This window comes from Enterococcus olivae, from assembly GCF_053760925.1.
Window position 1 is genome coordinate 1 of sequence record NZ_JBSMVT010000011.1, and the last position, 57671, is coordinate 57671.

General features: G+C 41.8%; 55 protein-coding genes, 2 pseudogenes, 2 riboswitches and 2 other annotated features. Of the genes and pseudogenes, 8 read left to right on the forward strand and 49 right to left on the reverse strand.

Annotated elements, in window-relative coordinates:
• Nucleotides 1–176: 176 nt before the first annotated feature.
• Entirely contained in the window at nt 177–977 is an 801-nt protein-coding gene (locus ACWODM_RS08580) for a hypothetical protein (RefSeq protein WP_455320966.1), read from the forward strand.
• A 46-nt stretch (nt 978–1023) separates the two neighbouring features.
• Here ACWODM_RS08580 and ACWODM_RS08585 read toward each other — a convergent pair whose 3' ends face one another.
• Nucleotides 1024–1872 carry an aldo/keto reductase gene (locus ACWODM_RS08585; protein ID WP_455320967.1) on the reverse strand — a complete coding sequence of 283 codons (849 nt, stop codon included), beginning with the start codon at nt 1870–1872 and terminating at the stop codon, nt 1024–1026.
• Nucleotides 1873–2009: 137 nt separating this feature from the next.
• Here ACWODM_RS08585 and ACWODM_RS08590 point away from each other — a divergent pair, with 137 nt between their 5' ends.
• Nucleotides 2010–3182 (forward strand): M20 family metallopeptidase, encoded by a 1173-nt coding sequence (locus tag ACWODM_RS08590; RefSeq protein ID WP_455320968.1) that lies wholly within the window; start codon nt 2010–2012, stop codon nt 3180–3182.
• A 129-nt stretch (nt 3183–3311) separates the two neighbouring features.
• Here the strand turns inward: ACWODM_RS08590 and ACWODM_RS08595 are convergent, their stop codons facing one another.
• The 14 genes from ACWODM_RS08595 to ACWODM_RS08660 all read right to left on the reverse strand — a co-directional run bounded on the left by ACWODM_RS08595 (nt 3312) and on the right by ACWODM_RS08660 (nt 17674).
• Nucleotides 3312–4664 (reverse strand): gluconokinase, encoded by a 1353-nt coding sequence (locus ACWODM_RS08595; RefSeq protein ID WP_455320969.1) that lies wholly within the window; start codon nt 4662–4664, stop codon nt 3312–3314.
• Nucleotides 4665–4752: 88 nt separating this feature from the next.
• Nucleotides 4753–5406, reverse strand: a complete 654-nt coding sequence (gene trmB, locus ACWODM_RS08600; protein WP_455320970.1) for a tRNA (guanosine(46)-N7)-methyltransferase TrmB — start codon at nt 5404–5406, stop codon at nt 4753–4755.
• A gap of 49 nt (nt 5407–5455) precedes the next feature.
• Nucleotides 5456–6235: a phosphotransferase family protein gene (locus tag ACWODM_RS08605; RefSeq protein ID WP_455320971.1), complete on the reverse strand. Its 780-nt coding sequence runs from the start codon at nt 6233–6235 to the stop codon at nt 5456–5458.
• Nucleotides 6236–6381: 146 nt separating this feature from the next.
• The gene (locus ACWODM_RS08610) at nt 6382–7596 is read right to left on the reverse strand and encodes an ABC transporter permease (protein ID WP_455320972.1); all 1215 of its coding nucleotides are present in this window, start codon (nt 7594–7596) and stop codon (nt 6382–6384) included.
• Nucleotides 7597–7599: 3 nt separating this feature from the next.
• Nucleotides 7600–8328: an ABC transporter ATP-binding protein gene (locus ACWODM_RS08615; RefSeq protein ID WP_455320973.1), complete on the reverse strand. Its 729-nt coding sequence runs from the start codon at nt 8326–8328 to the stop codon at nt 7600–7602.
• A 176-nt stretch (nt 8329–8504) separates the two neighbouring features.
• Entirely contained in the window at nt 8505–9434 is a 930-nt protein-coding gene (locus ACWODM_RS08620) for an AEC family transporter (RefSeq protein ID WP_455320974.1), read from the reverse strand.
• A complete protein-coding gene (locus tag ACWODM_RS08625) occupies nt 9431–10702 on the reverse strand; it encodes an aspartate aminotransferase family protein (protein ID WP_455320975.1) in 1272 nt (423 codons plus the stop codon). Before ACWODM_RS08625 ends, ACWODM_RS08620 begins: the two co-directional genes overlap by 4 nt.
• A gap of 13 nt (nt 10703–10715) precedes the next feature.
• The gene (locus ACWODM_RS08630; RefSeq protein ID WP_455320976.1) at nt 10716–11828 is read right to left on the reverse strand and encodes an iron-containing alcohol dehydrogenase family protein; all 1113 of its coding nucleotides are present in this window, start codon (nt 11826–11828) and stop codon (nt 10716–10718) included.
• The gene (locus ACWODM_RS08635; RefSeq protein ID WP_455320977.1) at nt 11825–12778 is read right to left on the reverse strand and encodes an NAD(P)-dependent oxidoreductase; all 954 of its coding nucleotides are present in this window, start codon (nt 12776–12778) and stop codon (nt 11825–11827) included. The genes ACWODM_RS08630 and ACWODM_RS08635 overlap by 4 nt, the downstream gene beginning before the upstream one ends.
• Nucleotides 12779–12825: 47 nt before the next feature.
• Nucleotides 12826–14490 (reverse strand): peptidase M20, encoded by a 1665-nt coding sequence (locus tag ACWODM_RS08640; RefSeq protein ID WP_455320978.1) that lies wholly within the window; start codon nt 14488–14490, stop codon nt 12826–12828.
• A gap of 13 nt (nt 14491–14503) precedes the next feature.
• Nucleotides 14504–15346 carry a dimethylarginine dimethylaminohydrolase family protein gene (locus ACWODM_RS08645; protein ID WP_455320979.1) on the reverse strand — a complete coding sequence of 281 codons (843 nt, stop codon included), beginning with the start codon at nt 15344–15346 and terminating at the stop codon, nt 14504–14506.
• A 21-nt stretch (nt 15347–15367) separates the two neighbouring features.
• A complete protein-coding gene (locus ACWODM_RS08650; RefSeq protein WP_455320980.1) occupies nt 15368–16219 on the reverse strand; it encodes a transporter substrate-binding domain-containing protein in 852 nt (283 codons plus the stop codon).
• Nucleotides 16216–16920 carry an amino acid ABC transporter permease gene (locus ACWODM_RS08655; RefSeq protein WP_455320981.1) on the reverse strand — a complete coding sequence of 235 codons (705 nt, stop codon included), beginning with the start codon at nt 16918–16920 and terminating at the stop codon, nt 16216–16218. Before ACWODM_RS08655 ends, ACWODM_RS08650 begins: the two co-directional genes overlap by 4 nt.
• A 10-nt stretch (nt 16921–16930) precedes the next feature.
• Nucleotides 16931–17674, reverse strand: a complete 744-nt coding sequence (locus ACWODM_RS08660; protein ID WP_455321049.1) for an amino acid ABC transporter ATP-binding protein — start codon at nt 17672–17674, stop codon at nt 16931–16933.
• A 255-nt stretch (nt 17675–17929) separates the two neighbouring features.
• Between ACWODM_RS08660 and ACWODM_RS08665 the strand changes: the two genes are divergently transcribed.
• Nucleotides 17930–18814, forward strand: coding sequence for a LysR family transcriptional regulator (locus tag ACWODM_RS08665; RefSeq protein WP_455320982.1), 885 nt, complete (start codon nt 17930–17932; stop codon nt 18812–18814).
• Between the two features lie 50 nt (nt 18815–18864).
• Here the strand turns inward: ACWODM_RS08665 and ACWODM_RS08670 are convergent, their stop codons facing one another.
• The 10 genes from ACWODM_RS08670 to ACWODM_RS08715 all read right to left on the reverse strand — a co-directional run bounded on the left by ACWODM_RS08670 (nt 18865) and on the right by ACWODM_RS08715 (nt 29110).
• On the reverse strand, nt 18865–20736 hold the full coding sequence (locus ACWODM_RS08670; protein ID WP_455320983.1) for an ABC transporter ATP-binding protein: 1872 nt from the start codon (nt 20734–20736) through the stop codon (nt 18865–18867).
• Nucleotides 20729–22459, reverse strand: coding sequence for an ABC transporter ATP-binding protein (locus ACWODM_RS08675; RefSeq protein WP_455320984.1), 1731 nt, complete (start codon nt 22457–22459; stop codon nt 20729–20731). Before ACWODM_RS08675 ends, ACWODM_RS08670 begins: the two co-directional genes overlap by 8 nt.
• A complete protein-coding gene (locus ACWODM_RS08680; RefSeq protein ID WP_455320985.1) occupies nt 22456–23109 on the reverse strand; it encodes a TetR/AcrR family transcriptional regulator in 654 nt (217 codons plus the stop codon). The genes ACWODM_RS08675 and ACWODM_RS08680 overlap by 4 nt, the downstream gene beginning before the upstream one ends.
• 190 nt (nt 23110–23299) lie before the next feature.
• Complete coding sequence (locus ACWODM_RS08685; protein ID WP_455320986.1) at nt 23300–24529, reverse strand: zinc-binding dehydrogenase; 1230 nt, start codon at nt 24527–24529, stop codon at nt 23300–23302.
• Nucleotides 24530–24582: 53 nt separating this feature from the next.
• Nucleotides 24583–25431, reverse strand: a complete 849-nt coding sequence (locus ACWODM_RS08690; protein ID WP_455320987.1) for a mannose/fructose/sorbose PTS transporter subunit IID — start codon at nt 25429–25431, stop codon at nt 24583–24585.
• A gap of 13 nt (nt 25432–25444) precedes the next feature.
• Nucleotides 25445–26254 carry a PTS mannose/fructose/sorbose transporter subunit IIC gene (locus ACWODM_RS08695; RefSeq protein WP_455320988.1) on the reverse strand — a complete coding sequence of 270 codons (810 nt, stop codon included), beginning with the start codon at nt 26252–26254 and terminating at the stop codon, nt 25445–25447.
• A 14-nt stretch (nt 26255–26268) separates the two neighbouring features.
• Complete coding sequence (locus ACWODM_RS08700; protein WP_455320989.1) at nt 26269–26757, reverse strand: mannose/fructose/sorbose PTS transporter subunit IIB; 489 nt, start codon at nt 26755–26757, stop codon at nt 26269–26271.
• The gene (locus ACWODM_RS08705) at nt 26757–27173 is read right to left on the reverse strand and encodes a PTS sugar transporter subunit IIA (RefSeq protein WP_455320990.1); all 417 of its coding nucleotides are present in this window, start codon (nt 27171–27173) and stop codon (nt 26757–26759) included. The genes ACWODM_RS08700 and ACWODM_RS08705 overlap by 1 nt, the downstream gene beginning before the upstream one ends.
• Nucleotides 27174–27184: 11 nt before the next feature.
• Nucleotides 27185–27985 carry an SDR family oxidoreductase gene (locus ACWODM_RS08710; protein WP_455320991.1) on the reverse strand — a complete coding sequence of 267 codons (801 nt, stop codon included), beginning with the start codon at nt 27983–27985 and terminating at the stop codon, nt 27185–27187.
• A 180-nt stretch (nt 27986–28165) separates the two neighbouring features.
• Nucleotides 28166–29110, reverse strand: coding sequence for a sugar-binding transcriptional regulator (locus tag ACWODM_RS08715; RefSeq protein WP_455320992.1), 945 nt, complete (start codon nt 29108–29110; stop codon nt 28166–28168).
• A 226-nt stretch (nt 29111–29336) separates the two neighbouring features.
• On the opposite strand from ACWODM_RS08715, the gene def reads away from it, so the two are divergent.
• Nucleotides 29337–29900 (forward strand): peptide deformylase, encoded by a 564-nt coding sequence (def, locus tag ACWODM_RS08720; protein WP_455320993.1) that lies wholly within the window; start codon nt 29337–29339, stop codon nt 29898–29900.
• A 30-nt stretch (nt 29901–29930) separates the two neighbouring features.
• Here def and ACWODM_RS08725 read toward each other — a convergent pair whose 3' ends face one another.
• From ACWODM_RS08725 to ACWODM_RS08775, 11 genes and pseudogenes are all read right to left on the reverse strand, one after another.
• A complete protein-coding gene (locus ACWODM_RS08725; RefSeq protein ID WP_455320994.1) occupies nt 29931–30581 on the reverse strand; it encodes an HAD family hydrolase in 651 nt (216 codons plus the stop codon).
• A gap of 196 nt (nt 30582–30777) precedes the next feature.
• Nucleotides 30778–31134: a PTS glucitol/sorbitol transporter subunit IIA gene (locus ACWODM_RS08730; RefSeq protein WP_455320995.1), complete on the reverse strand. Its 357-nt coding sequence runs from the start codon at nt 31132–31134 to the stop codon at nt 30778–30780.
• Nucleotides 31135–31157: 23 nt separating this feature from the next.
• Nucleotides 31158–32150 carry a PTS glucitol/sorbitol transporter subunit IIB gene (srlE, locus tag ACWODM_RS08735; protein ID WP_455320996.1) on the reverse strand — a complete coding sequence of 331 codons (993 nt, stop codon included), beginning with the start codon at nt 32148–32150 and terminating at the stop codon, nt 31158–31160.
• A gap of 15 nt (nt 32151–32165) precedes the next feature.
• Nucleotides 32166–32720 (reverse strand): PTS glucitol/sorbitol transporter subunit IIC, encoded by a 555-nt coding sequence (srlA, locus tag ACWODM_RS08740; RefSeq protein ID WP_455320997.1) that lies wholly within the window; start codon nt 32718–32720, stop codon nt 32166–32168.
• Nucleotides 32720–33205: a transcriptional regulator GutM gene (locus ACWODM_RS08745; RefSeq protein ID WP_455320998.1), complete on the reverse strand. Its 486-nt coding sequence runs from the start codon at nt 33203–33205 to the stop codon at nt 32720–32722. Before ACWODM_RS08745 ends, srlA begins: the two co-directional genes overlap by 1 nt.
• Complete coding sequence (locus ACWODM_RS08750; RefSeq protein WP_455321050.1) at nt 33202–34179, reverse strand: BglG family transcription antiterminator; 978 nt, start codon at nt 34177–34179, stop codon at nt 33202–33204. The genes ACWODM_RS08745 and ACWODM_RS08750 overlap by 4 nt, the downstream gene beginning before the upstream one ends.
• Nucleotides 34154–34320: riboswitch (Lysine riboswitch) on the reverse strand. (Overlaps the previous gene by 26 nt.)
• A gap of 279 nt (nt 34321–34599) precedes the next feature.
• Nucleotides 34600–35064: pseudogene (locus ACWODM_RS08755) on the reverse strand (HTH domain-containing protein); the annotation flags it as partial.
• 15 nt (nt 35065–35079) lie between these two features.
• A complete protein-coding gene (locus ACWODM_RS08760) occupies nt 35080–35880 on the reverse strand; it encodes an SDR family oxidoreductase (protein ID WP_455320999.1) in 801 nt (266 codons plus the stop codon).
• Nucleotides 35881–36114: 234 nt separating this feature from the next.
• Nucleotides 36115–36792 carry a fructose-6-phosphate aldolase gene (locus ACWODM_RS08765; protein ID WP_455321000.1) on the reverse strand — a complete coding sequence of 226 codons (678 nt, stop codon included), beginning with the start codon at nt 36790–36792 and terminating at the stop codon, nt 36115–36117.
• A 212-nt stretch (nt 36793–37004) separates the two neighbouring features.
• On the reverse strand, nt 37005–37679 hold the full coding sequence (locus tag ACWODM_RS08770) for an AroM family protein (protein ID WP_455321001.1): 675 nt from the start codon (nt 37677–37679) through the stop codon (nt 37005–37007).
• A complete protein-coding gene (locus ACWODM_RS08775) occupies nt 37676–38614 on the reverse strand; it encodes a DUF1177 domain-containing protein (RefSeq protein WP_455321002.1) in 939 nt (312 codons plus the stop codon). Before ACWODM_RS08775 ends, ACWODM_RS08770 begins: the two co-directional genes overlap by 4 nt.
• Nucleotides 38615–38718: 104 nt before the next feature.
• On the opposite strand from ACWODM_RS08775, the gene ACWODM_RS08780 reads away from it, so the two are divergent.
• Nucleotides 38719–39522: an IclR family transcriptional regulator gene (locus ACWODM_RS08780; protein ID WP_455321003.1), complete on the forward strand. Its 804-nt coding sequence runs from the start codon at nt 38719–38721 to the stop codon at nt 39520–39522.
• Here ACWODM_RS08780 and ACWODM_RS08785 read toward each other — a convergent pair.
• From ACWODM_RS08785 to ACWODM_RS08845, 13 genes are all read right to left on the reverse strand, one after another.
• The gene (locus ACWODM_RS08785; RefSeq protein WP_455321004.1) at nt 39519–41468 is read right to left on the reverse strand and encodes a S9 family peptidase; all 1950 of its coding nucleotides are present in this window, start codon (nt 41466–41468) and stop codon (nt 39519–39521) included. The two genes, ACWODM_RS08780 and ACWODM_RS08785, sit on opposite strands and share 4 nt — an antisense overlap.
• A gap of 17 nt (nt 41469–41485) precedes the next feature.
• Complete coding sequence (locus ACWODM_RS08790) at nt 41486–42733, reverse strand: M20 family metallopeptidase (RefSeq protein WP_455321005.1); 1248 nt, start codon at nt 42731–42733, stop codon at nt 41486–41488.
• Between the two features lie 4 nt (nt 42734–42737).
• Complete coding sequence (locus ACWODM_RS08795) at nt 42738–43550, reverse strand: ABC transporter ATP-binding protein (RefSeq protein ID WP_455321006.1); 813 nt, start codon at nt 43548–43550, stop codon at nt 42738–42740.
• 3 nt (nt 43551–43553) lie between these two features.
• The gene (locus tag ACWODM_RS08800) at nt 43554–44555 is read right to left on the reverse strand and encodes an ABC transporter ATP-binding protein (RefSeq protein WP_455321007.1); all 1002 of its coding nucleotides are present in this window, start codon (nt 44553–44555) and stop codon (nt 43554–43556) included.
• Nucleotides 44556–44573: 18 nt separating this feature from the next.
• The gene (locus ACWODM_RS08805) at nt 44574–45437 is read right to left on the reverse strand and encodes an ABC transporter permease (RefSeq protein WP_455321008.1); all 864 of its coding nucleotides are present in this window, start codon (nt 45435–45437) and stop codon (nt 44574–44576) included.
• A gap of 1 nt (nt 45438) precedes the next feature.
• Nucleotides 45439–46395 carry an ABC transporter permease gene (locus tag ACWODM_RS08810; RefSeq protein WP_455321009.1) on the reverse strand — a complete coding sequence of 319 codons (957 nt, stop codon included), beginning with the start codon at nt 46393–46395 and terminating at the stop codon, nt 45439–45441.
• 35 nt (nt 46396–46430) lie between these two features.
• The gene (locus ACWODM_RS08815; protein WP_455321010.1) at nt 46431–48020 is read right to left on the reverse strand and encodes an ABC transporter substrate-binding protein; all 1590 of its coding nucleotides are present in this window, start codon (nt 48018–48020) and stop codon (nt 46431–46433) included.
• A 205-nt stretch (nt 48021–48225) separates the two neighbouring features.
• A complete protein-coding gene (locus ACWODM_RS08820; RefSeq protein ID WP_455321011.1) occupies nt 48226–49434 on the reverse strand; it encodes a M20 family metallopeptidase in 1209 nt (402 codons plus the stop codon).
• 167 nt (nt 49435–49601) lie between these two features.
• Nucleotides 49602–50282: a methionine ABC transporter permease gene (locus ACWODM_RS08825; RefSeq protein ID WP_455321012.1), complete on the reverse strand. Its 681-nt coding sequence runs from the start codon at nt 50280–50282 to the stop codon at nt 49602–49604.
• A gap of 1 nt (nt 50283) precedes the next feature.
• Entirely contained in the window at nt 50284–51348 is a 1065-nt protein-coding gene (locus ACWODM_RS08830; RefSeq protein WP_455321013.1) for a methionine ABC transporter ATP-binding protein, read from the reverse strand.
• Between the two features lie 91 nt (nt 51349–51439).
• Nucleotides 51440–51673 (reverse strand) — a binding site (T-box leader).
• A gap of 32 nt (nt 51674–51705) precedes the next feature.
• Nucleotides 51706–51946: a binding site (T-box leader), on the reverse strand.
• A 108-nt stretch (nt 51947–52054) separates the two neighbouring features.
• Entirely contained in the window at nt 52055–52567 is a 513-nt protein-coding gene (locus ACWODM_RS08835; RefSeq protein ID WP_455321014.1) for a 3H domain-containing protein, read from the reverse strand.
• Nucleotides 52568–52569: 2 nt separating this feature from the next.
• On the reverse strand, nt 52570–53412 hold the full coding sequence (locus ACWODM_RS08840; protein WP_455321015.1) for a chorismate mutase: 843 nt from the start codon (nt 53410–53412) through the stop codon (nt 52570–52572).
• An 18-nt stretch (nt 53413–53430) separates the two neighbouring features.
• Nucleotides 53431–54132, reverse strand: a complete 702-nt coding sequence (locus ACWODM_RS08845) for an NAD-dependent protein deacylase (protein WP_455321016.1) — start codon at nt 54130–54132, stop codon at nt 53431–53433.
• A 539-nt stretch (nt 54133–54671) separates the two neighbouring features.
• On the opposite strand from ACWODM_RS08845, the gene ACWODM_RS08850 reads away from it, so the two are divergent.
• The 3 genes and pseudogenes from ACWODM_RS08850 to ACWODM_RS08860 all read left to right on the forward strand — a co-directional run bounded on the left by ACWODM_RS08850 (nt 54672) and on the right by ACWODM_RS08860 (nt 57640).
• Complete coding sequence (locus ACWODM_RS08850) at nt 54672–54962, forward strand: hypothetical protein (RefSeq protein ID WP_455321017.1); 291 nt, start codon at nt 54672–54674, stop codon at nt 54960–54962.
• A 77-nt stretch (nt 54963–55039) separates the two neighbouring features.
• A riboswitch (Lysine riboswitch) is annotated at nt 55040–55211 on the forward strand.
• 101 nt (nt 55212–55312) lie between these two features.
• Nucleotides 55313–56889: pseudogene (locus ACWODM_RS08855) on the forward strand (ABC transporter permease subunit).
• Nucleotides 56890–56902: 13 nt separating this feature from the next.
• A complete protein-coding gene (locus ACWODM_RS08860; RefSeq protein WP_455321018.1) occupies nt 56903–57640 on the forward strand; it encodes an amino acid ABC transporter ATP-binding protein in 738 nt (245 codons plus the stop codon).
• Nucleotides 57641–57671: the final 31 nt, after the last annotated feature.

Genomic DNA, 57671 nt, shown 5'->3' on the forward strand with positions numbered 1-57671 from the left:
GAATTTGTTTTATACTTATCCATGCTTGAGTCCTTTATTATGGTCTTGGATAAGTCATCCAAGTTTCATTATAAAGGATTTTTTTGTGCATGGGAATGATGTTAAAATTTTAATGCAACACTAGTGATACTGTTATAATAATACAAAACATTCTATTTTAGCGAGGAGCACGCCCTATGACAATCAAAGCTGATCTCTCTCTCACCAAAGAGAAAATCTGCCTTCAATTAGCTGACAATCAAGGAACAATTACTATTTTTTATTCTGGTGACAAATCACTGCTTGTCACTGAACCAAGTGTCTATCTTTTGTTCAAAGACAACACGTTGAAAGCTGTTGGTTCAATCACTGACGAGAAACTGACTGCTCGAACAGCCTGTGACACGATGATCCAACTGACCCTTCCCTGGGATACAGAATTAGAGTATTTGGTACAAAGCCTTTCTCAGACCGCAGAAGAAGCCGGCATCAAGCTGTCTAAAAAAGCGACCAATGAGAAAATTCCTGCCAACTACTACAACAGCGTCACGGCTTATCAAGACATTTTGCTGACTATTTTGGAAAAATTTGGCTTCCATTTAAAAGCCAAGGAAGAACCTAAAAAACCAAGACCCGCTAAAGCACAGCATAGATGGCGTAAAGAAGTCGCTTCGATCGAGTTTTATGTCGATGACTTCGACTGCAAAGCGACGATCATTTGGCAAAAACGTAATGAGATGCTAATCAAAAAAGGCGCTCAACTTCGCAAAGAGTACGAATTAAACAAAGACGGTTCGGTCGGACTGGATGTACGGATGACGACTCAGCTGCGAACCGAACAAGAAGATAAGATCAAAGATTTTGTCACTACTGAAGACATTGTTTTGAAAAGCGTTAACGAAACAGGACTCTTCCTTTATTACGGTGGTCGTAATGGCTGGTTAGTCTTCAAAGATACAGAGGGGAAAACGATCGACGAATGGACGGTCGTCAAATAATCAAAAAGAAGCTGTCGCTTGTTTCTGCGACAGCTTCTTTTTGTGATTAAAATGCTTTTGTATCTGGATCAGGTGCTTCGCCAGCTGCACCTTTTAACCGGTCGATCGCTTGCATGTCCTCTGAACTCAATTCGAAGTCGAACAACTGACCATTTTCAATGATCCGTGACTCAGTCACAGATTTTGGTAACGGTAGGAATCCATGCTGCAAGCTCCAGCGTAAAACGATTTGTGCAACTGTTTTTTTGTATTTATCAGCCATCGTTTGTAATTCTGGAACCGAGAAGATTTTACCCGTCCCTAATGGACTATAAGCTTCACTTAAAATATCGTGTTTTTTGTTGTGTGCTACGACTGCTTCTTGTGCATCGCTTGGATTCAAATAAATTTGATTGACTACCGGTTTGATTTTAGCTGTTTTCAGTAATTCATCTAAATGGTGTGGCAGAAAGTTTGAAATACCGATCGCGCGAATTTTTCCAGCCTCGACAGCTTCTTCCATCGCACGCCATGCTTCTGCATTCGCTTCCTGCCAAGAATCACGCACAGCAGCGGGGTTGGGCCAGTGGATCAAATATAAGTCTAAATAATCGACACCTAATTTGGTCATTGATTCTTCCAAGGCTTTTTTCGCCCCTTCATAAGAATGCGCATCGTTCCATAGCTTGGTTGTTAGAAAAATTTCTTCTCTTGGGACGCCACTTTTGGCGATTGCACGACCAACAGATGCTTCATTGCCGTAAACGGCTGCCGTATCGATATGACGATACCCTGCATTCAATGCTGCCAATACTGAAGATTCAGCGACATCTCCATCAGGCGTTTGCCAAGTACCAAAGCCAACTACAGGAATCTCAACACCATTTGATAAAGTATACGTATCTTTTAAACTCATTTATTTCCCTCCTAATATTTGGTTCTTCATTTATCATATCACTAACTTGAAAAATTGAAAAACATTGTAAATGCGAAACGATTGTATTAGTATACATTCTATAAGTGGATCAATAAATTTATTGATAGGAGAATAAAATGTCAGTCAAAGAAACCCTTTTAACAACGATTGAAAAAAAGATCGATACCTATATGCAATTAGTGCAAACCATGTATGACAACCCTGAGATTGGAAACGAAGAGTTCGAAACAATGAAACTGCTCGTTGATTATCTGGATAGCGTAGGTTTTCAAACGACCTCTGGCTATGTCGTACCTACTGGTTTTTTAGGTGAATACGATACCGGCAAAGCTGGGCCAACCATCGCAGTGATGTGTGAATATGATGCCTTACCAGAAATTGGACACGGCTGTGGACACAATTTGATTGCCGGCATTGGTGTCGCAACCGGTGAAGCAGTCAAAGAGATCATTGATCACTTTGGTGGAAAACTGTTGGTTGTCGGAACGCCAGCAGAAGAAAATTTTGGCGGAAAAGTCAGTATGGCAGAAGCAGGTGTTTTCGATCAAGTCGATGCAGCCTTGATGGTCCATCCAGGTAGTCAAAACGGTGTTGGAAAAAGAACGACTGCTTTGAATCCAATCAAGTTTGAATTTTTCGGAAAAAATGCCCATGGCTGTCAACCAGAACTAGGCGCCTCTGCTTTAGATGCTGCAGTAATGAGTTATCTGCAGATCAATCTATTGCGTCAGTTTGCCGCACCTCATACGTACATTCACGGTGTGATCAAAGATGGTGGTGCAGCAGCCAATGTGATTCCTAGCTATGCTTCGCTTGAATATTATTTCCGTGCTCCGATGATGGGCTATGCAAAAGAAATCACTGAGAAAGCAGTTCGCGCAGTGGACGGTGTCTGCCTAGCTAATAATGTCACTTTCAAAACCTCTGTGTACGAGTGTCCTTACGAAGACACGATCATCAATTACAAATTAGCTGATTTATTGACAGAAAAATATACCGAGTTAGGCTTAACGGATATCCAGCCGGTCGATGAGGTAGCGACAGATTCTAGCGATGTCGGTGCTGTCAGCTATCGATGCCCTACGATCCAAGGACACATCAAGATCTGCGGACCTGAAGTCGGAGCTCACACAAGAGAAATGGCCGCCGCTACGATTTCGCCTGCAGGTAAAAACGGGCTAATCAAGGCCGCTCAAGGCTTGTCACTGGCTATTTTAGAATTGTTGGAGAACCCCGAAACCTTGGCCGAAATCAAAGCAGAGTTTGAAGAGACGATGATGAATTTATAATAAAAGCTTCAAACTGTACTATTTTTATACAGTTTGAAGCTTTTTTCTATTAATCTTGAAAGCCAACTTCCCAACTCACAAAAAAGAATTTTGATTTATTATCAACAAGTACTTTTTCCAAAAATTTTTCTAAAATAACTCTTGATATATCTTAGTACGTTCAGGATCATAAGGAATTCTTTCTAAATCTAATCCGACTGTTTCTTGACCATAAATCAAATAATACAAACCTAAAATTGGTTCATTGTAATCTGAAAGATAACAGTCGACTCCTAATATATCTGCTGTCATTTGCCTTAGTATCTCTGATTGGAAAAAACCTCCACTTAAGGATAGTTGTCCTTGAATTTCCACCATTTGAGTCAACGTACGAATATTGATCAAGATCCCTTCTACCATACTTCGCACCATATCCGCTTTAGTGTGAATGATTCGTAAATTTTCAAAGCTCCCTGAAGTATCTTCTTGCCACAATGGTGCTCGTTCGCCATTAATAAAGGGACGAAAGCGTAAGCCTTTGGAACCCATTTCTGATTCTGCTAACATTTCGGGTAGTTCCTCAAAAAATCCTTCTGGGTATTTGCTAAAAATATGACTTGCCCATTCTAAAACGCAGCCACCATTATTTGACGGTGCGCCTATCACATAATACGAATCTCTCAAATAGTAGCAGAAATTTTGATGTTGGTTGAAAATCGGTGTATCTGTTACACGGCGCACAGCCGCACTTGTACCGATCGTTAAACTATTAGGAATTCCAGTTGCCACATAACTTGCAAAGGCAGCTAAACAACCATCACTAGCTCCAATCACCACTTCTACTGTTTCCGAGAGCATCAATTCTTCTGCTGCACGAGCTTGGATAGGAAAACTAGCGGTTGTGTCAACCAATTCAGCCAACTGTTCCCTTTGAATATCAAGATAATCCAAAATCTCCTGATCCCACTCTCTTTTTTTTAAATCAAAGAGGCCAGTTGCAGAAGCCGTGGAATAGTCCAAGACAAAAGTTCCCGTCAAATAATACATGACCATTTCTTTGATTCCATAATATTTTGCTTGCTCCATCTGACGTTTTTGCTGATTGAAATGAAGAATTTTCGCAAAAGGAGACATTGCATGTAAGGGCGTGCCCGTTTTTTGATAAAATTTTTCTGCAATCGATTCTTTTTTAAAGGTCTCTATTGTTTGGGCAGCCTGTGTATCGGACCAAAGATATAGTTCATCAGAGATAGAGCCTTCATAGACCAATAAGCTATGCATAGCTACACTGAAGCTTATTTTCGTGATCTCGATTCGGATATCTTTGGGAATCGTTTGAATCCCTTGTTGCAATACAACTAAAAGCTCACTCCAACGCTGATAGCATTTACCATTGGTTTCACGGTGCGTAGTGACTGGGCTGGACTGTTGAAACTTGATTTTTCCTTCAACGATTACAGCAAATTTCATTGCCGTTGTTCCAATATCGATTCCTAAAAACAAAGTCATCTCTCCTTTTTATACATTTTAGCACATATACATCAAAAACTGCCCTAAGCTACTAAAAAGTAGTTACTTAAGGCAGTTGCTCTTATTTCTGAGTTTTATCCAAAAATTTCGCTTCCAATCGATAGATCCGTTGTCCTCGAGAAGAAAATTTCTCTTCATATTCGGTCATGATGTTTCCCTCAAAACTACTAGTGTGTAAATCTAGCCAAACTTTTTGAAGAATCATTCCGTATTGAGACATACTAGCCAAAGAATATTCAAACAAACCTTGATTGTCTGTTTTGAAATGAATCTCACCTTCTGGGCGCAGAATCTGTTCATCGACAGCTAAGAAGGTCTTATAAGTTAGACGACGCTTTTCATGGCGTGTCTTTGGCCACGGATCAGAAAAATTCAAATAAATCTGATCGACTTCACTGTCAGCAAAATATTCAGTCAAGGCAGAGCCGTCTACATGTAGCAACTGTAAATTAGGCAACTCTTCTGCAATCAACTTGTCTAAAGCAAAGGACACCACACTGATCTGCATATCAATACCAATGTAGTTGATTTCCGGATGAGCTTTTGCCATATTAGAGATAAATTGTCCTTTCCCCATGCCAATCTCGATATGAATCGGCTGATGATTCCCAAAACGCTCAGCCCAGCGTCCCTTCCACTCCTGCGGCTGATCAACGACAAACTCTGGATGGGCAGCAATCAAATCTTCTGCTCCTGTACGTTTTCTAACTCTCATAATTCTTCCTTTCCATAAAACAAGGTGATTGATTAGACCACCTTGTTTTTTACCCTGTATAAATTCGTTTTAATTGTAAAATTTCCTGGTTCATTTTTTTGAACTGGTTACGTTTGTAATATTTTTTGACTTCTTGTAGCATACTCAACAAAGCATACCAATAAATTTTTTCCATATTTTCACTGTTGCCGTGAATGCCATAGCTCATCAACCAGTGATTCCAACTGGAGATCGGCAAATAATGCCCTAAGATCGTTCCAATATCGACTGCTGGATCGGCAAACATCACAGAATCCCAGTCAACTAAATATAAGTAATTGCGACAAACTAGCCAATTACGGTAATTAACATCGCCATGCACGACTGTCTTGTCTGATTCCTTGAAATTGGGGATGTTCTGAACCAAATAATAATGCACCATCGACAAAAATTGATTTTGTGCGACACTCTTTGGTAAATCCGTTTCGTATTCCTGTAACATTTTTTGAGGAGTCATCAGAATCCCACCCATTTTTTGGAGCATATCCTTCAACGATTGTGAGTGATGCAAATGATATAAAACATCGATCACATCATTTCGCTGACCGATTTCCTCGGGGTCCAGCAAACGACCTTCTAGCCATTCCTGAGCCGTCAGTGTATCTCCATTCCCTGTCCGTTTGGTCCAGATCAGTTTAGGTGTGATCCCTTCTTTTGACAAAGCAGCAAGCATCGGAGTGGTATTGCGTTTGATAAATACTTTGTCTTCTGCTTTTAAGCCGATATAAGCTTTGCCTGTATCGCCTTTGATGGGATGAAGATCCCAGTCATTATCCAAACGAATAGCCATCCTGCTTACCTCCTAAGTCTAATTGTTTGTGTTGCTCTTTCTTTTCACAATAATTCTTATTCTAGCGCCGGAACAAAGGGGCGTCAAGCACATATATGTTCGTTTTTTGATTCCCATCGGTTTTTCAGATAATCCTCAGCAGATTCTTAATCAGATAGCTTCTTCAAACGATAGGGCAAATAAAATTTTAGGAAAATCCCGGTCACGGCAAAATAGCCAGCGATCACGATCAAGCTGTCCCTCCAGCTTTCTAAAGCAAGTAAACTGATCCCTGAAAAAAGCAAAGCCGTCACAACCAACAGCAAACTTAGTAATTTTTGCATGGCCTGGATTTTTTGCTCGGAACGAATCGGATAAAGCTGCGCAATAACCACATATTGAAACTGATTATACAGCGGTAACAGCTGAAAACCAATCAAATAAATGAACAATCCGCCGATCGCCAGAGCAAACCAACGTTCAGGAATAAAGAACAGCAGTAGACCACCTATTACAATCAGTCTTAGATACAAACCACTAAATTCAGTCCCTCGAATCAAACGTCGTGCATACAAATACAGATACGTGTTCTTTGTATCGTAAGGAATTCTTTGTAGCAGTCCATCCATCGCTTTGCGACGCTTGATTTGCGCACTGATCTCGGGAACGTCCGTAAACAAATTGAAGAAACGGTACAAACGATGTAAACGATGCTGTTCAACAGCAATCATTTTCTCCCAATCGATCGGTGCGTGCATGTTTTTCCAACACAGATTGTAAAACAAGAAATTTTGTAAAACAGCCAAGATCAAGCCAATCACCGGATAGATAAACAGACACAAAGCTAAGGTTCCCATACTGATGATCCACCAAAGCAAAGAAGCATTCTTCGTCGCTTTCTCCATATCTTGAAACAGAGACATGCGCTGAATCAACAATTGACTGAATTTCAAGCACCACAGTGTCAGCAAATACCAAATAAATGTAGAAAAGCTCTGTCCTGTTGATACTACGACCAAAGGCATCATCGCCCCACCGATCAGCAGAAGCGCTGCAAATGGGAAATAGCAACTGTATTTAAGTCCTTCTGACAAGTACTCCCGCATCTGCTTTTCTTTTGGCAATAAAAAGACCATGTCTGCCGGTTTTGCTAAACTGGCAAATTGACCAAACGGCAAAGCAGCCAGCCAAATGATCAAAACCAGCATCGCTCCCAAGGTAAAATTCTCAGGTAATGTCTTCAACATATCAGAATAATACAAACCGATTCCACCGACTAAAAAGGTCATCGTCAGTGCAAAATGATCATTGACTACGTATTTTAAATAGCGCTGCATTTTTTTCTGGTACCGCTTCATTCGTTCTTGAAAGAATTTCTTCATCTCTTACGCCTCCTCTGTCAACGCAAGATAGATTTCATCCAGAGAAGCATGCGCCAAGTTGAATTGCTGCCTCAAATCTTCTAATGTTCCCTGTGCCCGAATCTCGCCATTGTGTAGCATGATGAAACGATCACAGTATTTCTCAGCAGTCGCCAAAACATGGGTCGACATCAAGATCGAAGCTCCTGTTTCTTTCATCTCTTTCATTAACTCTAGCAATGCATGGATCGCTAGCGGGTCTAAGCCAAGAAATGGTTCGTCGATAATGTACAGACTAGGTTCGATCAAAAAAGCACATAAGATCATGACCTTTTGCTTCATTCCTTTAGAAAAATTCGCTGGAAACCATTCTAATCGGTTTTCCAAGCGAAAGGTCCTCAATAAGCTTTCTGCGCGTTTTAACGCGACTTCTTTGGGAATGTCATACGCCATTGCTGTGACTTCCAAATGTTCACGTAGCGTCAACTCTTCATAAAGTGCCGGACTTTCAGGTATATAGCCGATTTGTTTTCGATACTCCTCCGGCTCATTTTTCAAAGTCAAACCATCGATATCGATCGTTCCCTGCTGTGGCTGAAGTAAGCCGATGATCTCTTTGATCGTTGTGCTTTTTCCAGCACCGTTCAAGCCGATCAAGCCGACCAATTCGCCATTGTTTATATTAAAACTAATATCTTTTAAAACAGGCAGCTGACTATAGCCACCTGTTAGATTTTTAATTGTTAATGTCATGTGTGATCCTCCAAAAGTTGGTGAGTCTATTATAACATGAACCTTTGGAGAAATAATTTAAAGAGTGAAGTTATTTTTGTTTCAATCGTTACATTTTTGTTAGCCGAAAGCCTTGCTTCACAAAGTCAAAAAACGCTTTGCTCATCTGCCTGTCAACAAATCAACAAAACGGTTCATCAAAAAATCTGGATCAAGTAAACAATCATCGGAATCGTCACCAGTGAACAGATCGTTGTAAAAAAAACAAGTTTTGCTCCTAACTCACCATCTTTTCCTAGTGAACTAGGAATCAAAATAATCGAGCTAGCCACAGGACAAGCACCACAAATCGTAATGATCTCCACCACTTTCTGATACTCCTCACTGATAAAATAGGAAAGGACAGCCGAAATGACCAGAAAAAATAGCAACGGTAGCAAAAGTAAGCGAAAACCGGTCGTTCGCCAGATGATCGTGTCATTCAGCAAAGGCCTCAGCTTTACAGGAGCTAAATAGATGCCGATCACAAACATGGCTAAGGGCGTATTGACTGCTGAAAGCATCGACAACAGCCGATTCATGCTTGTAGGCAACGAAATTTGTAAAACAAACAACAGAACTCCAATAATTACTGGGAAGATTCCCGGATTCAAAATGAGTTTTTTAAGTGAAAGCTTTTTCCCCTCTTGAAAATGACTGATCCCATGTGACCATAAAAAAATATTGAAAACCGCCACAAACACACCACCAAAAAAAATCCCATCCGTTCCATATAAGGTATATAAAATGGGAAAGGCCATAAAACCACAATTAGAATAAACAACAGCCAAGCGATGGATGCTGTTTTCATAGGAATTCTCGTGATAGAACTTGCTGACCAACATCCCTAAAAAATGATAAATCACCGCTAATGAAGCGGCCAATAGCAAACCATAGAATTCACTAGCAGACCACTCTCGCTGAAAGGAAGACACGATCAATGCTGGGACGATCACATAAAGTAGGATGGTACTCATTTGCTTTGCTCCTGAAACATCCAGCATGCGTTTTTTTGTCAGCAGCCAGCTGATACTGATCAGCACAGCCATAAGGATCAATTGCTGAAAAACAAGCTGAGCAGCAATCATAGGCTACTCAGCACTTCATCTAATATTTTTATAGCTCTATCGATTTCTTCGATTGAGACCGTCGTTGGGGGGATAAAACGCACCATGTTCTTTTTCGGTCCACAAGAAAGTAAAAGTAGATCCTTTTCCAGACATTGAGCAATGACTGTCTGTAAAATTTCCTGTGAAGTCAACTTCTCTGTATCCTTGAATTCCATCGCCAGCATCAAACCAACACCGCGTACATCTCTGATAAAAGAATATTTTTCTTGTAGTTTATGAAGCTGATCAATAAAGTAGCTTCCTTGCTTCTGGGCATTGGCAATTCCTTCTTCTTCAAGCACTTCGATCGTTGCCAGTGCAGCGGCACAGGCAACCGGATTTCCGCCAAAGGTTCCTCCATGTGCTCCCGGCTCCCACTGGTCCATGATTTCTTCTTTGGCTAAAATAGCACTCAACGGAAAGCCGTTGGCGATTCCTTTAGCAACTGTACGGATATCTGGTTCTACATCAAAATACTCTGAAGCGAACATGTGACCCGTTCTACCAAAACCTGTTTGAATCTCATCGAAAATCAAAAAGATGCCATATTTATCACATAACTCTCTCAAATATCGTACAAAATCTTTTGGAGGAACCACATAACCGCCTTCTCCTTGAACCGGCTCCATAACGATCGCCGCAACGGAATAAGGATCGATCAGAGAACGAAACATTTCATCGAACTGATCAAAGTACGGCTGGGGCGTCTTGCCGTCAGTGACAGGATACGGACTGTTCGCCAAATTAGGAAACTCCGCAAAATAAACACTCGGCATCATCCCTTCATATAGTTTGCGATAGGAAGCATTGGAGGCTGTGATCGACATCGCTCCGATCGTCCGCCCATGAAAACTATTTTTAAACGAAATGATCGCTGGACGTTTGGTGACATATTTTGCCAACTTGAGCGCACCGTCATTCGCTTCTGCACCACTGTTACTAAAGTACACCTTTGTAGGGAGTTTAGAGATTGCTACTAGCTTTTCCGCTAAGGCTACATAGCTCTCATAGTAAACGACATTGTGTCCGCCATGGACCAATCGATCGATCTGTGCTTTGGCAGCCTCGACGACTCGCGGATGATTGTGACCTAGATTGTTTACCGCCACACCGCTGGCAAAGTCTAGGATTTTACGACCATCTTCCGTAAATACATAACTACCCTTTCCTTCAGAAACGCCTAAAGTCGTTGATCGACTTGAGACGGGTGACAAGACCTTCTGTGCTCGTTCATATAAAGACACCATCAACTTCCTCCTTCTAGATACTTGATACTGGATTTGTCTTGGCCCACAAAGAGGCAACAACTTCTTCTGTTACGTCCCCTGCAGTATTGGCCAAACTTCTTGCTTGAATCATTGTTTTCACGGTATAGGTCGCGATTTCTTCTGTTGTCAATTCTCGAGGTCTACCGATCAGATACTCGATTTGAGATAGAAAGTCTTCTATTTCAAAAAAGCCCATACTGTTCATTGCCCGCTGGATCTTTTCTTTTTGGTATTCTTTTACGTAATCCAAATAACTGCGAAGCAAAAAGGCATTGGCTTGTCCGTGAGGGATCCCCTGATAGTAAGTATAACAATAGCCCATTCCATGGACACTTGTTACCCCAGTATGAGTGATCACGATACCACCGATCAAAGAAACATACATTAGTTTCTCACGGAGCTCTGATGAAAATTCATTGTTGCGCAACGCCGGCAAACATTGTCCGAAGACTTCCATGGCACTCATGGCCAAGGCATCACTCAAAGGCGTGGCACGTTTGCTCAAATACCCTTCAAAAGAATGGGTAAAGGCATCAACTGCCGTGAAGAGAATCGTTTTTATTGGAACAGCCTCCGTATATTTTGGATCGATCAGTGCCAGCTTTGGAAATGTCCATTCATTTCCAAAACTTATCTTCGTCTCAATGTCTTTTTTTACCAGCACACTGTAAGGTGTCACTTCACTGCCAGTACCTGCAGTTGTCGGGACTGCAATGATCGGTAAGGCGTGGGTGAAAGTGTTGTTCAACAACTCTTCTGTATCCAGATCATTGACTGCCAAAACAGCGATCGCCTTTGCGGCATCCAGCGGAGAACCTCCACCAATACCGATCACAAAATCCACACCACTTTCTTTGGCCAGTGCTGCTCCTGCAAGAACAGTCTCCAGGGAAGGATTGTTCTCTACCTTGTCAAACAAGACAAAAGAAAGACCCTCTTCCTGTAATACCGTCACGATCTCGTCATAGGCACCACTGCGTTTAGCAGAAGATTTTCCTGTTACGAGCATCGCTTTCCTGCCATATGTTTGCAAAAGTGCCGCTTGTTTTTCAACGGCATTTTCTTCTAAAAAGACTTGAGTCGGCATCAAAAAGGAGACCTTCATTTCACTACCTCCAACTGCTCGACTAGATTCGTCACTGATTGTAATTGCAAGCTTTGCAACGATTCTTCGGAATAGAATGAAGCATGAGGGGTGATGATCACATTTTCTCTATGGAGCAAGGGCTCATTTGCCAGATCCGGCTTTTCGCTGAACAAGACATCCAGACCTGCTCCTCGAATCCATTCTTGTTCCAAAGCCAACAACAACGCAGCTTCTTCGACATTTTCTCCACGTCCAAGATTTAAAAACAACGGAGATTTTTCTAAATTTTCAAAAAATTCACGATTGAAGAGTGCTTTATTTTCTGACGTCGTTGCCACGTGATTACTAATGATGTCTGCCCGCTCTTGGATCTCTGTCCAGTCGGCTTTTCTGATACCAAATGCTTGCAGCTCCTCAGCTGTTTTATAAGGATCGTAACCAATGACTTCCATCCCAAAAACCTGTGCTCGTTTTGCTACTGCACAACCAATCTTGCCACAGCCAATGATCGCGAGTGTCTGAGTGGACAAACGATGCATCGAGCCTACCGATTTGTAGCGCCAAATATGCTTTTGTTCGATTTGCTTCGTATACGCTTTTAGCTTGCGATTCAAACTTAAAAGTAGAGCCAGTGTATGATCGGCAACATCTTCGGTACAATAGTTCACTAAAGGAACGACACGGATATTTTTACTGGCTGCTGCTTCCAGATCTACCTTGTCAAAACCAGTCGCATTGATTGAAATGCACTGAAGCTGCAAATTATTTTGAAAAAAGGCAGCATCCAAATCCAGAAACGCAGTCAACAAACCATCTGCAGTCTGTACGCGTTCAATGAATTCTTGCTGATCCTGATAGGGATAGATCTCGACTTCAATACGATCATCAAAATCCTTAATTGCTTGGATCTCAACAGCTAAATCCCTGCTTGCTAAAACATCCGGGTAATCACTGATCAATATTCTCATAAAAAACCTCCATCTTGCCTTCTTCCGCTGATTTCGTCAATGACTGATTAAACGGCAGCGGAAGATGACCGTTCTTCTGATTTTTTCAACGTTGTTAGAACTTCTCGAATCAACGCTGGTAACACTTCATAAGAGTAGGGTTTGTAGATTCGTTCTTTCCAAGTATGGGCCCCTTTGCCAAAAACACCTAAATTGACCGTCGGAATCGATAGCTGCTGAATCGTTTGAACCGGCAAGGGGTAAATATCCGCCATTCCTGGGAAATTGTCCATAATTGCAGCAATTTCCTGATCACTTTCATTCATCGCTAAATAACTGCTGTCAGACAGAAAGGGGAAAAAGCGTCTTTTCTTGAAAACTTCTCCGGTTTCCTTAGCAACTTTCTCTGCAGCTGACTGCACAGCGCTATCTAAAAGACTATGCTGCTCGACTTCATTATGGGGACAAAAAGGTGGTGCCAAGAATAAAATAACTTTAGGAGAATCGTCCCCCGTAGCTTGTTCCAATGCATCGATGAAAGCGAAGCCCAATTCTCTTTTATCCAATTTTTCTGATCTTGTCAGTAATGTCTGTAGAATAGCTTCCGGGTCGGTTTTTTTTCGACAAAACGCTAAATATTCTTCAAACAGATAGACGGTGACCGAATGATCGATCCGGCCCTGCGGTACATGGATATTCTTTCGATGAGCAGCCAAACGTTCATCTAACGAATGAGTCACTTGATCGACTGCCTGTTTTGTTGCATCCAGCAAGGTGTCCAACACATCTTTGGCTGACTTTTCATACAGAAAAGTATTGAAATACAAATGTGCTGTTTTTGCTGTTTGTACATTATAAAAATCTTTTTGATCTCTTTGATACAGCACAGATGAAGGAAGAATCTCTTCATCGTCAATTTCCTCGCACAAGGCCGGATTCGTATTGATCGCCAGATTGATGGCACTAGACAAGAGTGTCGGATCAATGCCTTGCAGCGTATTTCCGACATGTGCTTCTCGCCCTTTGATATAAAAACAAGAGAGCATCTTACCTGCAGCACCCGTATAGAGATAACGTGTCGTATCTGCTTCATGTAAAGGGGAAACAAAATCAGTATTGATCGCTGCGATGAATTCGTAGCCCTGCTGTTTGAATTTGATCAATTCCGGCAACGCTTCGATCATGCCTGTATGATCATTTTCTTCCACAGGATTTCCCATGAACAACAGATTGAAGGGCAGTTCTTCTAAATGTTCTGTATAAAACAGCAGATTGATCAAATGGACGGCCATGCCACTTTTCATATCCAGCATGCCTCTGCCAAATGCCCAATCTCCAGAAAGTGCTTCTTCCTGTACTTCAGGATCTTCTTCATATTCTTGAAAAAAGTGCAGCAGATTTTCTGGATCATAGGCTAGGGATTTTATTTTTCCAAAGTCTTCGATTCCTACTGTGTCCATGTGTGCGTGAAGCAACACGGTTTGTTTGACACCTTTTTTAGGCAGAAAAGCAAAGACGTTTTTTCTTTGATAAGGGTCCTCCGGAAGTTCCGTCGTCCATACAAACTGTGGCTGTTCTTCAAAATAGGGAAAAGACAATAAAATCTCTTTGATTTTTTGACTGATATCCGCTTCACCGTGCAATGAATTGTTGATGCTAGGGATATTTACCAGCTCTTTTGCCACCGTCTCGATCTGCTGCGGCATTGCCAGCTGACTGATTCGCTGATACATTCGTCTTCGCCTCCTAGATTCGTTTCAAAGGAAATGTCATACAATGTATGCCTCCCCCAAGTTTGAGTGTTTCCGTTATATCTATTTCATGCACTTCAATTTCTCGTTGACGCATCGCTTGATTGATCTTTGTGTTTTGCTTTAGCGAGATCACTTGACGATTACCTAGGGCTTGAACATTGTATCCATGATGGAATACCTCTGATTCTCCTCCTTCGATCAAAGTGATGCCCAAATCATCCAATACTTCTAGAAAAGTAGCAGGTAGACCCTTTTTATAAGCAATGGCTGTATCCGGTGTCACCAAATTGAAACACATATCTAAATGGAGATATTCTGCTTTCATTGGGACAGCGTGTAAGATATAGCCCAGGGGTTCTAGAATCGTTTGCAACTGCTGAAAGCCTGCTTCATTGGTTCGATCCAACAAACCAACTGCGAGCGTTCGTTCATTCAAGAAAGCAAAATCGCCGCCTTCGAAAGTCCCTTCACCTACAACCTCACCGATCACTGAAATATTCAGCTCTTCTAAAGCCGCTTGAAAAAATTTCGTCTCGGTTTTACGAATGTTTCGCTTGAAGTTCCCTAAAACAACACCTTCCTTGACGCACCCACCTAAATCACGGGCAAAGACAGCATGAGGCATCGTTTCTGGTGGTGTGACGACGTTGACTTCTACGCCCAGCTTGACATACAGTTCCCGCAATTGACGAAACTCTTGTTTGACAAGAGTTTCATCGATTGCTTCCATTTCCCATTTTTTGGCTATTTCATTCAACTGCTCCGCTCCCTGAACATTACTTGGTTCAGATAAGAGGATCTGCTTTAATTCACCGGTTCCATTGTTAACATACATATGATCTACCTACTCACTTATTTATTCACTTGCTGTTTTTGCTGATTCTGCAGCAATCTCTGAATATTCTGCTACCCAGTTATCAAAATCACCATTTGCTTGGCTTTCTTCAATCACTTTATTGATCGCATCAACTAGCTCCTGATTGCCTTTTTTGATTGCTACAGCTGTTTCTTTGTAACGATGCTCTTCAGGGATTTCCACATCAGTAAATACGATATCTGGATTAGAAATCAAATACTGTTGAGCAACTGTATCTTCAATTACGATTCCATCAATGTTTTCTGTCAATAGTTCCAAAATCAAATCAGGAATTTTTTCTAATGTGATCGTTTGTCTTGGAGACATCGCTTCATTAATGATCGTTTCTTGTGTTGTAGACTGCTGTGCACCTAAACGAGTGCCATCTAAATCTTCGATCGTTTTGAATTGATCTGCATTTTTACTCAATGCTATCACACGGTTCTCTGATTTCAAATATGGTTCTGAAAAATCTACCGACTGTTTTCTTTCTTCCGTGATACTCATTCCGGCAATTCCGACATCTACTGCTCCCTGAGTCAATGATCCTAGGATCGATCCAAAGGTCATATCCTGAACGATCAATTCAACACCTAATTCGTCAGCAATTTTCGCTGCAAAAGCCATATCGACACCGACAACTTCTGTAGAAGAAGCATTCAAATCAATAAATTCATACGGAGCATAACCTGAAGCTGTAGCGACCCGTAATTCTTGTCTGTCCATAATTTTATCAAAATCCGGATTCCCTGTTCCTGCACTCTCTGAATCATCAGTTCCTCCAGAACCACATCCTACCAAAACACCGACACTCAACATAACCAAAAAACTATTTACAATAAACTTTTTCATGTTGTTGTTCCTCCTTTGTTTGTTCGTTTTAATTTAATTTCCATGAACACCGTCAATCTGGTGATGACCACGGAAAGAATTAAATAAATGATCGCGATCGCCAGAATCGGTGCAAATGGTTGATAACTGATTCCGCGAATCACGTTGGCCTGATACATCAGATCCGCAATCCCAATGACCGAAGCCTGAGAAGATGCCTTGATTGTGCTGGCAAATTCATTCCCTAATGCCGGCAAGATATTTCTTAACGCCTGCGGAAAGACAATATAGTACATTGTTTGAAAGCGAGAGAAGCCAATGGAACGTCCACCTTCAAATTGTCCATGATCGATCGATTGGATACCTGACCGAAAAATCTCTGCAATATACACTGAACTTCCGATCGAAAGTGCGATCAAAGCAGCAATAAAACGACTCATCTCTACTCCGAAGATGATTGCTTCAGGAAATCTGACACCTGTCAGTGGAATCCCATAGAAACAGATCGATAGTAAAACCAGAATCGGTAATGCGCGAACGATTTCGATATAAAGAACAGCAATTCGTTTGATCCAAGCATTCTTGCTCATTCTCATTGCTGCAACGAGCATTCCTAAAAAAATGGCAAAAAACATTGTCAGAATACTTAAAGCCAGTGTCATCACAGTTCCTTGTACCAAATAGTTGCCAAATCTTTCTAAAAACACCATGATTCGTTCCATATTTCCACCCCTAAAGAATTTTTTGTAAAAAGTTAGCAATACGTTGATTTGAATGTGACGAGTTCAGTTCTTCAGGTGTCATTTCTTCCAGGATCTTGCCTTCGTCCATAAAAATGATGCGATCTGCAACATCTTTGGCAAAATTCATTTCGTGGGTAACGATCACGGCAGTCATCCCACCTTTGACGGTTTCCTTCATAACACTGAGGACTTCACCAACCATTTCCGGGTCCAAGGCACTTGTTGGTTCATCAAACAAAATCACCTTCGGCTTCATCGCAAGTGCTCGTGCAATCGCGATCCGTTGTTTTTGTCCCCCTGAAAGACTTTCCGGATAAAAATCTTTCTTTTCATATAAACCAACACGATTCAGTAGAACCTCACTCAGTGTATCCAATTCTTCTTGAGACAAACCTTGCAATTTTTCCGGGCCAATCGTAATGTTTTTTTTCACCGTTAAATTGGAAAACAAATTGAAATGCTGAAACACCATCACGACTTTCTCTCGAATCGAATTGTTGTTGATTTGTTTTCGGTAAATGTCTTCGTCTTCAATAAAAATCTTTCCTTTATTAATCTTCTCTAATTTATTCATGCATCTTAGCAAAGTCGATTTCCCTGAGCCAGAAGGTCCAATGATCACAACTACTTCATTTTCACGAACAGACAGTGACACATCGTCTAAGACGACATGTTCATCAAATTTCTTTTGGATGTTTTGAATTTGAATAACTTCTTTTCTTTCTGTATTCATCATGTGATATCACCTTTCGCCTCTTGATGTATCTAAGTATATTTCCCCAAAAAGGAGACGTCTAACCTACGTCATATCAAGTAAAACGCTCTCACGCTTTTGAAATATAAGAATATTCAGAATAAAAAAAATTTCTCCTCTCCCAAATTTATGTTATATTTCATAACACTGAACAACGCTAATATTTATTAATTGCTTTATTTATAATTAAAAGTTATATTGTATGTTACAAAACCTTACATGGAGGTCCTTGCGATGGACATGATCAACTTAAAAACCTTTCATTATTGTGCGACTTACTTGAGTTTTTCCAAAGCAGCCCAGTATTTAAACATCAGCCAACCAGCAGTAACGAATCAAATCAAAAAAATAGAACAGAATCTGGATCACGAATTGTTCATCCGTGCTGGCAGAAAACTGTTCTTGACCGATACAGGCGAGATTTTGTTCGCCTGCTCGACAAATATTTTTGATTTGCTGGATCAAGCACTCCACGAGATGGATACCCGTTCAAAAGAAAATCTCCGCTTGCGAATCGCTGGAGATTTGAACTACTTATCTATGCATCTGTCTAATTTTATTCCTAAATTATATGAAACTTTTCCGCAAGTTCAGATCGAAGTCAGCGCTGTCGAGCATTCAAAAAAAATCTTTGACGGTGTGCGCGACTACAAATACGATATCGGGATCATGAGTGGTAATTATTCGACCTTTGGAATTCGCCAACGCCTGCTTAGTGAAGACAAGGTCTCTCTTGTAACTTCAAAAAAAATAGCCCAAGCACTCAAAGAGAATCCTGAATTGGACTTGCCACTTCTTGAATACCATTCAAAATCTTCCTATAGTAGCTTTCTCATGGATTTTATGATCCAGAACAAACTAATACAGAAGAAACGAATCACCTTCAACAATCTGGAATTAGTCAGAAAAGCCCTTTTAAACAATGCCGGAATCGCAATTCTATCAGAAGACGTGTTAAAGAAAGACATTCTCAGTGGCAAGATTCAGGTCTTGTCTACGAAAAACTTTAAAGAAGTAAAAATAAAAACACGGCTGATCTTCAGAACCGACAATCCTATGCACCACCAGATCGAACGCTGTTCTGATCTGATCATGAAGGAGATCGATCATATTCGATGAAAAGAAAAAAAGTCATGTCTCCTCGATAAACGAGGAGACATGACTTTTTGTTAGGCAGCTTCTTCTGAAAACTGACTATTATATAAGGCTGCGTAGAAGCCATCTTTTGCCATCAGCGTTTCATGATTTCCTGTTTCCACGATCGATCCTTGGTCCATCACAATAATGTTGTCTGCGTCACGGATCGTTGACAAGCGATGCGCCACCACAAAACTGGTTCTATTTTCCAATAAACGATTCATCGCTTGCTGAATTAGAATCTCTGTCCGAGTATCGACACTTGAAGTTGCTTCATCCAGAATCAATACATCCGGATTCGCTAAGAAAGCACGAGCGATCGTAATCAATTGTCGCTGTCCTTGCGAGATATTGCTTGCTTCTTCGTTTAGAACAGTATCATAACCATCCGGCAATTTACGAACAAATTCATCGACGTGAGCTGCTGTCGCGGCTGCGATCACTTGCTCTTTCGTAGCGTGTTCATTTCCATAAAGGATATTGTCGTAGATCGTTCCTGTGAACAACCACGTATCCTGTAAAACCATTGAGAAGTGACTTCTTAAGTCTTCTCGACTGTAATCTCTTGTGTCTTTACCTTCGTAGCGGATACTTCCTCCTGAAACATCATAAAACCGTTCCAGTAAGTTGATCAGCGTTGTCTTCCCAGCACCAGTTGGTCCGACGATCGCCACCATTTCCCCTGCTTTGACATCCAGATTGAAATCTGTCATCAACAGTTTGTCTTCATTATAACCAAATTGGACATTTTCAAAACGGACTTTGTAATCGGTCTCTTCCTCAGATACTTGAGAGGCGTCGTTAGTCATTTCTTCTTCATCTAGCACCTCAAAGACACGTTCCGCTGAAGCGACGGTCGATTGGATCGTATTGATCAAACTGGCGATCTGTGTGATCGGCTGTGAAAATTGGTTAGTATATTGCAGAAAAGCCTGCACATCCCCTAGATTCATATTACCATTCGCTACCTTGATCCCACCAAGCACTGCCACAAAGACATAGCCCAAGTTTTTAACAAAATTCATCATTGGCATGATCATCGCTGAAATGAACTGTGCTTTCCAGCCTGCCGCATACAGCTTTTCATTTTCAATCTCAAAAACTTCCTGATCGGCTGCTTCATGATTGAAGGTTTTAACCACTATATGTCCGCCGTAAGTTTCTTCTACCTGATCGTTCAACAAGCCCAAACTTTTTTGTTGAGCTGCAAAATGCTTTTGAGATTTTGGTGCCACAATCATCACCACAACCAAACTCAAAGGAACGGTTGCTAATGCAATCAGTGTCAACTGCCAACTGATGGTCAACATCATCCACAAAACACCGATAAAGGTTACGATGCTGGTCACAAATTGTGTCAAATTCTGTTGCAACGTTCCTGCGATATTATCCATATCATTGATTGCTCGAGACATGATATCGCCATTGCTGTGAGTATCATAGTAAGAAATTGGTAACCGATGCATTTTTTCTTCCAAATCTCTACGCATTTCATAAACCGTTCGCTGAGACACACGCGTCATAATAAACTGCTGCAGAAAGTTGAAGACTGCTGAGATCAGATACATACCGATCACGATGAAAATGATCTCGCCAATTTTTCCAAAATCGATCGGGAAGCTGGCGATTTGTTCACCTGCTTGGATCTGTTTCATCCCTGCCATCACACCCTTGAAAATCTCTGTGGTTGCCCGACCGAGAACTTTAGGTGTCTGGATCTGAAAGACGACAGCAGCGATTGCTAATACGAATACCAACAAAATCGCGTAGGAACGTGTCGACATGTAACGGAACAAGCGCTTGGTCGTTCCCCAAAAGTCGCCTGCTTTTTCTACACTCATACCTAAGCCGTGTCCAGGACCTCCACCATGATTACGTCCCGGCTGTCTTTGCTCTTTACTCATGCAGATCCTCCTCTCTCAATTGCGAATGCACGATCTCTTGATAGGTTGGATTGGATGCCAACAAGTCTTCATGCCTTCCTTGTCCAACAACTTTCCCTTCATCCAAAACCAAGATCATGTCCGCATCCATTACTGTGCTGACCCGCTGTGCAACGATCACAAGGATACTTTCTGTCATCGAAGTTTTTAACGCTTTGCGTAAGTTGGCATCTGTCTTAAAGTCCAGTGCTGAGAAAGAATCATCAAAGACATAAACATCTGCTTCTTTGATCAGTGCTCGAGCAATCGCTAAACGTTGACGCTGCCCTCCTGAGAAATTCCCACCATTTTGTTCCACGCGACTATCTAGTCCATCTGCCAATCCTTCGACGAAATCTTTAGCTTGCGCAATTTCCAGTGCCCGCCAAATCTCTTCCTCCGCAGCCTGGGAACGGCCATAGCACATGTTCTCACGAATCGTTCCCGAAAAAAGAACAGCCTTTTGTGGAACGAAACCAATCATTTCTCGCAGATCATGTTGAGTAACTTGTGAAATATCCTGTCCATTGAGGGTGATCTCCCCTGATTCCACATCATACAAACGAGGCAATAGATTGACTAGTGTGGTTTTCCCGGAACCTGTACCACCGATAATCGCCACGGTTTGACCTGAAGTAGCCGAAAAATCTACCTTCTCTAAAGCCAGCTTTTCAGCTCCAGGGAAACGATAATCCACTTGTTCAAAATTCAAGCTTGCCTGTGTTCCTTGATGAGTAATTGCTGCAGGCCGTTGAACATCCGTAATCTCATCACTTTCCTCAAGCACTTCATTGATCCGATCCGCCGAGGCTTGTGCTCTTGGGACCATCACAAAAATCATTGAAAGCATCAAAAAGCTAATCAAAATTTGCATAGCATACGTCATAAACGCAATCAGATTTCCGACTTCCAAAGTCATATCTGCAATGTAATGACCACCAAACCAAGTGATCGCAATGTTGGTCCCACTCATGATCAAGGTCATTAAAGGCATCATCAAAGCAACAATCGTGTTTACCTTGACCGCTGTTTGTGAATAGTCTTTATTGGCCTCGTCAAAGCGGTTTTCTTCATAATTTGTTTTGTTAAAAGCACGAATGACCCGTACTCCTGTCAAGCCTTCACGGAAAACCAAATTCAAACGGTCGGTCTTCTTTTGCATACTCTTGAATAGCGGCACAGCAAAATACATGATTCCACCGATCGCGACCAAAATGACCGGGATGACCACTAGAAAGATTTTCGTTAATTGAGGATCTTTACGATAAGCCAAAAAACTTGCACCAATCAATGTGATCGGGGCATTGATCATCATTCGCAAAAACATTTGAGTAACCAATTGAATCTGATTGACATCATTGGTCGTCCGTGTGATCAAGGAAGCTGTCCCATATTTATCAAACGTTCTTACAGAAGCTCCTTCTACTTTATGATAGATATCTGTCCGAAGCTCTTTTCCTAACTTCTGTGATTCCCTTGTTGCAAAATAAGTATTTCCAACAGCAGCAACGATACTGATCAATGAGAAACTAATCATGTATATCCCTGTCTGCCAAATATAATCAATATCTCCAACAGCAACACCTTTATCAATAATATTTGATGTCAGTGTTGGCAGATATAAATCCGAGATTACTTGAACCACCATAAAAACGACTGCCATAATTGCAGAAGTCATGGAGATTTTTTTCCAAATTTTTATCATCTATCCAAATCCTTTCTTGCACCGCTTTTCAACCAATTAAGCTTGCATTGAATACGTTCAAGTGTCTTTTCCACATCGTACTGTCCATTGACTGCTCGACGGTACCCATCTGCAGCAGAAGTAAAACCGATATGCATCAACATTTGTAAAAGCAGGTGTAACTCATGATCATCTTTGACTTTCAGAAGCGATCGATCAATCACATCCAAAAGCTCTTTCTGTTCTTTTTTCTTTTCATGAATGTGTGGTTTTGCTTGCTTTTCAATGTGAGGCGTAACTTTTCGAAAGCCGTGATAATCCATAGTCATAAACATATTTTTATAAAAATGCGCATGCTCGCCTACAAAAATCTCCGGGATCAAATGCGCAAAGAAAGCCTCAGATCCGACAAAAATATCTCCATTTGCCTCTTGGATCGAATGGATCAAATAACGATGACTGTCTCTGCGCACTTGATGAAAGTAGTAATAATACAAGTCTTCTTTATTTTCAAAATACTGATAAAAACTCCCACGAGGAATCTCTGCATCTTTGACAACATTGGCAATCGACGCTTCCTTCAATGCAGCCCGTGAAAATTCCTTTTTGGCTGCCAACAGGATACGCTGCTGTTTTTCTTTCGGTAAATTAAAAAAAGTTTCCGTTGGCATATTTATCCTCCTTTGTTATTTATGACAATCTGTCATGTGACACTGTGTCATTATACGCGAATATTAAGAACTTGCAAGAAAAAAGAATTGCAAAAAATGTGAAGATAAAAATAGAGTACTTTCTATCTTTGTTCTCAATAGAAAAGAGTCAAAGGCATCTCTACCTTCAACTCTTTCTTAATAATTGTTATTAAATCTCTTTTTGATTTTTAAGAATGTATTCTTCTGCAGCTTTGCTCCAAATACCGTCTGTTTCTGCTAAAATCTTATGAAGTTCACTTGCTTGATCTAGTTCACTTAACTTCATTAAAGGCATTTCCTTATGCGTATACACAAGCTTCTTCCCTCCGCCAATCGCTGGCTGATTCAAGGTAGTCTCTGTGACAGCATCCAATCCAAGGATGTGTGTGACCACATTTGCTACATGAACTTTTTTCTCTTCGATCAATTTCACTGCCTTACGCATATCTTCTGTGTTCCCACCAGAAGTTCCTACATAATGCATGAACGAATAATGAATATCATAAAAATTCACTTCAGCAAAGAAATCCTTGTTTTGAGGTCCGGCAAAGAAATTTAGACAACCATCCGGATTCAATAGTTTTGAGCCATCTGTAACAACTCCCGGTACAGGAACCATGGCAAACACATCATCAAATCCTGCGCCTTCCACTAGTTCTTTCAAGACTGGAACTTGATCCTTCACATCAGCAACATTCACATAAGTCACAGTTGTACCATTTTGACTTGGATACAATTTGGCTGCTCGATCCAGTTTTTCTTGGTCACGATCAGTAACGACTATATGTTTAGGTTTGATCGGTCCATGCAAGGCATAATCAATAGCCAATAAGCCCATTGGTCCGGTTCCTCCCATGATCAGCAGATTCCCGTCTGGTTTGATCCCCATTTTATGCTCGTAGCTTCCTTCAACTAAATGATAATTAGCTTCGAACGCACCAATGACACAAGACAACGGTTCGATCAAAGAACCTTCAAAGTAGGTCTCTCCTTTATACGGAATCAGACAATCCTGTTCCATAACATCTTTGGAGATCACAATGTAGGTAGCATCTCCTCCTGTATAAGCGTAAGAATAGCCCGGACAGTCTGGGCGATCCGGTAGCTGCAGATTCGCCTGAACAACATAACGCTCACCCTCTTGATACTTACCTTGCCATTTTTTACCGACCTCTAAAATCTCTCCACAAAATTCATGTCCTACAATGATAGGATTTTTCGCAACATCATTCGGTGCTTTCTTGTGATCTTCCCCTTGATTGGCCAGCTTCCAAGTAGACATACAAATACTGTCTGTAACAACAGAAGCCAGTATTTCATCTTCTTTGATTGCTGGTAACTCAAATTCTTCCAAGCGCAAATCTTTTTTTCCATATAAACGTACTGCTTTTGTCTTCATACTGTTCTCTCCCTTGAGTTTATTTTCCCTTTTTTCCTTATCCTAAATAGTCCTTATCCCAAAATGCCTAGAGCATAGCCAAGGATCCCTACGGCAAACAAAGCAAAGATCAACACGATCGGACTTACTTTTTTCTTCAACAAACGCATCATCAGCAAGGTTAAGCCAAGAGCCAACAAGCCAGGAACTAAATCATCCAAGACATTTTGCACAGTGGTGATAACTGCCTCTCCATCTGGACCTATTGTTTCTGAGATCACTAACGGTACATTGATCGTTGTCCATTTTGTTACTAAAACACCCATAATGAATAACCCTAGGATCGTTGCGCCTTCTGTTAGTTTTTGCAACAAATTCCCAGATAGATCTTGGACGATATCCATCCCTTTTTTGAAACCATAGGTCAAACCAAACCACTTCATCGCAATTCGTACCGCATTGAAGGCAAAGAAGAAAAGCAAGGGACCCATCACGTTTCCTGATAGTGCCAGCGAAGCACCAATCGCTGCTGTGATTGGACGTAGCGTTCCCCATACCAGCGGATCACCTACTCCAGCCAAAGGTCCCATCAGACCAACCTTCAAACTATTGATCGTTCCTTCATCGATATCTGAACCGGTCGCTCGAGCCTCTTCCATCGCCATCGTTACACCAATAACTGGACCACAAACTGCCGGTGTCGTATTAAAGAAGACCAAATGACGTTTCAACGCTTCTGCTTGCTCCTCTTTCGTTTCATATACCCGCTGAATCGTTGGGATCATATCTACACAAAAAGCCAGCGCATGAATCCGCTCATAGTTAAAGGACGCCTGTTGAAAATTCGAATAAATGAAAGTCCGTACTAAATCATTTTTAGTGATTTTTGATCCAACTGTTACAACTTGATTATTATTTTCCATCTTCAACTCTCCTTTAGTCTTCTAATTCATCATCTAAATCGTCATAAACATCCACATTAGTAGCATGAGCTACGGCAGCCTGCTTATTGAAATTCGGATTCAATTGTACATAGATCAACGCCATGATCAAACCTACGACCCCAAAAGATAACAAGCTGAAGTTCAAGTAGCCACCCAGAACAAAACCTAGGAAGAAGAACGGCATTAAATATTTGACACTCATCATGTTCAAGACCATCGCATAACCAACTACAACGATAAATCCACCAGCTACAGCCAATCCTCCAGTAACAACTTCAGGAATCGCTGACAGCATATTTTCCACCATCTGAGCACTCACAAAGGCAGCGACCATGGTAGAAGGAATTGCTACACGCAAAGCTTGAACGAATAGTGCACTAAAATGTAGGAAAATAATCCGTTTGAAATTGGCTTTTTCTGCCTCTTTGTCTGCCGCATGCTGGAAGGCAACGGTAATCGTTCGCACGATGACAGTCAACACTTGACCGGCTGCCGCAACAGGTAAAGCAACTGCGATCCCGTTTTGGATACTTTGATTTCCTACCACAACTAAAATAGTTGAGATCGTACTCGCCAAAGCGGAATCGGGTGATTGTGCTGCTCCGATATTCATCCAACCCAGTGCAATCAACTCCAAGGTTCCGCCTAAAATAATACCAGTAGTCATATCTCCTAAAATCAGTCCGGTCACTGTACATGCAATAATGGGACGGTGTGTTTGAAATTCATCCAGAACACTTCCCATTCCGGCAATACTGGAAAATAGAAAAATCAAAATAATTTGAATAACTGATAACTCCATGTTTTTTCCCCCTTTTAAAAGCTTGCTTCCTTAAGTTTTGATCCAAAGTCTACTTTTGGATCACTGACAACACTCCGTAAATCAAGTTCTACTCCTAGCTCTGCTAATTTTTTGAACGCTTCAGCTTCTTCCTTGTCAACAGAGACTGCTTTAGTGATCTGCGTACGTCCTGTTTTGTACTGCATTCCACCAATATTGATCGATTTGATCGGCACACCATTTTCAACTAGTGCAAGCACCTCTAAAGGATTGGTAAACAAGAAGAACACTGTCTCTTGTGCATATTTCGGATTTTTATAAACACGAACTGCCTTTTCCAACCCCACGACATTTACTTTGATTCCAGGAGGTGCTGCTCTTTTTACTAACGTTTTACGGATATTATCATTATCTACTTCATCACTTGCAACAATGATTCGGCCGGCTCCTGCTTCTTTTGCCCAAACAGTTACAACTTGTCCATGAATCAGGCGATCATCAATTCTTGCTAATCTGATTTCCATTAAAGTTCCTCCTCGTCTTCTTCCTCATCCAGTACAAAAGTTTGTACTGTGTCACTGCATGCAGCCAATAAATAATCAACGATTTCTTTCGGTGTTTTGTTGCTGCGCATAGCCGCTGTTTCCAAAACCAATGGCAAAGACATGCCAGAAAGAATCTCAATCTCTTTATCCGCATATTCCATCGCTAATCCGCAGCAAGCATTGAAGGGCGTTCCTGCAAATAAATCAGCCAAAATCAAAACAGACTCTCCTGCTTGATCTAATAGACTCGAAATATTTTCTTTAATGGAATCAAAACCGTCTTCCTGTAAAAACTCAACTGTATAGAATTCTGGCAGTTCACCAAAAATCATTTCTGCTGAATTTTTCATTTCCTGCGCTAGCTTTCCATGGGCTACTAAAAGTACGTCAGTCATATTTTTCTCTCCTATCCTCTCGTTTTACCACCCGCAACATTCACGGTCACACCTGAGATATAGCTGGAACGATCAGACAGGAAGTAAGCAACTAGATCGGCAACCTCCGTTAATTTTCCACTTCTTCCCAGTGGGATCGTACTTGTCTGACTGTATCCTTTCCGTAGTTCATCAACAGTTTTTCCGCGGGTATAAGCCAGTGCCTCTTCATAGGCAAGCGTTCTCAATCCTGTCTCCTCCATGATTCCTGGCGCGATTCCAACAACACGGATTCCTTTTTTACCCAACTCTTTAGCCCAGGAACGTGTATAGCTGTTGACAGCAGCTTTTGTTGCCGCATAAGCACTTTGACCTTCGGATCCTTCCACTCCACTTTCAGAAGACATGTTGATGATGACACCATTTCCCTGTTCGACTAACTTTCTGCCGACTGCCTGACTCATCAAATACAAACCTTTTTGATTCACATTCGTGATTTTTTCAAATAGCTCATCGTTGATCTCAAACTTGCCGTCTTCTGTTTGTTTTTCGTCCACCAGCAACGCAGGAATATTGATACCGGCATTATTGACTACCCCGTCCAATTTCCCAAAGAGCTCGACCGCTTTTTCAACCGTCGCTTCAACTGATTTTCTCGAGGTAACATCTGTTTCTACAAACGCCAAGTTCTTGTGCTTAAATTCACCATCTTTAATATCTGCATTTACTACATAGACACCTAAATCGCAAAGTTCTTTGACAATTGCTGCTCCAATACCTGATGATCCTCCTGTGACAATGACTGTTTTTCCTGCTACTTCTAACCAATTCATCGAACCTCTCCTAACATTTGTGATTTTGTTTTAACATTAGTTACGAGTTCATCATAATATCGTTGTAAGCGTTTGTCAATGATTTTTTCAAGTTTTTTACTGATCAATCACATATGTGATAAATGAGGAAATAAAAAAAGTAGAGTAAACTAGGATTTGACCTAGTGCTCTACTTTAAATTTACTCTTTCAAAATAGCTTCTGCTGTTTCCTGAGTCGTTACCAACACATTCATATATTCGCCGATTAATGCTGCCTTGATCGCTTCCACTTTGTCCAACGATTCAGCAACAGCAATTCGATATTGCGTTGTTTTTAGATCTTCGATTGAAATACCAATCAAACGGTCATCCAGATCATTCGGGATATGTTTGCCATTAAAATCATAAAATCGAGAAACGACATCTCCCGCTACCTTAGTATGTAGCTTGCTAAACACATCTTCGCCATAGAAAAATTGCCAACGATCACTGTCCTTGATGCGGGGACTCCCAATACCAAAAATCGCAACAGAAAGTTTTTTCCACTGCCGAAGTAGTTCCTGATTGAACTCATTTGCCAGCAAGGCTTCCTTCAATTCTCTCGTCTCTGGAAAGGCTGGCGCATCAATCAATAAAGCTTTCCCATTTAATTTTTTTGAGGCTTTGTAGGTGATCGTATTTACGTGGTACTCACTGATCAGACGGCCAGATGGTCCACCGATCAGCGGGATACAGGTAAGATTTTGTGCCGTGATATCTTCTAGCTCTTCGGAAACAACCGACATTGCCTGTCCCCATGAGAAACCTATGTTCATATCGTCAATCAAAACAGACTGCAAAAATTCATTTGCAGCTCGTCCTAGCGATTGAACTTTTTGCAACGATTGGATGTCTACGGCTGTTGGAACAACAATGGCTTTCAATAATCCGTATTTTGCTTCCAATGCTTTTTCTAATGAATAAGTTCCAGCCAGATCATAGTTGATCGAAATATTTACAATGCCTTCTTCACGTGATTTTTTCAGCAACCGACTGATTGTGCTTCGATGGATATTCAATTCTTTTGAAATTTGACTTTGATTTTTGTCTTCTTGATAATACATCTGAGCAATCTGTACCAACAGCTTATCTTCAACGTCTTTCAATAGTATTCCTCCTCAATTTTTATATACTCACAATAACATAAAAACGCACTCTTACCAATAAAGTTATACCGAAATCACGTTTGTGCAAAGAAATAATACATCTACTTTTTATTCTCTTTTAATCAGGAACTTTCCACTCACTTCTCTATTTATTTTGTGTTACACTATGAAATGGACACACAAAAAAATACATACGAATTTATAGTTGAGAGGAGATACATCATCAATGATTACAATGGATGATATTATTCGCGAAGGCAATCCTACTTTACGCAAGGTTGCTGAAGAAGTCTCTTTTCCATTGAGTGCGGAAGATCGTCAATTAGGAAAAGATATGATGGAGTTTTTAGAAAATAGTCAAGATCCTGTAAAGGCAGAAGAACTAGATTTGCGAGGGGGCGTAGGATTAGCTGCTCCTCAAGTAGATGTCGCAAAACGCATGACGGCTGTCTTAGTTCCTAGTTCTGATCCAGAACGCGAGGAGCCCGACTTCCAAGCAGTTCTCTACAATCCAAAAATCGTCAGTCATTCAGTACAAGAAGCCTGCTTGGCTGATGGTGAAGGCTGTCTATCTGTAGATCGGGAAGTCCCAGGCTATGTTCCTCGTCCAGCACGAATCACTTTGACTTACTTCAACGAAGATGGCGAGCAGCAAAAAATTCGCCTAAAAAATTATTCTGCGATTGTCGTCCAACATGAACTGGATCATCTAAATGGCGTCATGTTCTACGACCACATCAATGAAAACAATCCATTTGCTTTAAAAGAAGGTATTTTAGTGATCGAATAGCAAAAAAGATGAGCCCACGCTCATCTTTTTTTATCCTTTGGTTCTCAATCCTTCAACATCTATAGTGCGAAAATCCTGAATCACCTCGTCTGCCACTAGCTTTTGTGGAGGAAACTCAGGATTGGCGAATCCAATACAATACATTCCCGCAGCTTTAGCTGCCCGGCTGCCATTGCCTGTATCTTCAAAAACCAGACAACTTTCTGGCTTGGCATCCAGTAATTCGGCAACCTTCAGAAAAACATCTGGTGCTGGTTTGGAATTCTCAACCTCTTCACTGCTAAGAACCGTTGAAAAATAGCGGAGTAACCCTAATTCTTCAAGATTCGCTTCAATTTCCACTTGCCGTGAGGAAGAGGCGACGCCTAGTTTAAACCCGGCTGTGGCCAAGGACTGGATCAGTTCACCGACATGAGGGATGGCTCTAACACCGTCTTCCTTCATGATGGCTTCCCGACGACGATCCATTTCTTCAATATATTCTGGTACAGACAAGGGGAGACTCAACTCGTCTTTCATGGTTTGCCACATAAAATCTGCCGTCGTTCCCATGAATTGAAATTGATAAGATTCCTCTTTATCATGCCCTGCTTCTCGCAACATTTCTGTTTTAGAGCGTAAAAATGTATACTCTGAATCGACGATTACGCCATCCATATCAAAAATAATTGTATCGATCATTGCTTTTATCCTTCCCCTTCTCCACTCTCAAAAGACTATGACACCCAGCATTCAACGGTAAAATATCCGAACAGTAGAAGATTGCTCTTGCGGTCCAAATGGTCCTCAGCGCAAATTCACCTAAGCTTAGTGATCTTTCTTCTAAATTGTTCGGATATTTTCATCTTGTTTTTCTTTATGTCACAGTCCCTTTGTGTTATTGAATCTTGACTTGCGTGCCGATCGTTAGTTCCGGCATTGCTTTTTCTTCTACATAAAGAGTACCAGGTAGTTCTGGTGTTGTCGAACCATCAAACTTGATGGTAATATGACCTAATTTTTCCAGATTCGAGCGTACCACATTGCCAACGGAAGTAATCTGATAGCTCTGATCACCGATGACTAGCGTCTGTCCAGCTTCGATCTCACCGCTGGTAGGATGTACCTCGATATTGTAGCAGTAATCTGCCAATGATTCTGGTGCATCTTTACCAAACAAGATCACCATTTTTTCTTCTTTGAATAATTCTGCCTCCGGTCCGATCGAAAGCACTGTTGTATGAAATACTGTCATTTTGCAACCTCCTAAAAAACAAATTAGCTATACAAACCGAAACTTGCCAACCAGGCAACAAGTACGCGGGGAACACCATTCAAGAAACGAGAATACAAGACAGCAGGTACGCCAACTTCAACTGTTTCTGCTTCGGCTTCTTCCAATCCCAAACCAACTGGGATAAAGTCACAGGCATTTTGTGTATTAATCGCAAACAAAGCGGGTAGAGCAAGCTGCGGCGGGATATTTCCTTTACCGATTTCTACCCCGATCAATGTTCCGATAACTTGGCTGATAACAGCTCCAGGTCCCAATAATGGAGATAGGAATGGCAGTGAGCAGATAAAACCAATGATCACTAAACCAACGACATTGCCAGCTAGCGGTGCCATGATATTCGCAAAGAATTCACCGACTCCTGAACCTTGGATGATACCGATCAATAAGGAGACAAAAGCCATAAATGGAATAACTGTGTTCAGCATTGTTTGCACACCTTCACGAGCAGACTGATTGAAGGTAGCCACTACTTTACCAGCACCCATACCGATTTTGGCAATAAAGCTTTGTTGTTCGGCACGCTGTTCAGTGATTTTTTTGCTTGTATCGTATTTATATTCGCGTTCTTTTTCTGCTACTGGCTGAGCTGCTGCTTCCTCTGCTGATGCTAAGGTGATCTGATTCAATCCTACAGCAGAAACATAGATTTCTTCAGTGATATACTGTGCCAATGGGCCACTTTTCCCTGTTGGTACGATATTGATCGTCGGAATCCCTTTTTTTGGATAGATACCACAGCGTAACGTACCGCCGCAGTCGACGATCGCCAAAGCGATCTCCTCATCCGGAATCGACGTTTTGAAGCCATTGACTGCTTCCATTCCTGTTAAATCAGCAATTTTGTCAACGATTGCCGGTTTTTCTCCGCCGCCTGTGATATAAATGAATTTATGTTTTTCTTCGGTTGGCGTGATCACTAAGGGACCACCAAAACCACCGTTTCCTTTAGTTACTCGAATACTATTATAAGTCATTTTGTTTGCTCCTCTCTAGTCTATCGCCGCTTTGACTGTCTTACTCAAAGTGATGCCCTGCTGTTTGCACACATACGCTGTTGTAAAGTCTGTTACCCAGCCACCAATAAAGTTCATCACGATTCCGACAAACATGTAGCGGATCGCTAATTCCATGGTGTTCAATCCTAAAGCACTGATCCCTTGTGCGATACCTAGCCAAACGAATAATTCACCTGGATTGATGTGTGGGAAAACGCCATTACTTGTGTGACAAAATTGTGCCTGCGCTGCATAATAGCTTGGTTTATAGTATTCAGGTAAGAAACGAGCCATTGTAAAGGACATCGGATTTCCTAGCATGAAGGCAGATAAGAAAGGCAGGACTAAATATCTTGTAAATGGATTTTTAGCAGACAGACGAGCTACCTTGGTTACACGTTCCTCTCCTAGAAAGGCAATCAATGTGTTCATCGCCACCATCAGCATCAAAACGACTGGGACGATCCCCGTCATCCAGGAAATGAACGTTTCTGCTCCTGTTTGGAACAGGTTCATAAACCCTTCTGCAAAACTTGTAATATACGTCATTACTCAACACTCCTCTTCATTTTTGTTTGTATTTGATTTTTCCATAAGCTCAACTGTATTTTTGCGCTGTTAAATGGAGATGCCGGTTGTTCCTCTTGATAATTACCGGCTTCCACTCGTAAAAAGATCTCCCGAGCATTTTCCATTGCCTGTTGCATCAGTTTGTTTTCTTTCCGAACAAATGGATGGTATTTATCGATATAATGGATATCTTCATTTACATAGTTTGGAAGTGGTCGAAATTTAGCAAGAACGGTTACTCCCTGTATCTTACGGGCATCTAGGATCGTGCCGTCTTTCGCTACCGCAAACAAGACGATGGTCCCTGCCTTTACTCTACCGGAGCGTCGCCCAATTGCGACTTTACCCATTCGCTTCATTTCCTGATAGACTTGATTGAAATGTTTGATCTGCTGCATCCCTAATAGGATCTGCAGCAAGTACGCTCCGGCCGCAAATGCGCCAAATACATAAATAAAACTCATGATATGATCCCCTTTCCATTCATCCATTCTTTCAAGGATGATAGGTCCTTTTGTTGACAAAGTTCTGCTCTTAATTCTGGATTTCCAACGACTGCAAAAAATTTATCGTATAATTGCAATAATTCTGTTTCAACTTTTTCCGTCAAGTTCTCCGGTATTGCTAATAAAAAGACAACTTCTGCTGCCCCTTCGCTGGTGACGAAGGTTTCTGGAAAGACACCTACCGAGAGAATGATCTGGTCGGATGCAGGATTGATCGTATGTGGAAAAGCAATCCCATCTTCAAAGATCGTCGTATATCTTTCCTCTCGCTCGAAGATTCGCTGCTGGAACTGATCATCGACCAAGCCTTGTTTTTGCAAAGGTCCGATCATTTTCTGCAGATTCTTGCTATAACTTTGATCATTGTTCAGTAAATGAAAATGCAAGGACAGATCCTTCATTCCCTTTGCCCGAGACTGCTTCGCTTTTTCCCACTCATCGTGGAGCCAGTTGTCATTGAACAGGTTTGTCAAATGAATGACTGGCGTGCGCTCCTCCACATTTTTCAAAGGAATCGTTGTAAAAATAGCAAAGTATTGATTCAAATCCTGCTGTTCATAGATCTCTTCAGAAAAATGCGTGATTTTTATCCCGGAACCCAAAACCTTTTCCAATTGACGACAAATGATCAAGGCCGTTCCTCGTCCTGTACTGCAAACGACCGCGATTTCTTTTTGAGCTGTTTCGTTCGTTTGATGACGCAAAGCCAATTCAAAATACAAGGCCAAGTAGCTGTATTCAACAGACGGAATCGGTCGATCGAGCAATTTTCCCAGCTCCTGCAAACCAAGCTTTGCCAGTTCATAGGCAAAGGGATATTGAGTTTCGATCTCACCGTAAAACAAATCGTGAAATTCGATTCGGAAAATTAAACGATTGACCATATAACGCAAGTGGTCTTGCATCTCCTGAAAAAGTGTTTCTTCATGGATATCTACAACGACAACCTCATGAATCTTCTGCATCATGCGATCAAAATAGCTGCGCAGATCTGTTTCGTCTATCAATTCTTTTCTTCGAATCTCATTGGCATTCATGTTGAACGGAAAACTAATAAATTCTCTTTCCCAATGATTGAAGGTCATACTGTAAGTCAGTTCTAGATGACCGATCATTTCTTCAATACAGCTATTCCCTTGAATATAATTCTTGTATCCTGTCGGTAAAGCTGTCAATTCATGCTTGTCCAGAATACGTTGCATGACGATCGAAACGACTTTACGCAGCAATGTTCCCTGATGTTTGCCGATCCCCGATTCTTTTGTCAGCTGTTGAATCAACAGGTTGGTTTCCTCTTGTAAAAAGGTTTCTTCAAAGTATTCCTGTACATGGTAGATATGAAGCAAACGTAGATCGAATTCACTACCTTCGATCCGCATACCTCTGTTAGGCGTGCCAATCACCTCTACATCCAAAGGTTGGATCAGTTCCTTCATTCCACGAATGTCTTTTGCAACGGTTCCTCGACTAACATCTAGTGCCTCCGACAAATCGTCGATCAACAAAAAACCTTTTGCTTCGATCAATTGCCGAAGAATGAATGCGATGCGTTTACTGGAAGAGTTGAAGTCACTGTTGTGCTTTAAACTGCCCGCCATGACCTCATCAAACTGATCAAAGTCATCGATCTCCAGATGAAAGCCATTCTTCTTCTGAATAATATGTGCGATTCCAAGTAATTCTTCATTCAGAGAATCCACACTTTTGCGAATAGTTTGCGGGCTTGTTTCTAATTTGTTCTGTAGGTCGCCGACGGTCATCTCCCTGTGGGTAACTAGCAATTGTAAAACTTGGTACCAACGATTCACTATCGCCATTTCTCATCCCCGCTTCTATCCTCTAGTTTTACCTCCAGCTACATTTGTTGTAACACCTGTAATATAGCTTGCCCGGTCAGACAAATAATAACATACTAAATCTGCGACTTCGTTCAATTTTCCGCTACGGCCTAATGGGATCGTACTTGTTTTTGAGTACCCTGCACGTAACTGATCGACAGAAATCCCGCGAGTATACGCCAGTGCTTCTTCATACGCTAAGGTACGCAAGCCAGTTTCCTCCATGATCCCTGGTGCAATCCCTACAACCCGAATATTGGACTTGCCTAATTCTTTGGCCCAAGAACGTGTGTAACTGTTGACAGCAGCTTTTGTTGCTGCGTAAGGGCTTTGTCCTTCTGATCCTTCGATTCCTGATTCAGAAGACATATTGATGATAACCCCAGCTTCTTTCTCAACTAGTACGCGTCCCACAGCTTGACTCATCAAATACAAACCTTTTTGATTGATGGCTGTGATCTTGTCGAACACTTCATCAGAAAGTTCATATTGACCATGAGGATCCTTCTTGTCCACCAATAAACGAGGAATGTTGATTCCAGCATTATTGACCAATCCATCGATCGTACCGAATTTTTCCAGCACTTTTTCGACACCAGCTTCTACTTCTTGTCGTGAGGTAACATCCACTTTGACAAACAGCAGCTGTTCATGAGTCAAGTCGGAATCTGAGATATCGAAATTTGCTACATTGACCTTTTGTTCAAGTAAGCTTTCTACGATACTTTTTCCAATTCCTGAAGAACCACCCGTTACGACAACTGTCTTGCCGCCAATCTTTAACCAATCTGTCATTTGTTTCACTCCTATCTTTTGATTACGCTTTCATTATAGGCGAATGCGCAAAAAAATTAAGACAGTCTTTTTTGTCTGACCAGAAAAAAGATGTATTAATTGAAACAACAGTCTTGGTCCATCATTTATTTAACCAGTAATATTTATCAGTCGCTGCTCTACTCTATCATTCAAAAACAGCAAAAGAATCCCCGGTCTTAGCAGGAGATTCTTCAATGATCGATTCTATCTTTTTTACGACAATTTGGCAATCGTCTCTGTCTCAAAGGTTTTTCGCCAGTCATCATGAAAGTCTGTGACTGCTTTTTCGATGGAAGGCATGCCTAGTGCCTGTGCAAAAATATCTGGTCCCGCGGTGATCGCTTGTGCACCTTTGCGGATTGCTTGATTGACCTGAGCGACGTTCTTGAAGCTTGCTGCCAAAATTTTACTGGTCGCCTGGGTACGAGTGATCTCTGCTGCCAGAGCCTCAATGATATCTGAAGAGTCGATGTTCAAATTCTCCATGCGATTGTAGTAAGGTGCCAAGTAATCGGCCCCGGCAGCGATCGCCAAATAGCCTTGAAATTCTGTATAGATCGCCGTTGCTGTAATCTTGAAGCCCTGTGCTTTCAGCTGCTTGATCGCGGATAAACCGTTATCATTTACCGGGATCTTAATGTAAGTCTCTTTGCCCAGCTGTTCAACGACTGCCTCTGCATCGGCAATGATCTCCTCGACGCTTTCACCAACCACCTGTACATGCAAACTTGCATCCCCAATAATTGTTTGGATCTCTTTCAAGTGTGAGTAGAAATCGATTTTTCCCTCCTGCTTGATGATCGATGGATTGGAGGTCACCCCTGCTAAAGGCAATACTGACTGATAGTAACGGATCTTCTCGATATTGACTGTGTCCAACATAAATTCCACTTGCTGATTCCCCTTTCCTTTAATTCGTATTATACGCATCTTGTTTTTTGATTTCCAGTCCTGTTTTTTCCTAGTGACTCCAGGCACAAGATAAGTATAACTTTAAAAAGAATCAACATTAAGCTACTTTTTTAATGACTGTTAAAAAAATCTTTAGACGAATAAAAACTGTGGACAAATACGTTGTTCCAGCACTTGTCTACAGTTTTTATTTAAAATTGAGCTAACAAGGCACTGATCAATTGACTAGAAACGATTGTTTTTGTCTGCGTTGCCTGAACGATCGTTTCTTTTAAATCAAGTGAATAACCCATACAGTCTAAAAGAATCAAATCACACTGTTCTTGTTCAAAAAAAGCGACCACTCGCTGGATTTTTTCCGGTGTATGACTTTCATAGGGAGAAAGATGCGTACATACGACCTCCCGTATATTCTCATATTTTGGCAGAATTTCTTGTTGCTGATCCGCTAAAGGCATCAACACTCCTAGCTTGAAATCACCCTCATGCAGCTGCTCAAGTAGTGCCGTTAGTAATTTATCCGGCTCGATCAAGAAGCTGTTTTTCGTACACAATTCAGGAAAGGTTCCTGTGCAGAGTAAAAAAATCAACTCACAGCCTTGTTCTTCCACCTGAAAAATCTGTTCCTGAAGCAAGGGTAATAGTTTTTCTTTCGACAAACGGACGGATGTATCGTCTCTCAGCTTAGAGGTCAGCAAGCCCTCTTCCAAAGTATCTGGCGCTAGTGCCTGAATCTCTGCTGCTGACAATTCATCTAAAACCCCCACATGGAGCAAATCTGCTTCCGAAAAAAACTGCTGTAAGATCGGTAAAACATCCTTTCGCGGAGCTTGACCGATCGTGATGACAGCTAACCGTGGATTCATTTCCCTTTACCTAAGGTTTGCAAGACACTAAAGTCTCCATAGAGCTCCTGCAGATGGGCAAATTCTGGAACATCATAAAACGTGCAAGTACCCTTACCGAATTCTTTTGCCACTTCGATTGAAAAACGTGTCGCTTCAGCAATATCGACCTCATGACTTGCTCCCGTCCCACAACCAGGCACTGCACTTTCAGCAGTAATTGCTACGCCAACAACTGGTGCGGCTGTTGCAACAGCTGGTTGTAAAATTGAATTGATATGATAGACATCATTGCCATAAGGCGTGATATCTTGCGTCGTCACCACAAAGGTTTTTGCCAGTCTACCAGTGGACATTTCCAAAATACGAACCAGGTCGCTACTGATTTTTAGAATGTAGCCTTCTTTGACTGTCGGTGAGATTGCGATTCCTTTATGATTGATCACATTGTTGCCTTTGGTTGTATCTATGGACAAGACCGCATCCATCTCATCGATCACTTCATATTTATTCATCGTTAAAATATCCACCGGTGAACCCATGAAATCAACTGGTTCATGAGGTTCAGTCGGAGCATCTGGGCAAATATGAGTCGATACGATCACATCGCCATCCAGCATGTCGCCTTTCTTTTGCATGTCACATAATTTTAGAGCAGCTGAAACGGCCGCAACTGCACCGTCAGCATCAGAGACCATCCCGATGCGAGACGGGCGAGCACCGATTCCACCCAAACGTCCAACGATCCCGAGCGTCGAGCATTTGCCACCCGTTGATTTCCCAGCTTTTCCGGGAATCGTTATCCGGATAAACTCTGTAAAGCCTTCTTCTCCTTGAACTTTGGTTACGGTTGTCTCTACCCCTTGATACTCTTCAAAAAGCGCAGCCACTGCTGCTCCGTTCACATATGCGGAATCGATGACATCGATTGCTTCCATTACTTGTTTTAATACCATATCACTTTCACCAATCCTCTAAAATATAATCACAGTTGCCTCTGGTCTCTCATTGACAGAAACCTCTCCATCAGCTACGCTATTATGAAGAACGGAGGTCAGCTATGTTAAAAACACTTAATCAGTCTTTAAATGTATTGAATCTCTTTACAAAAGAACATGAACGATGGACTGTTCGAGAGATCGCCGGTAAATTGGATATGAATCATACCGCCGTTTACCGCATACTCGAAACCTTTGTCCGAAATCGTTATTTGATAAAAAACCAGCACACAAAGCAGTACGAAATAGGTCCTGCACTTGCACTGTTCAGCTATCTTTCTTATGATAAATACAATGTCGCCACCTTGACTCAACCCTTTTTAAATAATTTGATGCAAGAAACCGGCGAATCCGTTTATTTGGTCAAACTGGATCATTTGGAAGCCACAACGATCGATGCTTTCGAACCCGTCAATAAAGTCAGCTTTGCTGTTCCTTTGAATAAATCGATGCCTCTCTATTCCGGTGCCTCCTATTGGGCGATTCTGGCCTATCTGGAAGAAGAACAGATCCAGTCTGTCTTAACGAGTCCTTTTGATCAATTGAGACCTACAACGCACCTGAATGTACCTACACTGGAAAAAATACTCAATGAAACACGTGAGCAGGGTTGGTGCGTCAGCAAAGAGATTGTGACTCCCGACATCGTGGCCATTGCGGCTCCGATTTTTTCCAACGATGTCATTCTTGGGTCTCTAGCGATCGCTAAACCGACCTATCGTACAAAAGAAGAAGATATCAATGCCTTAGGGCAACTGGTCAAAATGACCGCTAACCAAATCTCGGCAGTTCTTTCGGAAAACGATCTGAATCTTACTTCGTATCGCTTCTTTAAAGAAAAAGCACTGCAAATCAACCAAGTCTAACGATAGTCATCGAACCATTTCATCATTTCTTGTAGACGAATGATCCGCAGCTTAGGTCTTCCGGTCCGAGAAAGTTCATGATTAGAATGATTGAAGCGAATCAATTTCGCTTCTTTTTTTAGGTATTTTAATGCTCGATACCACTGATCTGCCTGTTCCATCGGACAACGATAATCTTGTTCAGCCTGCATCACGAGCACCGGTGTCTCCACATTTTTCACGTGTGCCAGTGGTGATTTTTCCCAAAGGATCTCTGGATTCAAGATATCTGCGCCATTTTCTTCTACAAAAAAATAATAGCCAATGTCACTAGTACCGATCATGCTAACAAAATTAGACATCGACCGTTGCGTGATCGCTGCTTTGAATCGCTTGGTTTTCGTCAAGATCCAGTTGACCATAAAGCCGCCGTAACTACCACCAGTCACAAACAAAGCGTTTGGATCGATACATGGATAATCTGACAGAACACCATCAACAGCGGTCATGAGATCTTGATAATCCCCTTCACCATATTTTCCAACAACACCATCCAAATGTGTTTGTCCATAACCAAAGCTGCCCCGAGGATTGATCAATAAAACCAGATAGCCTTGACTGACCATGTGCTGTACTTCGTGATGGAAGGTCTCGGCATGCATCGTATACGGACCGCCATGAATATTGACGATCAACGGATACGTTTTTTCTTTCGAAAAATCTTCTGGCAAGACTAAAAAGCCCGGCACACGACCGTGATCTTTTGCTGGATATTCGACCTTCTGATAAATCACTTGGACTCTTTCCCTCAAGAACTCATTAGGAGACAGTAGCAATTCCTGCTCCTCAGATAAAAGATCTACTCGAAAAACTTGAGCAGCTTCTTGAGGCGAGCTGACACAAACTAGCATTTCTGACTTTTCTGGATGGATCGCAAAATCCGTAACGTGCGGTCCAATCTTTTCCAATTCTTGCCAAGAACCATCTACACTTACTCGAAAAAGGCTGACTCTGCCTTCTAAGCTGACCAGCGTAAAGAAACAACGTTCACTGTTCGACCATTGCAGCAGACCATTGGAAGGCCCTGCCTTACAATCACTGACGGCAAAGTCACTGACTTGTGCGTCCAATGAAGCGGTCAATTCCTGCAATGTCTCCTGCTTTAGATCGTAGGCATAAACACTGAGCTGATTACTCGTATGGTAGCTGACTGGACTTCCGATCATACCGATATAACGTCCGCCTTTGGAATAGGTCGGTTCGCCAAACATCCCTGTCTCAAACTCCTTAGTCAACCTTTCAATTTCCTTCGTCTGAAGATTCAAGCGGAAAACCCCTGAATCCTGATTGAATTCATCCGTAGACAAACGGTTTTCAAAGGTTAAATACTGACCGTCCGGTGAAATCGACAGACTTTTTTTCAGCCCATAACCAACACTGTGTGTCGTCAGTTCTTCAACTGTCGAGTGTTCTAGCGAAGTCAAACAAATCAATGAATGATCCTGATTTGAAACCAGCCCTCTACCATTTTCCAAATAATTGATCGAATCTGTAATGAACACATCCGGATCGACCTGTTGATTGGTCGTACGCAAAGTGGTGTAAAAAAACTGCTGACTGTCTGGATGCCAAGTAGCTGCTGTCACACCAGCTTTTTCATCAGTTACCTGTTTGATCGATTGATCAGACAGTTGATAATAAAAGACTTGCTGCACACCATTTCTCGTAGATAAAAATAAAAAGCCGCTTCCTTCTCTATTCCATGTTGGTGAAATGTTCCAACCTTCTTCGATCAGACAATGCTTGGCTTTTGTTGCAAATTCATAGAGAAAGATTTTAGAAAGATACTGATCACTGGCTTCATCGGTTTGATGTTCTACATACAAAAAACACTCTCCATTTGGATGATACACCGGCGTACTGATCGTTCTTACTTGAAATATATCTTGAATTTCCATTCCTGACATCTGCTTCCCACCTATCTCTATTCATTTAAAAAGTCGATCGCCGCCAAAGTATAGACTTTTGCAGAATTGATGACTTGAGAAACCTTTACTTTTTCGTTGAATCCATGGATAGTGTCCAGCTCGGCAGGTCCGTATTGCAACACAGGAATATCATATTCTCTAAAGTGACGGGCATCACTGCAGGCCCACTGCAAGACACCGTAGGCATGATCCTTCAGTACATAACTGATATTGTCAACGATTGCTCGACAAACAGGATCCTCCGCAGGGGTATAATTCGCTGAGCTCTTGAAGCCAAAGCTTTCAATCGTATAATCGATTCCTAAAGCATCTAACTCTTTTTTGATATAAGACATTGTTTCTTCGTTAGTGATTCCAAATGGCAGACGACAGTCCACATTGACGACACATTTGTCTGCCACAACATTGGCACTCGTTCCGCCTTCGATCGTTCCTATATTACAAGTGATTTTTTCAAAAACACCACGAGTTTCTTCCCGTTCATTGCCAATCAAATACTCATTGGAAACCTTTAATAGCTCGGTCAACTCTTTAGGTGGTTGGATGTCCAAATCTGTAACAGTGCGGATCCGTTCAATCGCTCGAATCGCATCAACGATCGCATTTTTTCCAACAAAAGGTGCTAAACTTCCATGTCCTGGAACACCGTTGACGGTCAATTTGAACCAGCAGGAACCTTTTTGACCAATCGTTGGATTCAGCTCACTAGAGGGTTCTGCAATCAGACAGCCGTCTCCTTTGATGATTCCTTGTTCCAATAACCAAGGAACACCAAAATCACCGCCGCTCTCTTCGTCTGGAACGATCGCCAAGACGAGTTCTCCTGCCAGTGGGACCTCGTATCTTTTTAGTAGCACTGTCGTAAAGATCAAGCCCGCAAGTCCAGCCTTCATATCACTTGCTCCACGACCTAGCAAATAGCCATCTTTTATTTCCCCGGAAAAAGGAGAAAATTCCCATTGCTCTAAATCACCAACAGGAACTGTGTCTGAATGTCCACAATAAATCAAGGTTTTGCCAATTTTCGGGCCAATCGAAGCTACGATATTAAAACGATGCGGATCGGGTTCATAGGTTGTGGCTTCAATGCCATTTTCTTTCAAGTAGTTCACAATAAAGCTTGTGATCTCGCGGGTGTCCCCTTCTGGATTTTCACTTGGGATCTGTAATAATTTAGCCGTTAGTTCAATTAATTCTTCCTGATGTTTTGCCACCAGTTCAATTAGTTGTTCCTTGTCAAACATCGTGTCACTCCTCACCAGTTTTTATACTTTTAGGAATTGCTGTCAGCAATTTTTTTGTATACGCATGTTCAGGTTGCTGATAGATTTTTTCAGCATCGCCGTATTCAACGACTTCTCCCATGTACATCACCGCGATTTTATCGCAAAAATAACGGACAACGTTCAAATCATGAGAGATGAACACATACGTTAAATGAAATTCTTCTTGTAAATCTAATAATAAATTCAATACCTGCGCTTGGATCGAAACATCCAAAGCGGATACAGGTTCGTCACAGATCACTAATTTGGGTCGCAGCATCAAAGCCCGAGCAATATTGATCCGTTGACACTGACCGCCGGAAAATTCATGAGGAAAGCGTGTGGCATAAGAACGCTGTAAGCCAACTTTTTCCAGCATTTCCAATGCTTGTTCTTCACGCTCTTTTGCTGTCCCGATTCCATGAATCTCCAAAGGCTCGGTCAAGATAGCCAATATTCGTTTTCGCGGATCCAATGATGCATAAGGATCCTGAAAGATCATCTGAATATCCTTGCGTTTTTCACGAATCTCTTCCTGCGAAAGCTTGGTCAACTCTTCCTCTTCAAAAAATACTTGTCCACCAGTCGGAGTGATCAAGCGTGTCACCAAACGAGCAAAGGTAGATTTTCCACAACCAGATTCGCCAACGATCCCTAAAGTCTCTCCCGTGTGAATCTTTAAAGAAACCTTATTTACAGCGGTCAGAGTTTCCGGGTGTTTGTTGAAAAGCGTTTTTTTCTTGATCGTATATTGCTTTTCTAGATCTTTTGTCTCTAAAATCACTGTGGCTGTCATCGCCTATCCTCCTTTCACTTCTTTTAGATGGAAATGCTTGTAACAAGTACAACGAACAAAATGTCCGGGTTCAACTTCCCGTAATTGCGGATTTTTTTCATGCGCTTCTTTTGGGATCCACGGAATTCGGTCGGCAAAATGGCAAACGTTCTTAGGGATATCCGCTAGCGACGGCACGTTTCCTGCAATCGTAGGTAAACGTCCACTCTCTTTGTTTTCTTTGGGAATTGCATTGATCAACAAACGTGTGTAGGGATGTAGTGGATTTCTAAAGATCGTCTCAGTACTGCCGCTTTCCACCACTTCTCCGGCATACATGATCATGATCTTATCCGCAATATCTGCCACCACTTCTAGATCATGGGTAATAAAGACGATACCGGTATTGATTTTTTCTTGTAGATTTTTTAAAAGATCAATAATCTGCTTTTGAACCGTCACATCTAGTGCGGTCGTTGGTTCATCCGCGATGATCAAAGACGGCGCTGATGAGATCGCCATAGCGATCATTACCCGCTGACGCATTCCTCCTGAAAATTCATGGGGATACAGTTTGACCTTTTTTTCAGGTTCTTTGATACCGACCAATCCCAGCAAACGAACTGCTTCGGCCTTGGCCTCTTTTTTGGTCATTTTATGATGTAGCCGAATCGCTTCTACTAATTGGTTTTCTACAGTAAAAACGGGATTCAAGCTAGTCATCGGATCTTGGAAGATCATTGAGATCTCATTGCCACGGATCGAACGGATCTGGCGCTCATTCATTGGTAATAGATCTTTATCTTTAAATAAAATCTTTCCTTCAGCATAACGAGCATTCTGGGGAAGCAGTTTTAAGATAGAAGTCACTGTTACGCTCTTTCCAGAACCGGATTCGCCAACGATGCCTAGTACTTCTCCTTGCTTCATGTCAAAACTGACATTTTCCACCGCACGAACGCTTTTCTTTTCACTGACAAAATCAATGGAAAGATTTTCTACTGAAAGTAATGTTTCTTTTTCCATAGTCTCTTCTCCTCTTTCCTACAATCTTGTCTTCGGATCCAGCGCATCTCTTAAACCATCGCCAAATAAATTCAATCCCAGAACAGAAAGCAAGATAGACATTCCTGAAAAGACTGCAATATGTGGAGCAATGATCAAATAGTCTTTTCCTTCTTTTAAGATATTCCCCCAGGAAGCTGTCGGTGGTTGGATCCCTAAGCCAAGAAAACTCAAGGCTGCTTCAGAGATAATCGCACCGGCGACACTCATCGTTGCATAAACAATGATTGGTGTCAGACAGTTGGGGAGTACATGACTAAAAATAATTCGTGTTTGTTTGGCACCTAATGATTCGATTACTTCTATAAATAACTCTTCTTTGACACTCAGCACTTGCCCGCGAATCATTCGGGCAAATCCGGGAACATTTCCGATCCCAACTGCGATGATCACGTTCAATAGACCCGTTCCTAAAACCGTCATCAATGTGATGGCTAGCAGAATAAAAGGAAAAGCTGCCAAGGCATCCATCAGACGCATGATGATCGAATCCAGTGTTCCACCGAAATAGCCCGCGATCAGCCCTAACAGAATGCCAATCACCGATCCTACACCAACAGCACCGATCCCAACAATCAGTGAGATCCGCGAACCGTAAACAATTCGGCTAAATAGATCTCGTCCGTAGTTGTCCGTTCCTAATAGGTGACCTTGTTCGCCGGGTCCTAATAAGGTGATCGTCATGTCCATTTCATTCGGCTTATGTGTCGCTAATAAAGGGGCAAAAATCGCCATTAAAAAGACCAGCAAAACTAAAAGTAAGCCAAAGACTGCCAACTTGTTTTGTGCTAATTTTTTGATAAACATTTTTGCCAAACTTGGAGACTTCGCTGTTGTTTCCATTTTATTTCGCCGCCTTTCCAAGATTTACTTTTGGATTTACAACGGTATAGAGCAAGTCAACGACCAAGTTGACCAATACAAAAAGAACCGCTAGAAAAAGAACCGTTCCTTGTACCACAACAAAATCTCGTTTGTTGATCGCATCAACGATCAGACGCCCCATACCCGGCCAGCTGTAGATCGTCTCGGTCAAAACCGCACCACCTAGCATAGAAGAGATCTGCATACCCATGACTGTTAAAATAGGCGTCATAGCATTTTTCAGCGCATGCTTCAAAACAATGATTGTTCCCTTCAAACCTTTTGCTTTGGCTGTTTTGATGTAGTTCTGCTCCAATACCTCTAACATACTGGAACGAGTGATCCTAGAAAAGGTTGCCATCGGAATCGTTGCCAGCGTAACACCCGGCAGTATCAGATGCTTCAGGTAATCGACCAAACCATTGCTCATATTGCCAATCCCTGTGGAAGGCAACCAACCTAGATTGACACTGAATAATAAGACCAACATGATCCCTAACCAAAAGACAGGGATAGATACTCCGACAAGTGATAGAACCGTAAAGAAATAGTCCCAAATACTCCCTTTTTTGACGGCAGAGAGAATCCCTGCCGTCACACCTACTAGTAAAGAAACGATCAAAGAAAAAATCGTTAAAATAATCGTATTAGGGAAACGTTCCATGATGAGCTCGGCTACTGGACGGCGATACGCCATAGAATAGCCAAGATCAAAATGAAGCAATTCTTTCATATATTGGAAAAATTGTTGAAGTTTCGGCTCATCTAACCCCATTTGTTCTCGCAACCGATTGACATCCTCAACACTTGCCTGAGGTCCTAGCATCGTACTTGCAGGATCACCAGGTATCATCCGGGTGATCGCAAATACGATGATCGCTACAAGAAACAACGTGGGGATCAAATCAACTAAACGTTTAGCTGTATATTTTAGCAAGCTTCTCACCTCATTTTTTGTTCGTTTTCGTTCAACTATTCTGTTAAGCCAACATTAGTATCTTCACTGACTAAAACAATCGTTCCGTCAGGTCGTACATTGTAACCAGAAACTTGATTGCTCAATCCAACCAGAATATCTTGATCATACAGATCCAAGTGCGGCAGATCAGCAACGATCAATTTCAATGCTTCCTCATAGATTTGTGCACGTTCTTCTTGATCTGAGGTTTCACTTGTCGCTCTAGCTAGTAATTCGTCTACTTCTGGATTGCTATAGCCGCCCCCGTTACCTAATGCTCCGATTTGTTTAGAATCTAACATTTGATACAAGAAGAAGTCCGGATCTGGATACCAGCTCCAACCCATGATATATAGCGGCGCATTTCCTTTAGATACCGTGTCACTGAAGGTTCCCCATTCAACTGACTTGATCGACACGTTGATACCGATTTTTTCCATTTGTGCCTGGAAGATCGTTGCCGCAGGAACACGTGATTCCCCAACATAAATATCAATGTCGAATCCATCTGGGTAGCCAGCTTCCGTCAATAACTCTTTGGCTGCCTCGACATCTGGTCCACTTGCGTCTTTGACCATTTGCTCTGCTTCCTGGCTATAACCCCATGATGCTTGTGGCAATGGTAGATACGCTTCTTTCGCTTCTCCGTATTGATACACACCCTGCACTAACTCCGTACGATCCAAGGCTAGATTCATCGCTTGACGAACCTTTAAGTCTGCGGTTGGTCCTTCCTCCATATTAAATGAAAGATAACCGATCGACAAACCGTCAGATTTTTCTAAAACTAAGTTGTCATTGCCTTCGATCAACTCGACATTTTGTCCTTTGACATCTGTTGCTACATCGATGTCACCAGATTGCAAGGCATTTCCCATCATGTTTCCATCTGTGATAAAAGTAAATCTCACGCTATCCAAATTTGGTTCAGCTTGCCAATAGTCAGCATTTTTTTCCAAACGGACAAAATCATCTGTCATCCATTCAGCAAAAGCATACGGACCAGTACCAATTGGATTTCTAGCAAACTCATCTCCCATACCTTCGACTTCTTCTTTGGGAACGATCGAATTTCCGGCATCTGTCAGCATAGCTAAAAAGGCAGCATAAGGTGTTTCCAGTTCGACTTCCAATTCAGTATCACTGATTACTGTGATTTCTTTAATATTACGCAAACGATTCATGGCAGAGTCATTCAATGAACGTTCCATCGAATATTTCACGTCTTCTGCTGTCATCAAACGTCCATCCTGATATTCACCCGGATGGAAGTAAACGTCATCTCTTAAATGGAATGTATAAGTAATCAAATCCTCCGAGATCTCCCATTCAGTCGCTAAGCTTGGGACGATTTCTGAAAGATCTTTGTTATACGTAACCAACGTATCAAAAACACTTCTCATAATATTTGACTCATAGACAGCTGTATAGGAGATTGGATCTAGTGTTGCGATCCCTGATGACAAGGCGATGCGCAGTTCGCCACCACTCGTATCTCCGGATGCTCCTTCTCCAGAATCTGTACTTCCTCCACTACTACCACACGCAGCTAGCAACAAACCTAAACTTCCTAAAAGTGCTGTTCTCAATAAAAACTTCTTCATTATGCTTCCCCCTCTTTTTTCATAATAAGAAACTTTTTTTCACATAAAGAATTATAGAGAATTCTATCAGAATTTTAATGAGATTACAATCATTCTATTCCTTTAAATTTACTTTTTTCTTTTTTTACCATTTATAGTTGGTTTTTTCGCAAAAAAAGACAACTTCCTTGTTACAGAAGTTGTCTTTTGACCTTTATTTAAGTGACTAATTCCCTTTTGCCAAACTTGCCTTGTGGTCTTCTTTGATTTTTTCCAACAATTTCGGTTCTTCGATCAGATCCAACGCGGTCTTTGCCAAAAGCTCGGCTGCAACTGCGATCGATTGCAAACCTTTGTCGCTACGAGCGGCGGCTTTGAATTCGATCGAATGTCCCGCAATATAGTCATCTGAGATCGAAACCGTCGGCTGGATCGTTGGGATCACTTGACTGACATTTCCTACATCAGAAGAACCAAAACTTGCACGAGTCGAATCGTCGATCTCATCGGCTGGCACACCGGCTACTTCCGCATGACGGAAGAAAACATCATCAAAGCTTGGGGTAATGATGATATCGTCCACGGAATTTTGGAACAAACCAAACTCATAGGTAGCTCCTGTAGAAAGTGCTGCTGCTTTCACGATGTTCTCCACTTTTGAATAGACATCATTTAAAGTTGAACGATTGGCTGCACGTAAGTAAAAACGACCAGCCGCATATTCTGGAATCACATTGGCAGCAACGCCACCATCTGTAATGATACCATGGATGTTCACATCTTTTGGTACATACAGTCGTAAACCATTGATTCCGTTAAAGACTTGCAACAAGGCCTCCAGTGCACTGATTCCTTTTTCAGGCGCGCCTGCTGCGTGGGAAGCTACACCATAAAATTTGATATCCACTGGATCATTCGCCAGACCCTTAGACGTTTTCGCGTAACGATAGGCAGGATGGACACATAAAGCTGCATCGACATCTTCAAAGAAGCCTTCGCGAACAAAGCTGCCCTTTGCCGATCCGTTCTCCCCACCTTCTTCTCCTGGTGTTCCGTAAACCCGAATTTCTCCACCGACTTCATCAACCACTTGTTTCAGCGCACTCGCTGCTAAAACAGAGTAGGTGCCGAATAGGTTATGACCACATGCATGGCCAATCCCTGGAAGTGCATCGTATTCAGCTAGAAAAGACAAGGTCGGTCCTGCTTTTTCCGCTTTGTAGCGCGCATCAAAACCTGTGTGATGTCCGGCTACATCCTTCGTCACTTCAAACCCTTCTTTTTTTAATCGATCAATCAAAACATCTGAAGAATAGACTTCATAGTTACTGACCTCTGGATGTTCATGAATATCTACTGCTAGTTCTTTATATTCAGGAAGTCTTTCTTGAATAAATGATTTGATCGTTGCATATTTTTCTTCTCTTGCTGTCATTCGAGCAACCTCCTGATAGTTACTATTTTTTATTTTGTACTAAACGCTTTCCATACTAAGAGTTGAGAGCTAATTTGATAGTCTTCATTGCCGTTATCTACTGTAATCCAGTCTGCTGACTGTGACATCCTTAGCGACCACTACTTGCACGCTGTTTTCCAATTACATTAATGACTGATCTTTTTAACGATCCAGTTACTTACAGCTTGACTGATGAAGACCAAAATCAAAATAATGATCATCGCTACCCAAGTGACGTCTGTCTGGAAACGATTGTATCCACGGGTCACTGCCAAACTACCTAACCCACCTGCTCCGACTGCTCCAGCCATCGCTGTCAAACCAATAACATTGATGATCGTTAATGCAGAGACTCTGACGATCCCTGGCAGACCTTCTAATAAATACACACGAAAAATGATTCCCAACGGGCTAGTCCCCATGGCTTCTGCTGCTTCGATCACACCAGGATCCACTTCCAGCAAAGCGATCTCTATTTGTCGCGCAAAGAAGGGAACCACTCCCACGATCAATGGCACCAGTGCAGCAGTTGCACCGATCGACGTCCCAACAATAAAACGAGTAAAGGTTACTAAAATAGCGATCAAAATAATAAATGGGATCGAACGAAAGATGTTGACTATTTTATCTAAGATGTTAAAAATGATCCGATTTTGCAAAATGCCACCCTCACGAGTCACCACTAAAATCACTCCAAAGAATATCCCTAGCACACCTGCAACAATTGATGTCCAAAAAGACATGTACAAGGTTTCGATTGTTGCTTGAACAAATTCATGTGGAATCCCCACGACATTCGGTAAATATTGTTCTATTAAATCTTGCATCTTAGCGTCCTCCTATTGCTTGATCATTTTCTTCTGCTTTTTTCAAAATATTGACGTAGACCCCTTGAGCGATCAAAAAGTCAAAGGCTTTGTAACGTTGATCCAAATCTCCAGCTAATGTGACCACCAAGCTTCCCAGCGGTACATCTTGAATGATCTCGACATTTCCGTAAAGAATATTCGTTACCAACTGAAATTCACGGTACAAGGTGGCAATCAGCGGCTCACTTGTAGAATCACCCACATAAGACAATTCCACCAACCATTCATCATCTTCCAAACGAGAAAAACTTTCGCTTCCGACGATCGTCTCTAAGGCCTGATCAATATGTGTGGCTGTTCGGATAAAGTCTTTGGTCAACGGTTTTTCTGGTTTACTAAAGATCTGAACACTGTCGCCTTGTTCGATCACTTCTCCGTTTTCCATCACCGCTACTTTGTTGCAGATTTCTTTGACTACTTGCATTTCATGAGTGATCAGAACAATCGTTAGTCCTAATTTTTTGTTCAATTCTCTTAAGAGCGCTAAGATCTGCAAAGTAGTTTTGGGATCCAGTGCGCTGGTCGCTTCATCACAGAGCAAAATCTCGGGATCATTAGCTAAGGCTCTAGCGATCGCAACCCGTTGTTTTTGTCCTCCAGAAAGCTGACTTGGATAGGAGTTGATCTTATCCGACAAACCAACCAATTCCAATAATTCCGTGACTTTTTGGCGACGTTCGTCTTTTGACTTCCCAGAATATTTCAAAGAAAAATCAACATTGTCAAAAATCGAACGACCTTTCATCAAATTGAAATGCTGGAAAATCATACCAATCGATTTTCTTTTAGCCCGCAATTCTTTGGGACTTAACTCAGTGAATTCGGTACCGTTGATCTCCACTCGTCCGTTCGTCGGACGCTGCAGCAAGTTGATCACACGGACCAAGGTACTTTTTCCTGCTCCGGAATACCCAACGATTCCGTAGACATCCCCTTTATCTACAGATAGATCTACATTTTTTACTGCATGAACTTCACGATCACCTTGTGAGAATGTCACTGAAATATCTTTTAATTCAATCATTTTCATTTCCTCCTAGTTCCTATTACTTCCTCTTGATAGTCAGCTTCTATAAAAAAAGCATCCTCAAGAAAATAACGCGATTGTTTATTTTCTTGAGGACGCTTTTTTTGCGTGGTACCACCTCAGTTTAAGTTGATTTCTCAACTCCTCTGCGAGTATTGATTACTCTGCAAGTCAACGGCTGCAATCCGTCACTTTCTCGCACGCTTTGCTCAAAAGTGAATACTCAATGGCCATTTTCAAAAAGTTTTTTCTTGCTTCTTTTCAGCTACCGAAGCTCTCTGTACAGTGTCTACTTTTTTACTTACCATATCATCGTATAAATATAAAAAAAAGTCCTTTTACTAGTTGAACTAGTAAAAGGACGAATCGATCGTGTTACCACCTTTGTTCGGAAGTTTCCTTCCCTCAGCCCAACATTTCTAACATACTATAGAAAGATTGGCGTTCTTTTTAACGGTTGAACCATCCGAGAATGCCTACTTATCGACATTCTTTCCTCCAAGGCCATTTTCGACTTATCTGAACTCAACTCTTCTCACCAGCCAGAGTCTCTCTTAAAAGCATCCAAGTCTACTTTCCTTATCAATGGAATAAGATATTTGCTTGATGTGATTAATTTACAGGAAGTCCGAACAAATGTCAACCGCCTTGCTTGTTTTTTTTACTGATTGACCGCGAATGAAAGGACTCTCCAAATCAAAAATCAGTCTTGATACAAGATTCCTTTTTCGATGAGTGCATCCTTGATCGCCTGCAGAATTTCTTGATTTTCATAGCGGATCGTATGCAAATGAATTCCGTCTGTCAGTTGCGAAAGTAATCCGGCATTGGAAGTCTCGTAGCTTTCCATAAAGGAATCCACGTCCGACAGCTCACTGATATGAAGATTGCCGATCAGTTCTCCATAAATATCATGCTCAACAATTACGTTCAACACTTCGCCTCCTAGCGAAACGATCGTCTCCAGCTCTTCTCTCGTCTGGTTTTCCTGATGCTGAACCGCAATCTTACTTTCCAGTTTTGTCTGTAAATGTTCTTGCTTATAGCCTCGGGCAGTCGCAACGATTTCTTCACCAGCCGCGCGCAATAGAGCAATGTCGCCAACGATCACTTGACGACTCACACCTAACTCGCTGGCAAAACGGCTGGCACTGATCGGCTTTTTGGTTTGAGACAACTGGTCAAGGATCCTTTGGCGGCGTTGTGCCCCGTCCATATTCATTCCTCCATTTGCTGTTGTTGATAGTTGCGCGAATGTTTCATTACATCTTTGAACGTATCGACGATCGTCTCATGATAGGCTTCATTCGACACTGTCTGACGAACATTATCTAGGACACGTTCTTCACGACTGTTATCTAAGATTTCCGTATTCCCTTCTTTTTTGATCCGTGCGATCTCCGCAACGGCATTCATTCTTTTTTCTAGTACACGAGCTAATTCACGGTCCAGTGCATCGATTGTCTTCCGTTGTTCTTCCAGTGGTGACACTTGATTCGCTTCTAGTTCGATCACTTTAATGATCTGAGCAGGATTACCAGCAATCACCACATTATCTGGAAAGGACTTTGTGACAACACTTCCTGCACCAACCACGACATTGTCTCCCAAGGTCACTCCCGGAATGATCACCGCATTCCCTCCGATCCAAGCATTGTCACCGATCGTTACAGGCGAGCCATCCTCGAGTCCACTATTGCGCTTGACAGGATGCAAGGGATGGGAAGCTGTATAAATTTGGACATTGGGTGCCAGCATGCAGTTATCTCCAAAAGTAATGGGACAAATATCCAACAAAACGCAATCATAATTGGCGTAAAAGTTTTTCCCTACGGATATGTTGTACCCATAGTCAAAACGGACATTCGGCTCCATATAAATACGATTGGCAACATGACCAAAGGTTTCTTTCATTAATTGTTCACGAACCCCTGCGTCTGTGGTCTGATTGATCAAATGCATCTGCTCTCTGGCAAATTTACGATCAGCTACTAATTCAGGATCGGCAGAAAAATACAATTCTCCTGCAATCATTTTTTCTTTTTCACTACGAATGGTCATGGTATTTCCTCCTGCATGTTAAAGTTCTTTAAATACTCGGCTCGCATCTTCTTGGACAAAGTAATACGGACACGGTAAATGGATCATTGTTTGATTGATCACCAGGATCTCCGCCGTTTCTTTTTTATAATGAATCAGGTCACAAAACGGGTGGACTTGAAAAGAAGTCCCGGCAATAACTAGGAGATCGGCCTGCGAAACAGCATTGATCGCTTGTGTCAGAACGGTGTCTGTAAAACCTTCCCCATACAACACAATATCTGGTCGAAGCTGTCCATCACAATCTTGGTGGCGATCACTTTGCAGATACTCCGACCAAGCAACCTCTTGACCACAACGCCGACAGCTGCATTGATAGAGTGTTCCGTGGAAGTTTGTACAATGACTACTGCCTGCTTTTTCATGCAAGCCGTCAATGTTCTGCGTCACGATATGCACCGTAGTCTCTTGGGAAAGCTGGGCCATTTTTTGATGGATCACATTAGGCTGTGCTTCCGGATGATACAGTTGCATCACAAAATCATAAAACTTTTGAGGTTCACGGTCTAAGCAAACAGTGCTTAATAAATACTCCGGTGCCTCGATTCCCTGATAGACTCCCTGCAACGAACGATAGTCAGGGATTCCCGACGGTGTCGACACCCCTGCTCCAGTTAGAAAGGTCACAGAAGCTGCCTGTTGGATTTTCTCTCTTGCTTCTAAACGGTCACATGGTATCATTTTTCTCACCTCACTGTTATTATACGTGTTCCCTTGCGCAATGCCTAGTAGAAAACTGACAAAAAGGTTTGCAGTCCATGACCACAAACCTTGTGTTTCATATTTTTCACTAAAACAATACTTCAATCATACTAAATCATCCTAACAAAGACATCTGACGAAAAAATGGCATTTGTCAATAAAAAACGATTCCACTAAACAATAGGCAAAACCCACAAATAATCATCTTACAGATTGTTTCTCAACTGAAACAATCCTTTATGTAAGTGTCGCTTTTGCCTATTGTTTGAGCCATTCATAGCACAACAAAATCGATTTTTAGCAATCATGAATCTCGTTTGGAGCTAAAGCCTCACAACGATTTCGCAACTGACTTGAACCAGGACCTTCGTACCGTGTAGGCTCGCGAGACAAAAACGACTACAAATTATAATCCATTTTTTCACAAATTCTGCTGGATTTTTGGATTTTTTCATGACATGCCTTGAAAAACGTGATAAAATATATCGTGATTGAATAAAGTGAGGTGAAAAGAATTTATGTTAGCATCTATTATTTATTGGGGTATTATTTTGGTTTGTGTTGCGTGGGCTGCACTAAGTTTATGGTTCTCTGTTTTCTATCTAGCTCGCAAGGAAAACGGCAATCTTTGGGCATTTGCATTCTTTAACGTGGTCGTTGCGATCGTTCTTGCCATTTCTTTAGTGATTTTCCGTACATGGGGCTTTGGAGTGACACAATACTCTAGCTTGATCTATGTTGTTTTGGCTGTATTGCTAGGTTCAACTGTTCTTCAAGCAGTCTTAGGACGTGAACCAAAAGATGCCTAATCGAAGGAGTCGGTTGACAAACCTACTCTTTTCTTCTAAAATTTTGAAGAATCAAAAAATCAAATACGAGTTACCTTCAACGAGGTAGAGGTCGCGAGGTTCATTATCCCTGTGGAGTGAAGCAACACGTCGAAACAGGACTAGGGAACATCGCCGAAACAATTTCTTTTTTGCTTGGAAAAATTGTTGGGTCGCAAATGAACAATTTGCGAACTGTCTTAGCATTAGCTAGGGTGCGCTATGTTTTGTGAGAAATTTGTTGACGAAAGTTTACAGCCGTTTTCCAATCATGGAGTACGGCTGTTTTTTGTTGTTGCTACACTTGTAAGAAAAAAATAAGGAGTAATTTTATGAGAAAAAAATCTATTTTATGGTCATTGTTTTCTCTAGTCGCACTTTTATTTATCCAGACAGCACCGGTTTCCGCAGATGAAGAACCCTTTCGTGTAGGGATGGAGGCAGCTTATGCTCCCTTCAACTGGACTCAGACAACAGAGGCAAACGGTGCTGTTCCCAAAAGTGGTGAGAAAAACAGTTATGTTGGCGGCTACGATGTAGAGATCGCCAAGAAAATCGCAGTCGGTCTGGATAAGGAGCTGGAAGTCGTCGCTATTCAATGGGACGGCCTAGTACCTGCTCTACAATCAGGTAAGATCGATGCAATTATTGCTGGTATGTCTCCTACAGAGGAACGGCGCAAGGAGATCGATTTTACAGATTCCTATTACGAATCCCATTTAGTAGTGGTTGTTCAAAAGGAAAGCCCGTATGCAGACCCCAAAATCTGGATGATCTAGAAGGGGCTAAAATCACCGCACAGCTAAATACCTTCCACTATACAGTCATTGATCAGATTCCTGGTGTCGAAAAACAACAGGCACAGCAGAACTTTTCTGCCATGCGTGTGGCACTGTCTTCCGGTGTGATTGACGGCTATGTCAGCGAACGACCTGAGGGAGTCACCGCTTCAAATGTAAATAAAAATCTAACGATGATCGAATTTGCAGAAGAGGATGGTTTTCAAACCAGTCCTGAAGATGTTCAAGTAGCAGTCGGTCTGCGAAAAAACGATCCAATGCTGGACCAGATCAATACGATTTTGGCGGATATTCCTCAAGAAGAACGCAATGAGATTATGGATACGGCCGTAGCTAATCAGCCTTCTTCATCAGATGAGGAAGAAACCGGCTTGTTGCAAACCTTCAAACAAATCGTCACACAATATGGAAATCTATTTCTGCGTGGTGCAGGGATCACTGTCTTCATTGCCATCTTCTCCACAATTGCTGGTACACTGATCGGTTTACTAGTAGGAGTCTTTCGGACATTGCCAAAATCAGACAATCCTGTGGCACGCTTGCTGCAAAAATTAATCAACGGTCTGTTGACACTGTATATCGAAGTTTTCCGAGGCACACCAATGATGGTTCAAGCGATGGTTATCTTTTATGGGTTGGCACTTGCCTTCCAGATCGATTTGAATCGAACGATCGCCGCACTCTTCATCGTGTCGATCAATACTGGTGCGTATATGTCTGAAATCGTCCGTGGTGGTATTTTCGCCGTTGATAAAGGACAATTTGAAGCCGCTCAGGCAATCGGGATGACCCACAGTCAAACGATGCGTAAAGTTATTTTACCGCAAGTCATCCGTAACATTCTGCCAGCGATCGGAAACGAGACAGTCATCAATATCAAGGATACGGCCGTTTTGAGTGTGATCAGCGTTGGCGATCTCTTCTTCCAAGGGACTGCCGCTGCTGGAACCAACCTACTGTTCTTCCAAACCTTCACCATCATTGGTGCGATCTATTTGGTCTTGACCGTGACTGCCACTCGCATACTACGCTTGCTGGAAAAGAGAATCGATGGTCCAACTGCTTATGTTCGAGCAGATGATCCGTCAACGACACCAGAACAAGAATAAGGAGGGAACCACTATGTCAGCAATCATTGAAATCAAGCATTTGAAAAAACAATTCGGCGCAAATGAAGTGCTAAAAGATATCAATACGACCGTCCATAAAGGCGAAGTTTTGACAATCATTGGTTCTTCCGGTTCAGGAAAATCAACCTTCCTGCGCTGTATCAACCTGCTGGAAAAACCCAGCAGTGGAGAGATCCTTTATAAAGGAGAAAACGTATTGGAAAAAGGCTACAATTTGCCTAAATATCGTACACATTTGGGTATGGTTTTCCAATCCTTCAACTTGTTCAATAATATGAACGTCATAGAAAATTGTATCTCAGGACAAGTCACTGTTTTAAAAAGAAATCGTGAAGAAGCAAAAACAATCGCTCTGGAAAATTTGACTAAGGTCGGTATGGCAGCCTTTGTTTCAGCCAAGCCGGCACAACTCTCAGGTGGACAAAAACAACGGGTAGCAATCGCTCGTGCCCTGTCCATGAACCCAGATGTTTTATTGTTTGACGAACCTACTTCTGCCTTAGATCCCGAAATGGTCGGTGAAGTATTGAAAACAATGAAAGATTTGGCTGATAGCGGCTTGACTATGGTGATCGTCACCCATGAAATGGGCTTTGCCAAAGAAGTCTCCGACCGTGTGATCTTCATGGATCAAGGCGTCATTGCCGAAGAAGGAACTCCAGAAGAATTCTTTGCGCATCCAAAAGAAGCGCGAACCAAAGAATTCTTACACCGCGTCCTGAATAACTAAATGAAAAAAACAGAGCCGATCAGTAAAACGT

Excerpts from the sequence above, each read along its gene's own strand:
- ACWODM_RS08580 (WP_455320966.1), top strand. The coding sequence starts at position 177 with ATGACAATCAAAGCTGATCTCTCTCTCACCAAAGAGAAAATCTGCCTT.
- ACWODM_RS08585 (WP_455320967.1), bottom strand. The coding sequence starts at position 1,872 with ATGAGTTTAAAAGATACGTATACTTTATCAAATGGTGTTGAGATTCCT.
- ACWODM_RS08590 (WP_455320968.1), top strand. The coding sequence starts at position 2,010 with ATGTCAGTCAAAGAAACCCTTTTAACAACGATTGAAAAAAAGATCGAT.
- trmB (WP_455320970.1), bottom strand. The coding sequence starts at position 5,406 with ATGAGAGTTAGAAAACGTACAGGAGCAGAAGATTTGATTGCTGCCCAT.
- ACWODM_RS08605 (WP_455320971.1), bottom strand. The coding sequence starts at position 6,235 with ATGGCTATTCGTTTGGATAATGACTGGGATCTTCATCCCATCAAAGGC.
- ACWODM_RS08610 (WP_455320972.1), bottom strand. The coding sequence starts at position 7,596 with ATGAAGAAATTCTTTCAAGAACGAATGAAGCGGTACCAGAAAAAAATG.
- ACWODM_RS08615 (WP_455320973.1), bottom strand. The coding sequence starts at position 8,328 with ATGACATTAACAATTAAAAATCTAACAGGTGGCTATAGTCAGCTGCCT.
- ACWODM_RS08620 (WP_455320974.1), bottom strand. The coding sequence starts at position 9,434 with ATGATTGCTGCTCAGCTTGTTTTTCAGCAATTGATCCTTATGGCTGTG.
- ACWODM_RS08625 (WP_455320975.1), bottom strand. The coding sequence starts at position 10,702 with ATGGTGTCTTTATATGAACGAGCACAGAAGGTCTTGTCACCCGTCTCA.
- ACWODM_RS08630 (WP_455320976.1), bottom strand. The coding sequence starts at position 11,828 with ATGAAGGTCTCCTTTTTGATGCCGACTCAAGTCTTTTTAGAAGAAAAT.
- ACWODM_RS08635 (WP_455320977.1), bottom strand. The coding sequence starts at position 12,778 with ATGAGAATATTGATCAGTGATTACCCGGATGTTTTAGCAAGCAGGGAT.
- ACWODM_RS08640 (WP_455320978.1), bottom strand. The coding sequence starts at position 14,490 with ATGTATCAGCGAATCAGTCAGCTGGCAATGCCGCAGCAGATCGAGACG.
- ACWODM_RS08645 (WP_455320979.1), bottom strand. The coding sequence starts at position 15,346 with ATGTATGTTAACAATGGAACCGGTGAATTAAAGCAGATCCTCTTATCT.
- ACWODM_RS08650 (WP_455320980.1), bottom strand. The coding sequence starts at position 16,219 with ATGAAAAAGTTTATTGTAAATAGTTTTTTGGTTATGTTGAGTGTCGGT.
- ACWODM_RS08655 (WP_455320981.1), bottom strand. The coding sequence starts at position 16,920 with ATGGAACGAATCATGGTGTTTTTAGAAAGATTTGGCAACTATTTGGTA.
- ACWODM_RS08660 (WP_455321049.1), bottom strand. The coding sequence starts at position 17,674 with ATGAATACAGAAAGAAAAGAAGTTATTCAAATTCAAAACATCCAAAAG.
- ACWODM_RS08665 (WP_455320982.1), top strand. The coding sequence starts at position 17,930 with ATGGACATGATCAACTTAAAAACCTTTCATTATTGTGCGACTTACTTG.
- ACWODM_RS08670 (WP_455320983.1), bottom strand. The coding sequence starts at position 20,736 with ATGAGTAAAGAGCAAAGACAGCCGGGACGTAATCATGGTGGAGGTCCT.
- ACWODM_RS08675 (WP_455320984.1), bottom strand. The coding sequence starts at position 22,459 with ATGATAAAAATTTGGAAAAAAATCTCCATGACTTCTGCAATTATGGCA.
- ACWODM_RS08680 (WP_455320985.1), bottom strand. The coding sequence starts at position 23,109 with ATGCCAACGGAAACTTTTTTTAATTTACCGAAAGAAAAACAGCAGCGT.
- ACWODM_RS08685 (WP_455320986.1), bottom strand. The coding sequence starts at position 24,529 with ATGAAGACAAAAGCAGTACGTTTATATGGAAAAAAAGATTTGCGCTTG.
- ACWODM_RS08690 (WP_455320987.1), bottom strand. The coding sequence starts at position 25,431 with ATGGAAAATAATAATCAAGTTGTAACAGTTGGATCAAAAATCACTAAA.
- ACWODM_RS08695 (WP_455320988.1), bottom strand. The coding sequence starts at position 26,254 with ATGGAGTTATCAGTTATTCAAATTATTTTGATTTTTCTATTTTCCAGT.
- ACWODM_RS08700 (WP_455320989.1), bottom strand. The coding sequence starts at position 26,757 with ATGGAAATCAGATTAGCAAGAATTGATGATCGCCTGATTCATGGACAA.
- ACWODM_RS08705 (WP_455320990.1), bottom strand. The coding sequence starts at position 27,173 with ATGACTGACGTACTTTTAGTAGCCCATGGAAAGCTAGCGCAGGAAATG.
- ACWODM_RS08710 (WP_455320991.1), bottom strand. The coding sequence starts at position 27,985 with ATGAATTGGTTAGAAGTAGCAGGAAAAACAGTCATTGTCACAGGAGGA.
- def (WP_455320993.1), top strand. The coding sequence starts at position 29,337 with ATGATTACAATGGATGATATTATTCGCGAAGGCAATCCTACTTTACGC.
- ACWODM_RS08725 (WP_455320994.1), bottom strand. The coding sequence starts at position 30,581 with ATGATCGATACAATTATTTTTGATATGGATGGCGTAATCGTCGATTCA.
- ACWODM_RS08730 (WP_455320995.1), bottom strand. The coding sequence starts at position 31,134 with ATGACAGTATTTCATACAACAGTGCTTTCGATCGGACCGGAGGCAGAA.
- srlE (WP_455320996.1), bottom strand. The coding sequence starts at position 32,150 with ATGACTTATAATAGTATTCGAGTAACTAAAGGAAACGGTGGTTTTGGT.
- srlA (WP_455320997.1), bottom strand. The coding sequence starts at position 32,720 with ATGACGTATATTACAAGTTTTGCAGAAGGGTTTATGAACCTGTTCCAA.
- ACWODM_RS08745 (WP_455320998.1), bottom strand. The coding sequence starts at position 33,205 with ATGAGTTTTATTTATGTATTTGGCGCATTTGCGGCCGGAGCGTACTTG.
- ACWODM_RS08760 (WP_455320999.1), bottom strand. The coding sequence starts at position 35,880 with ATGACAGATTGGTTAAAGATTGGCGGCAAGACAGTTGTCGTAACGGGT.
- ACWODM_RS08770 (WP_455321001.1), bottom strand. The coding sequence starts at position 37,679 with ATGAATCCACGGTTAGCTGTCATCACGATCGGTCAAGCTCCGCGAAAG.
- ACWODM_RS08775 (WP_455321002.1), bottom strand. The coding sequence starts at position 38,614 with ATGGTATTAAAACAAGTAATGGAAGCAATCGATGTCATCGATTCCGCA.
- ACWODM_RS08780 (WP_455321003.1), top strand. The coding sequence starts at position 38,719 with ATGTTAAAAACACTTAATCAGTCTTTAAATGTATTGAATCTCTTTACA.
- ACWODM_RS08785 (WP_455321004.1), bottom strand. The coding sequence starts at position 41,468 with ATGTCAGGAATGGAAATTCAAGATATATTTCAAGTAAGAACGATCAGT.
- ACWODM_RS08790 (WP_455321005.1), bottom strand. The coding sequence starts at position 42,733 with ATGTTTGACAAGGAACAACTAATTGAACTGGTGGCAAAACATCAGGAA.
- ACWODM_RS08795 (WP_455321006.1), bottom strand. The coding sequence starts at position 43,550 with ATGACAGCCACAGTGATTTTAGAGACAAAAGATCTAGAAAAGCAATAT.
- ACWODM_RS08800 (WP_455321007.1), bottom strand. The coding sequence starts at position 44,555 with ATGGAAAAAGAAACATTACTTTCAGTAGAAAATCTTTCCATTGATTTT.
- ACWODM_RS08805 (WP_455321008.1), bottom strand. The coding sequence starts at position 45,437 with ATGGAAACAACAGCGAAGTCTCCAAGTTTGGCAAAAATGTTTATCAAA.
- ACWODM_RS08815 (WP_455321010.1), bottom strand. The coding sequence starts at position 48,020 with ATGAAGAAGTTTTTATTGAGAACAGCACTTTTAGGAAGTTTAGGTTTG.
- ACWODM_RS08820 (WP_455321011.1), bottom strand. The coding sequence starts at position 49,434 with ATGACAGCAAGAGAAGAAAAATATGCAACGATCAAATCATTTATTCAA.
- ACWODM_RS08825 (WP_455321012.1), bottom strand. The coding sequence starts at position 50,282 with ATGCAAGATTTAATAGAACAATATTTACCGAATGTCGTGGGGATTCCA.
- ACWODM_RS08830 (WP_455321013.1), bottom strand. The coding sequence starts at position 51,348 with ATGATTGAATTAAAAGATATTTCAGTGACATTCTCACAAGGTGATCGT.
- ACWODM_RS08835 (WP_455321014.1), bottom strand. The coding sequence starts at position 52,567 with ATGGACGGGGCACAACGCCGCCAAAGGATCCTTGACCAGTTGTCTCAA.
- ACWODM_RS08840 (WP_455321015.1), bottom strand. The coding sequence starts at position 53,412 with ATGACCATTCGTAGTGAAAAAGAAAAAATGATTGCAGGAGAATTGTAT.
- ACWODM_RS08845 (WP_455321016.1), bottom strand. The coding sequence starts at position 54,132 with ATGATACCATGTGACCGTTTAGAAGCAAGAGAGAAAATCCAACAGGCA.
- ACWODM_RS08850 (WP_455321017.1), top strand. The coding sequence starts at position 54,672 with ATGTTAGCATCTATTATTTATTGGGGTATTATTTTGGTTTGTGTTGCG.
- ACWODM_RS08860 (WP_455321018.1), top strand. The coding sequence starts at position 56,903 with ATGTCAGCAATCATTGAAATCAAGCATTTGAAAAAACAATTCGGCGCA.